Origin of the sequence: Bacteroides cellulosilyticus DSM 14838 (genome assembly GCF_000158035.1) — a bacterium.
GTDB lineage: Bacteria > Bacteroidota > Bacteroidia > Bacteroidales > Bacteroidaceae > Bacteroides > Bacteroides cellulosilyticus.
The window spans coordinates 461653-519323 of record NZ_EQ973490.1 but is presented as its reverse complement, the minus strand read 5'-3'; the positions used below and the strand labels follow the sequence as shown (position 1 = coordinate 519323).

General features: G+C 43.1%; 40 protein-coding genes and 1 tRNA gene (1 of these 41 running past the window's edge). 16 read left to right on the top strand and 25 right to left on the bottom strand.

Going from position 1 to position 57671, the window contains the following annotated elements:
• The 3 genes from BACCELL_RS06740 to BACCELL_RS06730 form a co-directional block, all read right to left on the bottom strand.
• Window positions 1-749, bottom strand: the beginning of a protein-coding gene (locus BACCELL_RS06740) for a RagB/SusD family nutrient uptake outer membrane protein (RefSeq protein WP_007210894.1). Its footprint begins 802 nt before the window's first position; the window shows 749 of its 1551 coding nt (coding positions 1-749); its start codon is at window positions 747-749; its stop codon lies off the left edge, out of view.
• Window positions 750-770: 21 nt separating this feature from the next.
• Window positions 771-3947, bottom strand: coding sequence for a SusC/RagA family TonB-linked outer membrane protein (locus BACCELL_RS06735; protein ID WP_044153450.1), 3177 nt, complete (start codon window positions 3945-3947; stop codon window positions 771-773).
• Between the two features lie 213 nt (window positions 3948-4160).
• Complete coding sequence (locus tag BACCELL_RS06730) at window positions 4161-5783, bottom strand: tetratricopeptide repeat protein (RefSeq protein ID WP_007210892.1); 1623 nt, start codon at window positions 5781-5783, stop codon at window positions 4161-4163.
• A 96-nt stretch (window positions 5784-5879) separates the two neighbouring features.
• On the opposite strand from BACCELL_RS06730, the gene BACCELL_RS06725 reads away from it, so the two are divergent.
• Window positions 5880-6485: a ribonuclease HII gene (locus tag BACCELL_RS06725; RefSeq protein ID WP_007210891.1), complete on the top strand. Its 606-nt coding sequence runs from the start codon at window positions 5880-5882 to the stop codon at window positions 6483-6485.
• On the opposite strand, the gene BACCELL_RS06720 is transcribed toward BACCELL_RS06725, so the two are convergent.
• From BACCELL_RS06720 to BACCELL_RS06710, 3 genes are all read right to left on the bottom strand, one after another.
• Complete coding sequence (locus tag BACCELL_RS06720; RefSeq protein ID WP_242577622.1) at window positions 6486-8042, bottom strand: PQQ-like beta-propeller repeat protein; 1557 nt, start codon at window positions 8040-8042, stop codon at window positions 6486-6488.
• A 305-nt stretch (window positions 8043-8347) separates the two neighbouring features.
• On the bottom strand, window positions 8348-9907 hold the full coding sequence (locus BACCELL_RS06715) for an ATP-binding protein (protein ID WP_044153664.1): 1560 nt from the start codon (window positions 9905-9907) through the stop codon (window positions 8348-8350).
• 520 nt (window positions 9908-10427) lie between these two features.
• Complete coding sequence (locus BACCELL_RS06710) at window positions 10428-10820, bottom strand: helix-turn-helix domain-containing protein (protein WP_007210887.1); 393 nt, start codon at window positions 10818-10820, stop codon at window positions 10428-10430.
• 270 nt (window positions 10821-11090) lie between these two features.
• Here BACCELL_RS06710 and BACCELL_RS06705 point away from each other — a divergent pair, with 270 nt between their 5' ends.
• From BACCELL_RS06705 to BACCELL_RS06690, 4 genes are read left to right on the top strand one after another with little or no spacing between them, the layout of a single operon-like run.
• Window positions 11091-11738, top strand: coding sequence for a hypothetical protein (locus BACCELL_RS06705; RefSeq protein ID WP_007210885.1), 648 nt, complete (start codon window positions 11091-11093; stop codon window positions 11736-11738).
• A 4-nt stretch (window positions 11739-11742) separates the two neighbouring features.
• Window positions 11743-12606 carry a hypothetical protein gene (locus BACCELL_RS06700; RefSeq protein WP_007210884.1) on the top strand — a complete coding sequence of 288 codons (864 nt, stop codon included), beginning with the start codon at window positions 11743-11745 and terminating at the stop codon, window positions 12604-12606.
• A 21-nt stretch (window positions 12607-12627) separates the two neighbouring features.
• A complete protein-coding gene (locus tag BACCELL_RS06695) occupies window positions 12628-15168 on the top strand; it encodes a BACON domain-containing protein (RefSeq protein ID WP_007210883.1) in 2541 nt (846 codons plus the stop codon).
• 60 nt (window positions 15169-15228) lie between these two features.
• On the top strand, window positions 15229-16053 hold the full coding sequence (locus BACCELL_RS06690) for a hypothetical protein (RefSeq protein ID WP_081450796.1): 825 nt from the start codon (window positions 15229-15231) through the stop codon (window positions 16051-16053).
• A 7-nt stretch (window positions 16054-16060) separates the two neighbouring features.
• Here the strand turns inward: BACCELL_RS06690 and BACCELL_RS06685 are convergent, their stop codons facing one another.
• On the bottom strand, window positions 16061-16987 hold the full coding sequence (locus BACCELL_RS06685) for a magnesium transporter CorA family protein (RefSeq protein ID WP_007210881.1): 927 nt from the start codon (window positions 16985-16987) through the stop codon (window positions 16061-16063).
• 272 nt (window positions 16988-17259) lie between these two features.
• Between BACCELL_RS06685 and gpmI the strand changes: the two genes are divergently transcribed.
• The 4 genes from gpmI (at window position 17260) to BACCELL_RS06665 (ending at window position 22768) form a co-directional block, all read left to right on the top strand.
• Window positions 17260-18774, top strand: coding sequence for a 2,3-bisphosphoglycerate-independent phosphoglycerate mutase (gpmI, locus tag BACCELL_RS06680; RefSeq protein ID WP_007210880.1), 1515 nt, complete (start codon window positions 17260-17262; stop codon window positions 18772-18774).
• A 136-nt stretch (window positions 18775-18910) separates the two neighbouring features.
• Window positions 18911-20005: a HAMP domain-containing sensor histidine kinase gene (locus BACCELL_RS06675; protein WP_026366623.1), complete on the top strand. Its 1095-nt coding sequence runs from the start codon at window positions 18911-18913 to the stop codon at window positions 20003-20005.
• Complete coding sequence (locus tag BACCELL_RS06670) at window positions 20002-21954, top strand: tetratricopeptide repeat-containing sensor histidine kinase (RefSeq protein ID WP_007210878.1); 1953 nt, start codon at window positions 20002-20004, stop codon at window positions 21952-21954. Before BACCELL_RS06675 ends, BACCELL_RS06670 begins: the two co-directional genes overlap by 4 nt.
• Before the next feature lie 232 nt (window positions 21955-22186).
• Window positions 22187-22768: a DUF3109 family protein gene (locus tag BACCELL_RS06665; RefSeq protein WP_007210876.1), complete on the top strand. Its 582-nt coding sequence runs from the start codon at window positions 22187-22189 to the stop codon at window positions 22766-22768.
• 183 nt (window positions 22769-22951) lie between these two features.
• On the opposite strand, the gene gyrB is transcribed toward BACCELL_RS06665, so the two are convergent.
• The 3 genes from gyrB to BACCELL_RS06650 all read right to left on the bottom strand — a co-directional run bounded on the left by gyrB (window position 22952) and on the right by BACCELL_RS06650 (window position 25492).
• A complete protein-coding gene (gyrB, locus tag BACCELL_RS06660) occupies window positions 22952-24913 on the bottom strand; it encodes a DNA topoisomerase (ATP-hydrolyzing) subunit B (RefSeq protein ID WP_007210875.1) in 1962 nt (653 codons plus the stop codon).
• 212 nt (window positions 24914-25125) lie between these two features.
• Complete coding sequence (gene rpsT, locus BACCELL_RS06655; protein ID WP_007210874.1) at window positions 25126-25380, bottom strand: 30S ribosomal protein S20; 255 nt, start codon at window positions 25378-25380, stop codon at window positions 25126-25128.
• Between the two features lie 40 nt (window positions 25381-25420).
• Window positions 25421-25492: transfer RNA gene (locus BACCELL_RS06650), tRNA-Glu, on the bottom strand.
• 286 nt (window positions 25493-25778) lie between these two features.
• Between BACCELL_RS06650 and recO the strand changes: the two genes are divergently transcribed.
• Window positions 25779-26513: a DNA repair protein RecO gene (gene recO, locus BACCELL_RS06645; RefSeq protein ID WP_007210873.1), complete on the top strand. Its 735-nt coding sequence runs from the start codon at window positions 25779-25781 to the stop codon at window positions 26511-26513.
• A 217-nt stretch (window positions 26514-26730) separates the two neighbouring features.
• Here the strand turns inward: recO and BACCELL_RS06640 are convergent, their stop codons facing one another.
• The 15 genes from BACCELL_RS06640 to mraZ all read right to left on the bottom strand — a co-directional run bounded on the left by BACCELL_RS06640 (window position 26731) and on the right by mraZ (window position 44687).
• Complete coding sequence (locus BACCELL_RS06640) at window positions 26731-27978, bottom strand: acyloxyacyl hydrolase (RefSeq protein WP_007210872.1); 1248 nt, start codon at window positions 27976-27978, stop codon at window positions 26731-26733.
• 201 nt (window positions 27979-28179) lie between these two features.
• A complete protein-coding gene (locus tag BACCELL_RS06635; RefSeq protein WP_007210871.1) occupies window positions 28180-28629 on the bottom strand; it encodes a GatB/YqeY domain-containing protein in 450 nt (149 codons plus the stop codon).
• Window positions 28630-28718: 89 nt separating this feature from the next.
• A complete protein-coding gene (gene ftsZ, locus BACCELL_RS06630) occupies window positions 28719-30038 on the bottom strand; it encodes a cell division protein FtsZ (protein ID WP_007210870.1) in 1320 nt (439 codons plus the stop codon).
• Window positions 30039-30085: 47 nt separating this feature from the next.
• On the bottom strand, window positions 30086-31513 hold the full coding sequence (ftsA, locus tag BACCELL_RS06625; protein ID WP_007210869.1) for a cell division protein FtsA: 1428 nt from the start codon (window positions 31511-31513) through the stop codon (window positions 30086-30088).
• 24 nt (window positions 31514-31537) lie between these two features.
• Complete coding sequence (locus BACCELL_RS06620) at window positions 31538-32278, bottom strand: cell division protein FtsQ/DivIB (protein WP_007210868.1); 741 nt, start codon at window positions 32276-32278, stop codon at window positions 31538-31540.
• 42 nt (window positions 32279-32320) lie between these two features.
• Window positions 32321-33694 carry a UDP-N-acetylmuramate--L-alanine ligase gene (gene murC, locus BACCELL_RS06615; protein ID WP_044153445.1) on the bottom strand — a complete coding sequence of 458 codons (1374 nt, stop codon included), beginning with the start codon at window positions 33692-33694 and terminating at the stop codon, window positions 32321-32323.
• Window positions 33695-33776: 82 nt separating this feature from the next.
• Window positions 33777-34946: an undecaprenyldiphospho-muramoylpentapeptide beta-N-acetylglucosaminyltransferase gene (gene murG, locus BACCELL_RS06610; RefSeq protein WP_007210866.1), complete on the bottom strand. Its 1170-nt coding sequence runs from the start codon at window positions 34944-34946 to the stop codon at window positions 33777-33779.
• 47 nt (window positions 34947-34993) lie between these two features.
• Entirely contained in the window at window positions 34994-36271 is a 1278-nt protein-coding gene (locus tag BACCELL_RS06605) for an FtsW/RodA/SpoVE family cell cycle protein (protein WP_007210865.1), read from the bottom strand.
• Between the two features lie 122 nt (window positions 36272-36393).
• Complete coding sequence (murD, locus tag BACCELL_RS06600) at window positions 36394-37728, bottom strand: UDP-N-acetylmuramoyl-L-alanine--D-glutamate ligase (protein WP_007210864.1); 1335 nt, start codon at window positions 37726-37728, stop codon at window positions 36394-36396.
• Window positions 37729-37860: 132 nt separating this feature from the next.
• On the bottom strand, window positions 37861-39129 hold the full coding sequence (gene mraY / locus BACCELL_RS06595) for a phospho-N-acetylmuramoyl-pentapeptide-transferase (RefSeq protein ID WP_007210863.1): 1269 nt from the start codon (window positions 39127-39129) through the stop codon (window positions 37861-37863).
• Between the two features lie 76 nt (window positions 39130-39205).
• Window positions 39206-40657 carry a UDP-N-acetylmuramoyl-L-alanyl-D-glutamate--2,6-diaminopimelate ligase gene (locus BACCELL_RS06590; protein ID WP_007210862.1) on the bottom strand — a complete coding sequence of 484 codons (1452 nt, stop codon included), beginning with the start codon at window positions 40655-40657 and terminating at the stop codon, window positions 39206-39208.
• Between the two features lie 50 nt (window positions 40658-40707).
• The gene (locus BACCELL_RS06585; RefSeq protein WP_007210861.1) at window positions 40708-42810 is read right to left on the bottom strand and encodes a penicillin-binding protein; all 2103 of its coding nucleotides are present in this window, start codon (window positions 42808-42810) and stop codon (window positions 40708-40710) included.
• Window positions 42811-42863: 53 nt separating this feature from the next.
• The gene (locus BACCELL_RS06580) at window positions 42864-43232 is read right to left on the bottom strand and encodes an FtsL-like putative cell division protein (RefSeq protein ID WP_007210860.1); all 369 of its coding nucleotides are present in this window, start codon (window positions 43230-43232) and stop codon (window positions 42864-42866) included.
• A gap of 37 nt (window positions 43233-43269) precedes the next feature.
• Entirely contained in the window at window positions 43270-44193 is a 924-nt protein-coding gene (rsmH, locus tag BACCELL_RS06575) for a 16S rRNA (cytosine(1402)-N(4))-methyltransferase RsmH (protein WP_192914514.1), read from the bottom strand.
• Between the two features lie 17 nt (window positions 44194-44210).
• Window positions 44211-44687 carry a division/cell wall cluster transcriptional repressor MraZ gene (gene mraZ, locus BACCELL_RS06570; protein ID WP_007216900.1) on the bottom strand — a complete coding sequence of 159 codons (477 nt, stop codon included), beginning with the start codon at window positions 44685-44687 and terminating at the stop codon, window positions 44211-44213.
• Window positions 44688-45228: 541 nt separating this feature from the next.
• Here mraZ and BACCELL_RS06565 point away from each other — a divergent pair.
• From BACCELL_RS06565 to BACCELL_RS06535, 6 genes are all read left to right on the top strand, one after another.
• A complete protein-coding gene (locus tag BACCELL_RS06565) occupies window positions 45229-45654 on the top strand; it encodes a T9SS type A sorting domain-containing protein (protein WP_007216901.1) in 426 nt (141 codons plus the stop codon).
• A 31-nt stretch (window positions 45655-45685) separates the two neighbouring features.
• Entirely contained in the window at window positions 45686-52054 is a 6369-nt protein-coding gene (locus BACCELL_RS06560; RefSeq protein ID WP_007210855.1) for an RHS repeat-associated core domain-containing protein, read from the top strand.
• 6 nt (window positions 52055-52060) lie between these two features.
• Window positions 52061-52600 carry a hypothetical protein gene (locus BACCELL_RS06555; RefSeq protein WP_007210854.1) on the top strand — a complete coding sequence of 180 codons (540 nt, stop codon included), beginning with the start codon at window positions 52061-52063 and terminating at the stop codon, window positions 52598-52600.
• 370 nt (window positions 52601-52970) lie between these two features.
• Window positions 52971-53816, top strand: coding sequence for a hypothetical protein (locus BACCELL_RS06545; RefSeq protein ID WP_226810438.1), 846 nt, complete (start codon window positions 52971-52973; stop codon window positions 53814-53816).
• A gap of 216 nt (window positions 53817-54032) precedes the next feature.
• Window positions 54033-56708, top strand: coding sequence for a glycoside hydrolase family 2 protein (locus tag BACCELL_RS06540; protein WP_044153443.1), 2676 nt, complete (start codon window positions 54033-54035; stop codon window positions 56706-56708).
• 35 nt (window positions 56709-56743) lie between these two features.
• Window positions 56744-57671 (top strand): sulfatase-like hydrolase/transferase (locus tag BACCELL_RS06535; RefSeq protein ID WP_007210850.1); only part of this gene is annotated, 928 nt, incomplete at its 3' end.

The window sequence follows — 57671 nt, the reverse complement described above, 5'->3', positions numbered from 1 at the left end:
TTTAGTGCTGTAAGTGCCTCATTCAGATATTCTGTCTTCTTGTCAGATTCTTCGTAAGCGCGTGTCAGATAGGCAAAACCTAAATAGGCATTGGCTGCCCCACTGGTGGCTCGACCGATGTTGTCGTTGTCATAAGAAGAAGGGAGAGCAGTGGCTCGCTTTAAATCTTCTATAATAAAATCCCAGGCATCGGGACGCGGTGAAAGTCCTTTGCTTAATTCTGCCTGACTGGTGATATACTTGTCACGGATGATAATTTCTTTCCAATTCAAAAGCAATTTAAGGTGATAGTAAGCGCGAAGAAAATAACCTTCGTTTATAATTTGCGTGCGGACAGTAGGGTCGATAGTTCCTTCTTCCATCTCTGTCACTTTCTCTATTACCTGATTGGCAAAGCTGGCTCCTTTGTAGTTGTTCCACCAATAATTGCTGAACTGTGAGTTACCGTTTGTATAAGTGAAATTGTAGAGTTCGAGCCAGTTGGGATAGTTACGTGCATCGTTACCCATATTGATAATGTCTTCACGGTAAGCTTCCACCGGCCATTTAACTTCGGCAAATTCCCAGGTGTCAATGTAGTATTCTAATTGCGAATATGCAGCCGATATTCCGGCTTGTGCATCACTTTCGTTACGCCAGAAACTTCCCGAAGTCAACTGGTCGGGAGATTCCAAGGTTAGATAATCATCACAAGAGTTCACAAAGAGCGATGCAAAACAAAGGCTGGCTATATATATTACTTTTTTCATGTTTATACAATGTTAAATGAGTTAGAAAGTAAGTTGGGCACCCAAAGTGAATGAACGGGTAAACGGATAAATCAGTTTATCAATACCGGTGTTCAATACACTTACACGTGAGAATTCGGGGTCGATGCCGTCGTATCCGGTGATTGTGAAGAGGTTTTCACCACTTACATAAAAACGCAATCTCTCGATGAATACTTTTTGCATTATTTTTTTCGGTAGGGTATAACCTAATTGTAATTGACGGAGGCGGACAAAGTCACCTTTCTCAATGAAGCGGTCAGACTCCTTCAAGTTACCGTTCGGGTCGTTGAAGATGGCGCGAGGTATGTTTGTATTGGTATTTTGAGGTGTCCAGGCATTCAAGGATGATGTGAGGAAGTTGGAACCGGAGTTCATTCCTTCATAGAAGTACTTGTTACCATTATAAATCTTGTGTCCCCATGCACTACCCAATACAACAGAAAGGTCGAAGCCTTTATAGCCGGCAGAGAAATTCAGGTTAACTTCCAGTGTAGGTATACCCGATCCACAATAGACCTTATCGTCGTCGTCAATAGAGCCGTCGCCATTTACATCTACAAAGCGGATATCACCGGCATCGGCGAAAGGCTGATACTCGTCTCCATCTGCATTTACATATTGGCGGGCTTCTTCATTGCTTTGGAACAAACCGTTGGTCTTATAAAGATAGAATGCACCGATAGGTTTGCCAACGCGCGTCTGGGTTGGGAAGTGTTCGGTTCCATATTTCAAACCTTCACCGTAAAGAACCTGTCCTTTGTCTGCCAGTTCTACAACTTTATTTTTGGTTGTACTGAAATTCATACCGATGTTATAATCGAAACCACCTTTTGAGTCAGCCCAGTTTATCTCAACTTCAACACCGGAGTTGCGGATTTTACCCACATTCAGGATTGGGTTGTTCAAGCCGGCAGAAGGTGGAAGTGCTTTCGTAATCAAGAGTTCTTCGGTTTGATTGTAATAGTAGTTCATAGCACCGGTCAGTTTGTTGTTGAAGAAACCGAAGTCAAGACCAATATTCTTAGTATCTGTAGTTTCCCATTTCAACGAACGATTCTCCAGCCCGCGGGCAATACTTCCTGCCCATGCATTATCACCGTTACCTTTTACATATCCCTGGTATTTGGTGTTATAAGTAGAAATTAGAGCGAGGAAGTCATAATATCCCAAGGCATTTTCGTTACCCAGACGTCCCCAGCTGGCACGCAATTTCAAATTGTTCAGCGCAATACCTTTTGGGAAAAATTCTTCTTCACTGATTCTCCAGCCCACAGCTATTGATGGGAAGACCCCCCAACGGTTGTCAGCACCAAACTTGGAAGAACCGTCGGAACGTACAGTTGCCTGAATCAGATAACGATCGTTATAGTTATAATTTACGCGACCGAAGAAGGATACGCGTCTGTAATCCCATTTAGTTCCGTCACCGTCGTAAGTACCACCTGCACCTGCGCCGATTGTAGAGAAGCCCGGATCGAGGAAACCTCCTGGTTGTTCACCGATTACCAATTGCCCGTCCTCTACCTTATAAGTTGTTGATTTACCTTCTACGCCTACAGAATTCCATGTATATTTGCGAGCCATGGTTGAAGTACCGGCTACGGCATTGACAGAATGTTTGCCGAATGCTTTGTTGAAACTCAGTACATTCTCCCATACATGTTCTTCCCAGTAAGCGGTGGTTTCGCTATGATACGGATAGTCTCGCTTGGCTTTTACGTCGGAAATGTAAGCCGGTGTATGGTAAGTTTGGCGTTGATGCTCTCCACGGTAAGCATAACTTGTTTTGAAACTCAACCATTTAGTGAAGTTGGCAGTTAAAGCTACGTTGGCGGTGGTATGATACTTCTTATCTGTAGATTTCTCGTAGTGCTGGTCGGCCATAACATTACGATTGTTGGGCAGGTTATCGAAGTTTGTCAGACCGAAGCCATATTCTTCATTTTCATTGTAGATAGGTACCAGCGGAGAAATCATATACATTTCTTTCAGCTGATATTCGGGCTGTTTGCTATCTGTGAATTTGAAAGCCATGTTGGCGTCAATATCAAAGATATATTTGCTCATGTGCAGTTTTAGGCGTGCATTATCCTGACGGTAATCATTGCCAAGGAAAATACCTTTGTCATCAGCGTGATTGTATGAAACGGAATATTGGGCATTTTCGCTACCACCTCTTACACTGAACATATAGTTCTGTGAAAGACCGGTACGCATCATTGCATCCTGCCAGTCAGTGTCGATGCCGGTATTCTTGGTCATGTAAGGTTCCAGTTCCAATATCTGTTTTTCCCATGCACCGTTACCTTTCGGGTCGTATTGCGACTTATGATTTATTACATGAGCGTTCCAGTTCTCATACATTTGTGTATGTACTTTCTTATATTGTTCTGCATTCAGCAAGTCGAGTTTTTTCGCTACATTTGTCATACTTACGTATGCACTGAAATCTATTTTTGTTTCGCCTTTCTTACCATTTTTAGTAGTTACGATAATTACACCATTGGCAGCAACCGAACCGTATATGGCAGCGGCAGCACCATCCTTCAGTACTTCCATAGCTTGAATATCCTGCGGGTTAACAGCATTTATATCACCCGGGAAACCATCGATGATATAAAGAGGTTCGTTATCTCCGAAAGTCTTTACGCCACGAATTTTTACTTGTACGCCGGCACCGGCGTTACCACCTGCTTTCATAATGTTTACACCGGCGATTTTACCTTGCAGCGCTTCGGCGGGGTTAGTGGTGGTACGTTTGGATAGTTCTTCGACGTCAACAGATGAAATGGCACCTGTCATATCACTTTTCTTCATGGTACCATAACCGATGACTACTACTTCTTCCAACATTTCAGTATCTTCTCTCAATACTACCTTAATGTTTTTTGCACCGTTAAGAGGAATTTCCTGAGTAGTGTATCCTACGTAAGAAATAACGATAATTGCCTTAGGGGAAACGTTTAGTGAGAAGTTACCGTCTATATTGGTAATCACTCCGTTAGTAGTACCTTTTTCAAGTACACTTGCACCGATAACAGTTTCACCTGTTGTATCGGTTACTGTACCTGTCAGTTGAATGTTCTGTGCTAAAGAACTTAGTGGAATTAGGAAAGCAAAGAGTAAGGCTAACTTGACTACTCTCTTCATGGAACAATTCTTAATAATTCTACCCATGTGTGTGGTTTTTTAAGGTTAATAAAATGTGTTTCACACCACAAATAAGAATGTTATTTATCAAAGTTCACAATCTGGGGGTTCTATAATTAATCTACAAAAGGGCTTTTTAGAGGAAATATTTGTACTACAATGGAATTCTTAATTGTTTGATATATAGTGATATAATTCTGGGATTATATCTACAAAATGCTATTGTGTGTAAGGATGAGGTTAAACACTTTGCAAATATGTAGTTAAGTCTTCTTCTGTGGATAAGTTGAGTGATTTGCGCAACCGGTAACGGTTCATGTTGATGGTTTTGGGAGTGCTTCCAGTAATCATTGAGATTTCTTTTGTAGAGAGATTCACCCGTAATAAAGTTGCGAGATATTTTTCGCCTTGTGTGAGGTTGGGGTGTTGCTTTACGAGTTTTTCGATAAACTCTTTATTTTTCTCCTCAACACTCAGCAGCAATGTATTATTGGTCTTATCTCCGCTTTGGTATTGGCTGATAAAAGCATTCACCTTCTTTAAGTGGGGAACCAGTGCTTGATTATCCATTCTATACCCTTCCTTAATCATCTCACGTATTTTGCCCAGCAACTCGTTACGGCTTCTCAGAAATACGGCAAAGCTGGTTACTTCTTGTTGACTGTTGTCTAAGGCACTCTGTACATTTTGCAGTTCCAATTCCTGTTGGTGCAGTTTCAATTCGGATATTTCCCGTTGTGACAGTTCCAGTTGATATCGGGCTTCTATTAGTTGAAGTCCTTTTCTGCGTTTATACCATTTATATAAGAATATACTGAAGGCTAAACCAAGAATAAGTATACTGCCCAAAAGCCATAGGTTGCGCTTTAGTAGTTCTATCTTATAAGTTTGCTCCTGCATTTCGGTAGCATATTTCTGATCCTGATATCTTTTATAAGAGATTTCCTGTTCAATGTTGCGCAACTTGTTGCTACTTTGCAGCTCTTTGCTCAAGGCATACATTTGACTGAGCCGTTTATAGGCCTGGTCATAATCACCTATGGCGGCATATACCCAGGACGAATATTCATAATAATCACAAATCAATTCCTTGGCGCCGATATTATGGGCATATTCATAGGCTTTCTGCAAAGCTTCCAAAGCTTTGGAGTATTGCTCGCCGAAGTAATATTGCTTGCCCATATTGTTGTAGTTCTCTCCCAATGACCATTGTGCATCCAGATTCTTGTTGATGGCTATGGCTTCCTGAATAAAGGACAGTTTCTTTTCCGTATCTCCTTGATATAGACATAGATTGTTCAGATTGGTAGCAATCTCTTTTAAGTTCCTTTGGGCACGATTGATAGTCAAGGCCCGTTGAAGAAATCTTTCTGCTACCAGAAATTCATCAAGCAGATAATGCATGACTCCACGCTCATTATAACATCCGGCCACTGAAGCTGAATCTCCTAAAGACTTGAAAATAGAGGTTGCCTTATCGTTTAGTTCTATCCCTTTGTTATAATCGCCCAACTTACTATATACACGTCCCATGAGTGAATAAAGCTGAGCTGTTTGCCGTTTGTTTGCGGGATTGATATATCTCTGTGTATCGTATAAATTCTTGATACTCAAATCGAAGTTGCCCAGCAGTTGTTCTGCTTGGCAATAGAGTATCATAGCTTGTGCACGGGTTTCATTGGGTTCGTCTTCGGGAAATAAGGCAGCTGCCTGAGCTGCATAGTATGATGCCTGCTTGGGATTGCTGAACAGGGCTTTTTGAGCTTGTTCTAATAAGGTCTGGGCTTGTTTGCTGTCTTGAGCCTGTAAGGGGATCGTGGTTAATAGGGAAACTGCAAATATTAGATACAGTACTTGCTTCATAGTATATTTGTTGTTTCTGCAAATGTAATTATTTTCCTTTAAAAGTCAGGTTTGCTTTCAAAAAGATTTATCTTTGTGCCTCTAAATTAATGCTGTATGCTATTGCCTTATTTGAATAAAGATCTGATTGAAGCCGGTTGCGATGAGGCCGGACGTGGTTGCCTGGCAGGAGCTGTATATGCTGCTGCCGTGATTCTTCCCAAAGATTTCAAGAACGAACTACTGAATGATTCCAAACAGTTGACGGAACATCAGCGCTATGCTTTGCGTGAAGTGATTGAGAAAGAAGCACTGGCATGGGCGGTTGGCATTGTATCTCCCGAAGAGATTGATAAGATTAACATACTGAACGCTTCTTTCCTCGCCATGCATCGTGCCGTAGATCAATTAAAGATGCGTCCGCAGCATCTGCTTATAGATGGCAACCGCTTCAAGAAATATCAGGATCTTCCGCATACCACGGTGATTAAAGGCGACGGTAAATACCTTTCCATTGCGGCGGCTTCTGTGCTTGCCAAAACCTATCGTGATGATTATATGAACCGCCTTCACGAAGAATTTCCATATTATGATTGGGACCATAACAAAGGATACCCCACGAAGAAACATCGTGCGGCCATCTCCGAACGTGGAACTACGCCTTATCACCGCATGACATTCAATCTATTGGGTGACGGGCAGTTAGCACTTGATTTCAAGTGATTATTCTATCGCTTCATCCAGATCGATAAACAGGAATTGGTTTTCATTGTTAAGTAGCAGCAGCTTATTACCAATCACCCGCCCTTTTTTGAACTCCGTATCAAGATGGGCTACAGGCATTCCCATTTCGTGAATGAACCAATAGTCTCCACGATTGCCGATACATAAATAATCTTTTAGTTGGATACTGGGGCTGTAAATCCGCTCCCGTTCATAGGTATTCCTGATGTTCAAATCCTTGTCTACTTCATAGATAACTCCTTGATCATTATATACCAGGCAATGTTCTCCATCGAAAGCGAGCGACTTGAAAGCGGTTGTATCTTTGTTGGCTGCATAGAATGTACCGGGCAGCATCGCTTCCAGCTTTCCGTATTGCTTGGTATCCCAAGGTACAATATTTACGATGGAATCCGTCAGCTCCTGATAAGCCATTCCGTCATCAAACAGCATGTAGAGTGCGTCATCAGTTCGCAGGGCATCTTCAATCATATCTTTCTTTACGCTTAGTTGGTTGAAGAAGATTTCTTCTCCGTTTAGCAAGTTATAACAGGCTATAAATGGGCGTCCATATTTCTTGCGGCTTGCTCCTTCGCGTAATCCGTAGCCGTAATTCAGCATGAATAACTTATCATCTTGCACGAAAAGTTTAGAGCAGGAAGCTTTCACATCAGGAAACTCTGTTTGCCACACTACGTTGAAAGCCGTGTCCATACAGGAGATGTGTTGACGGTCTGCCCAGTAATAAAGTGAATCCTGAGACAGTATATTGGAAGTCAACCCCGTGATTGTATTATTGGCAATGGGAACATAGCTGTAATAATAGGCACCACCGGTTGCTACGCCACCGGCTACTCCGACTGCTACAGCGGCTAATCCTTGCAACAATGCCGCTTTTGTATCATGAGCTCCCGGTTTGCCCGGATAGGTCAGTAACTCTCCGGTCATGAAATCCAGCTTATGCAATGCATCCGCTACAATCAGGCGTTTATTTTGTTCCAGATCAAGAACTTCGTTCCAACCGTATTGATGAGGTATTTTGTTTTCCCACAGATCGTTACCGAATTTCAAGTTGACAGCGCGGAGTTTGTTGGAGGTAGGGGAGTTATAACCTAAGACCAATCCCAATGAATCGTCCACATATACCGGAAATAAACTGGCTTCCCATCTCTTCGCTCCTGTTTCTCTACTGAGCAATGATATCTTGCTGCCGATTTCAGTTATCAAGACCCCTTCCGAAAGACAAGTTATCCGTGATTTGCTGAAGTCAATCGGCTGTTTCCATAGGAGCTGACTGCTCTTTGTGTCATAGAAACCTATTTCTCCTTTATTCTTCAGATACTTACCGCTTTTAGTGGTTTCCCTGAAACTGACGCAGAGATAATCGCCTTTATCACTCATGGAGAAAGTTTCCACCCGCTGCGGAAAAGTGTAGCACTGTGCTTTTAAGTCCGTTCCGTCCGCTTTTTTTCCTACAACGATGGTTTCGGATTGAGCATAAGAGATTGATGCCATGAGGAGCAGGCATACAAGCATTAGATTTCTGTGTATTTTCATGTTCATTGACCTATTTGGCGCAAACATACGTATTATTTGCGAATTTTTCAGGTCGAAGGGATAGAATATGTGTAATTGTCTTGAGAATCTCTCAAGTAACACTGCCCACGTTCTTTTTTTGAGTGTGATTTAAGTTGTCGTTTTTTCGGTGTTCTTAAACAGTTTCAGTGCCTTCAGCTTCCGCAACCTCCTTGTTTACCGGCCTTTCAGCTGAAAGAGTGTTCTGAAGGGACATTTTCAGCTTTCAGCCATCGTAAGTGTCTCCCCTACATTATTCATGGTAGGAGTTAAAGGAGTTATTCAGGCTACGATATAATCCAGTCTTCCAGCGTATGTCGTTTGCTGTCGAAGTTTATTGCCACTTTCACTATCGGTAGTCCGCATAAGGCAAAGCGTTCCGGATAGTTTTTCAGGTCAATTTGCTGCATGGCGATGTCCGCTGTTTTATTCAGTTTCAGTTCTATGACGTAGAGTATGGATGGAGTGCGCATCACCATGTCCACACGACCGTCGGGAGTACGTACTTCCACATCTACATACATTCCCAGCAGACTGAAAATGGTGTAGAGCAATGACTGGTAATGACCTTCGTAGTCGGTATTGTCGCATTGCGGAATGGTGGAGAGGAATGTCTGCAACAAGCGCAAGGCGTCGTCTATTCTTTCTTCGGTAATTGCTTTAAAAAGAAGTGCCACTGTAGTGAAGCCTTCGGCGGTATATTGGTTTAAATAGCCGGACAATAAGCTCTTCATCAATCCTATGCGGACTTCTTTGTTAGGGATATCGAGCGTATAAAGACCGGTGAATGAATCCTGATTTTTTATCGTTACATAACCACTTTGATAGAGCAATGGATTGATGTCGGTCATCCGCTCGGTAGGGGCGTCGAACGATTCGGCCAATACTTTCCGTCCTCCAATCTGCTGGGGCTTTACATGGAACTTGTTTAGCATTTCTATCAGGTAGGTAGGGGTGCCGCTGCCAAACCAGTAGGAGCCGATTTTACCTTTGGCCATGGCGGTGAGCAGGCTGAAAGGATTATAAATATCCGGAGAAGGCCAGGTGAAATGATAACCGTCATAATTATCCTTCAGCAGTGCGATGACCTCGTCGCGGCTCGTCTTCATTCTTTCCGCCATCCTATTCAAATCACCCGACATCTGCGTCAGCAGTTCTTCTTCCGTAATGCCGCAAATGGCCGCATAGGGCTCGTCCATGCTGATATTTTCGATATTGTTCAGTTCGCTGAAGATGCTTAGCTGAGAGAATTTTGTGATGCCGGTCAGGAACACGTAGCGCAAATAGGGGTCGCATGCTTTTAGGGGGCTGTAAAAGTTTCGCATAACGTTTCGCAGCACAGGCATATTCTTTTCTTCGTGAACCACGTCGAGAAGCGGTGCATCATACTCATCAATGAGAACAATCACCTGTTGCCCGGTCTGGGTGTAAGCCCGTTCTATCAAGCCTTGCAAGCGTTGGTTGATTTCTATGTCACCTTCTCCGCGGCCATATATCTTTTCATATCCCAGAAGTTTTCTTTCCAATTCGCTGACAAGCTGGTTCCTGTCCGCATGCTTTGCCGTACTCATATCGAAGTGTAGCACCGGGTATGCCGTCCATTCTTTCTCCAGTTTTTCAATCGCAAGGTTCTCAAACAACTCTTTCTTCCCTTCAAAATAACTGTGCAGGGTGGAGACGAGCAATGACTTGCCGAAACGTCTCGGACGAGTCAGGAACATGTATTTTGATGCGGAATGCGTCATGTGGTAGACGTATGCCGTTTTGTCGATATACAAATATCTCTTTGTCCTTATTTCGGAAAAGGTCTGTATACCTATCGGATAAAGTCTCTGTATCTGTTCCATATAGTCTTTGAAGTTTGCTTTGATCACAAAGTTACTACATTCTGTTATAAATCACTCTATTTCGCGCTAAAAATATAGAAACTGAACTGCTTTTAGTGACTTATGCGAATCAAGAGTTAGAAGGAGTTACCGCTTCGCATATATATGATTAAGATAGCTTCGAGGAGTATCTACGGGCAGATCTCCCTTTCTTTGCGATCTTCGCGTGCTTGTTTACTGATGACCGACTGGAGTTGTTCAAGTGAACAACTGGAGTTGTTCGATTGACCGACTAAAGTTGTTCACTCGAACGACTTTCAGTCGGTCACCTGTAATATTACTTATTTGCTGCCTCATGCAGAAGTGCTGAGGGGTGAAAGGTGAGGAGTGTCCTCAATGATAAGCCTGAAAGCATTTCCCTGTCTTTCAGCCGGTAGTTTCAGCCTGAATGCCGATAAACAGGGGGATAATGAAGGATGAAAGAAAGTGAGATTAAATAAAAGAATAGAGCAAAGTGGGAATAAAGAAGCAATCGGATTGCTTACTGGATTTTATTTTCTAACATTTCTATTCTTTTGCACAGCATATCTATCATTTTACTGTTGGCCTTTATCAACTCACGAAGATCTTCCGATGCTTCTATTTTGATAGTACTACAGTCTCTGGCAATTCCGATGCTGGTTCCAATGGTACTTGAATTGTTGAAATATGAGTTCCCGTCTATTTTTCTGAATAAATCAATAGCCGACATATTCATTACTTCTGCAATTTTATTTAACCGTGTCAAAGTCAAGTCAGTTTCCCCATATTCAATTTTGCAGTATGCACTGGTCGACAAGTTGAGCTTTTCGCCCATTTGTTCCTGTGTCAGATTCTTTTCCATACGGAGCAATTGCAGCCGTTGTCCTACTATTTTCTTCAAGTCAGTCTCCATGGTCGTAAAAATTAGGGGAATACTCTTATTTTATCGGGCAAATGTAGCAAATATAGTGGATATAACCAATGTTAATACATGCTTATCTTTGCAAAGAAACAAAAACACTCATATCAGTATCAGTTAAGCCAATAGAATGCAGTTGATTCGTCTCTTTCCGTTTAATTACATAACGTGAAAAGATTTTTTTTGTTTATGAGAGATTGATAAATTAAGTAACAAACATGAAACAGTGACAATGTTGCTGCCCTTTAAAATTAAAAAAAAATTATGAAACTTACAATGAAACCTTGGGTGGTAGTTTGGACAATTGTATTGTTGTGTGTAATGCCTCAGAGTGGAAGAGCACAAAATAAGCAATTAGAGAAAGAACTAAAAAAAGAGTACAAAACTAAGTTGAAAGAGTACAAAAAAGACGGTTGGAAACTGGATGCGACTTCGAGATCCTTTGAGGTTATTTTGCTACAACATTATGACAAATTGCAGAATGGCAATTATACGCAATTGGTGGGTACATCATCAGGGTGTATGCGTACCAATGTTTGTCGTCAGGCGGCCTATAACAATGCGATTGTGACGTATGCGAATTTAGCAAGTTCCTATGTCAAAGGGCGTACTACTTCCGATGTTGCTACGGCGGATTCGGAGACCGGTGAACTGGATCGTTTTTATGGTGCTTATGAAAGGGCGCTTGGTACTTTAATAAACAAAGGAACCTTAACGGAAAGTTATAGTGTATATAAGGATATGAATGGGGCTAAAGAATACCAGATCATTTTCTTGGTGAATGAAGATAAAGCTTTAGATATCAGAAAAAAAGCTTTGAATGCTGCTTTGGAGGAATCTAAACTCAGACAGGAGTATGCAACACAAATTTCAGATTTCATCAATGACAAGATAACACAAATAACAGAGTAATAACATGAAAACTATATTCGTATTCCTGTTGCTCTGTTTGTATGGCATAAGTATGCAAGCGGCCCGTCCCGATAAGTCGGATAAAATTGCACCGCGTTGGAAGAATGGAGTTTTTCCTAAAAATCATGATAACAGCTATTACTTCAAGGTTGCCCATGGAGAGGGCAGAACTCTGTCTGATGCTTGCGAAAGCGCAGTGTTGACTCTGGTTGGAGATTTGGCAAGTATGCATGGAGTGTCTGTGAAGGGGACAGCTATTGAGAAAATAAAGGCGGAAAGCCGGGATCATGTTTATACGGAAAATATCGAGCATAACTATACGTATAACCTTGATTTTGATAATTTTAAAACAGCCTTTACGCAGATTGATATTTATTGGGAAAAAGACAAAAGTGGCATATACAATTGCTGGGTATTGTTTGAAGTGGCTAATAATGCGGATAAGGTACGTTTTCAAGAAGTCACTTTCACAAAGAAGTATGGGATTCGTGGGCTGGCGTATTCTTTAATTCCCGGTGTGGGACAGTTGTATAAAGGCAGTACGGCAAAAGGACTTTCCATTCTGGGAGGTGAAGCGGCTTTGGCGGCAGCTATCGTGCTTTGCGAGAATACCCGTGCTTCTTATGTAAAAAAGATGAGGGAACAACCTGCGCATGCGAAGACCTACAACTCCAAGGCGGATAATTGGGAGACAGGCCGCAACGTATGTATTGGTGCGGCGGTTGCCCTTTATATCTATAATTTGGTGGATGCTGCCATTGCTAACGGTGCGAAGCGGGGATGCGTACAATCGGGACAGAAGTATTTGTCGATGACTCCGGTGATGGGTACCGAATGCAATGGGTTAGCATTGACTTTTCATTTTTAAACCAATAAATCTAAGTGAATTATGAAAGTTTTTAAGAATAAATGCCTGTATTTATTAGTGTTACTTTTTGTGATATCCTGTGCAAAAGATGAGGAAGACTTGACAGGCTCTATATATGGTAAAGTGACGGATACGCAGAGTGGTGAAGTTCTGCATGGAACAACTGTGACGTTGACTCCCGGAGGTATTTCACGGACGACCGGTGATGATGGAACTTATGAATTCCTGAATTTGGAACCGGGACAGTATCAGGTTGAAGCAAGAAAGGCAGATTATGTCACTAATACCAAAAGTGTCAGTGTCGTTACCGGCAAAAATGCGATGGGAGATATTACGTTGACCCCTGTGAAGAAAGATGCAAAAATAGAGTTAGGGGTATCCACACTGAATTTTGGCAAGACCAATACGTCTCTTTCTTTTGATATATTCAATAAAGGTACTGCAAAATTCAACTGGAATATATCCGGTTTGGATAAAGTGGATTGGCTGGAAGTAAATCCTGCAAGCGGAGCGTTGGAAGCCGGTAAAAGTTGTGCCGTACAAGTCTCTTTGTTGCGTGAGAAACTGACAGAGAATAAAGAACTGACAATTATTATAAATGCCGATAAGGAGTCCGTGTCATTGAAGATTACGGCAGAAGTGGAAAGGAAAACATCGAAAATCGAAATCATTCCTTCAAAACTGGATTTTGGTACGGATGAGTCAGTCTTGACATTCGATGTGAAGAATATCGGTAACAGTGGAGGTGTAAGTTGGAATATTACGGGACTGGATGTAGATTGGATCACTTCCATTACTCCCATGAAGGGAGAGACGGAACAGGGAAAGTCCAGTGCCGTAAAGGTTGCATTAAACCGGAGTAAAATAAAGGATCATGTGAAGACTTCTATTTTGATTAATGCGGATGGAGAGTCGTTACCGCTTGAAATATCGGCGGATGAGAAGTTGGAACGTCGTATAGAAGCTGATCCGGCGACACTGGCTTTGGGAGAGCAGGAAAAGTCTACGCTGACTTTACGTTCCTATTATGGCAGTACATCTTACATGCTGATAATAAAGGAAAACGATACCGATTGGCTGAAACTGTCGAAAACGAATGGTACGATTCCGCAATATGATGCCGCTAACCCTGCAATGAAGGAAACGGTGGAATTGTCTGTTTCAAGAGAAGGACTACAGGCCGGGGATTATAATTGCACTTTGATTGTACGTTCGGACTTGCAGGATTTGGAAATACCTGTTACGATGAAAGTGAAAGAGTCGGATAAGAAACTGGATGTCAGTCCAAGGGCAATAGATTTCGGACAGGATCTGAATTCTTCGACATTTGCAATTAAGAATATAGGTAATACAGGGACGCTGGATTGGAATATTTCCGGAATTAATGCAGATTGGATAACAGTATCTCCGGCAGAAGGAGCTTTGGGTATGGGCAAGTCTGCTACCGTGACAGTGACTTTGGATCGTTCCAAAGTGAAAGGGCAAATGGGAACTACGATCAAAGTAAATGTTGCCGGCCTGTCTGAGGAAATAACTATCAGTGCTGAAGAGAAACCTCAGCGCAGTTTTGATGTGAATCCGCAATCGCTGACGGTTGGAGTCAATGATAAGGCTTCATTCTCTGTCAGCTCTTATTATGGGACGACTTTTTATCAGTTATCCACAAAAGAAAATGTAGCTTGGATTTCTTTCAGTAAGAACTCGGGTACAGTGGCTGCTTCTGCGACAGACAACGTGGAAGTCAGAATAGACCGCAAAGGGTTGGCTGCAGGAAATTATAGTTGCAACATAGTGGTGCAGACTGACCTTGGTAATAAAGAAATTCCATTGACAATGATTGTGGAGAAAAAAGATGCGTCCAAGGTAGTAAGTAATGGGCTGTATGTATATTATACTTTTGAAGGAAATACCAAGAGTGTGACAGAAACGACTTTAACGGCTTCGGCTCTGAATGCTCCCACTTATATTTCAAATAGTAAGAACGGCAGTCAGGCTATCAGTTTCAGTCGTGCGAATGAAAGTTATATCAGCATTCCCGAAGGGTTGATTGACAAATATAAGTTCTCTATATCTTTTTGGGCCAAGGGGCTCTCGGACGGGCATATTTTCCATTCGGTCAAGAGTACTAATGAAAATAATTTCTGCCTTTCAATGGTGGATGGTAAATTGAAGTTCACTGTGACTAAGTACTTTAATGGATATCCGTCTTATGATAAATCTACTCCTTTTGAACATTCTGCGTTGGATAATGATTGGCACATGATTACTTTGACTTCGGATTATCCTAAAACTTCCGATGCTACCATTACAAGTAAACTCTATATTGATGGTGAGTATGTAGGCGTGGCTACGGAATATTGTAATCCTTTTAGTCAGGGAAATTCCAGTCAGGCTGATTACGGGTATGGTGTTAAATTCCAACTTGGCGGTACGATGAAACGAAACTCGACTACAACACTGAATGCTCTTTCCATGAGTATTGATAATCTTCGGGTTTATGATACACGAGTGTTGAGTGCAAGCGAAGTAAAGGAAATATACGAAGCGGAAAAACAAAACTGACGTTGCATTAGGCTAAGTGTCTTTCTTTGTATATCTTTGTACACAAAGAAAGACACTGCTATGAATTGCTACAAACATTTGAATGACTATGCTGTTGCCACCTGCGGATCTTGTGGAGTGGGATTATGTCAGAACTGTCTGAATGGTTCTATTTACTCTTATGACGGCAAACCTTTGTGCCACGACTGTAATTTGAAAGCCGCGGAAGATGAAATGTCTACTTTGGGTAGGCGGAAAGTATGGGCGCTGATAAAGTGCATTTTCGTATTGGTTTTCATGATATTGGGTTTTTCTATCTGGCAATCTACCGGTGATGCCATGAATGCGTGGATATATGCAGGTATTGGCGGCATTCCCTCGGCGTTTAAATCTACAAAATCCTCTGGAGGAATGCGGGTAGTCAGTAATGATATCATTGACAGTCTTTTTTATCCGTTTATAATGTTGCTGATCCGACTGGCGATTATCATAGCTCTTGCGCCCCTTGCGGCTGTCTTTTTGGTAATCATGAATCTAGTTACTTTCTTCAAAACTTCGAGTGCCTTGAAGGATACGAAGAATACGTATGCTTTCCTGCTGAACGCTTCGAATCAGCCGGTACAGATGTCTTCCGCATCCCAATCTCCTGTACTTCAATCTTCGGCGGCTACGAATTTGAAGAATGTTGACGATGCTGACGACTCCTGGATGGACAGCTTCATGAAACCTTCCAGTACTAAACCTTCTGTTATGACAACGCGCCTTACCTGGAAAACCCGACCTACTGCTGCCGGAGCCGACAAGGTGAATAAAGTAGAAAAGGCGGAAGAGGAAATAAAAGAAGAAGATGATGATAGTCACGAGGTCGTAACTACATCATCTTTGATACAAAAACAAATGCGGTAATGGTAGTTTAGAACCACTTAATCTTCCTGAACCAGATAAATGTTCCTGCCGATAATATTACGGAGATCAGGATAATGAATATGAAAGCATACGGGAAACCTTCCAGGTGAATATCCACATTCATGCCGTAGAAACTGGCTATCAGTGTCGGTATCATGAGCGTGATGGAAAGGCTCGTCATGCGTTTCATGATAGCATTGACGTTGTTGGAAATAATGGAGGCAAAAGCATCCATCGTTCCTGTCAGGATGTCGCTGTAAATGTTTACGGTATTGTATGCCTGTTTTAGTTCAATGATTACATCCTCCAACAGCTCCATATCCAGATAGTCGGTATCCTGGAAGATATTCTTCAATCGCCCGATCATCACTTCATTTCCGCGGATGGAAGTGTTGAAGTAGACAAGGGTTTTTTGTAACTTCATCAGACGGAGCAAGTCTTCATTGCGGATACTTTTCTCCAACTCTTTTTCCGCATTGGCTACATCATTGTTTATCTGTTTCAGATACTTCAAAAACCAGACGGCGGAAGAATAAATCATCCGCAGGATCAAGTCCAGCTTATTGTTCACTACGATACCTTTGCGACGTGTATGTTGGATAAAATCCGAGATGAGTTCAGTCTTGTGATAACATACCGATACGATAATTTCATTATTGGTAATGATGCCTATTGGCACGGTGATAAAGGGAATGCCATGCTGACTGCTCTGCATCGGGATACGCAGGATGGTGAGCAACCAGTTGCCTTCCGTTTCCGTACGCGGGCGTTCATCCGCATCGGCGATATCTTCCAAAAAAGATTCCGGAACTTTCAACTCTTGGGTGAGGAAATCAAAATCATTGTCATCGGGGCATTCAACGTTTACCCAGCTATTGGGCATCCATTGCGACTTTTCTATAAAGCCGGCTTCAGAATAAAGGTACGTTCTCATCGTAATGGCCTCCTTTCTTTAGGAACGAACTGAGGCATTGCGGACAACGTCTCTGTTCGCTTTAATTATAAATACTATTGCACGTTCGTGGGTTTGAATCGTCCATATTTCTTGTTTTTTGTTTTTTAAAGCGCGACAAAAGTACATAAATCATTTGAAACAGTACGCTTTAACCGTGCTTTTTTGTACCTTTGCAGCCGGAAAAATCGTTCTCTCTATAAAGAACGTTTTTGCTAAGGTTAAAGATTGTACATTTAAAATCAATTAATATTATGAGTAAGAAAGCCCTTTTAATGATTCTTGATGGCTGGGGTATCGGCGATCAGGGGAAAGATGACGTGATTTTCAATACACCTACTCCGTACTGGGACAGTCTGCTGGCAACATATCCTCACTCACAGCTTCAGGCAAGCGGTGAAAATGTAGGTTTGCCCGATGGTCAGATGGGTAACTCGGAAGTAGGACACCTTAATATTGGCGCCGGACGTATCGTATACCAGGATCTGGTAAAGATTAACCGTGCATGTGCCGACAATAGCATTCTAAAGAACCCGGGAATCGTTTCCGCCTTCACTTATGCCAAAGAAAAAGATAAGAACGTTCACTTCATGGGATTGACTTCCAACGGTGGCGTACACAGCTCATTCGACCACTTATTCAAACTTTGCGATATTGCCAAAGAATATGGTGTGGATAATACTTTTGTTCACTGCTTCATGGATGGACGCGATACCGACCCGAAGAGTGGTAAAGGCTTTATTGAACAACTGACTGCACATTGCGAAAAGTCAGCAGGTAAGATTGCTTCTATCGTAGGTCGTTTCTATGCAATGGATCGCGACAAACGTTGGGAACGTGTGAAAGTGGCTTATGACTTGCTGGTAAACGGCGAAGGTAAAGTAGCTACCGATATGGTTCAGGCTATGCAGGAGTCTTATGACGAAGGTGTGACGGACGAATTTATCAAGCCGATTGTAAATGGTAACTTCGACGGAACCATTAAGGAAGGTGATGTAGTTATCTTCTTCAACTATCGTAACGACCGTGCGAAAGAACTGACCGTAGTACTGACTCAACAAGATATGCCGGAACAGGGTATGCACATCATTCCGGGCTTGCAATACTACTGCATGACTCCGTATGATGCATCTTTCAAAGGCGTACATGTTCTTTTCGATAAGGAAAATGTTCAGAATACATTGGGAGAATATCTGGCAGCTCAAGGCAAGACTCAATTGCACATTGCTGAAACGGAAAAGTATGCTCACGTAACTTTCTTCTTCAACGGTGGTCGTGAAACTCCGTATGACGCTGAAGAGCGCATCTTGGTTCCGTCTCCGAAAGTAGCTACTTACGACTTGAAACCGGAGATGAGTGCTTACGAAGTAAAGGATAAATTGGTGGAAGCTATCAACACTCAAAAGTTCGATTTCATTGTTGTGAACTACGCTAACGGTGATATGGTAGGGCATACCGGTATTTATAGCGCTATCGAGAAAGCTGTAAAAGCTATCGACGAATGTGTGAAAGATACGGTAGAAGCTGCCAAAGCCAACGATTATGAAGTAATCATCATCGCTGACCACGGTAATGCAGACCATGCACTGAACGAAGACGGCACTCCGAACACTGCTCACTCTCTGAATCCGGTTCCTTTTGTTTATGTAACCGAGAACAAGAATGCCAAAGTTGAGAATGGTGTTTTGGCAGATGTTGCTCCTTCTATCCTTCACATTCTGGGTATGGCGCAGCCGGCCGATATGACAGGAAAAGACTTGATTAAGTAAGCAACTGCCTGCAATATTCAATAAAGGAGATGTTTCAAGAGATTTTATGCTCTTGGAACATCTCTTTTTTTGTGCTTCAATGGCAGTCCTTCTCTCTAAAAGGTTATCTTTGCAGACAATACACGCAATTGATGGAATGAAACTACTTATATTACTATTGATATTTGTCTTGTCCGGGATGCCGTCATCTCTTTGTGCAGAAGAGGTAATAGTAGATAGCTTGTATTGGCAAAATGCCGAACAGAAAATGGAAGAAGAAGAGTACAAAGATGCGGCCCGAATTTATAGTGAAATGATAGTGCTTGGTGATTCTCTGTTTCGTGTATACACCGGAGAGCGGGTGGAAGATATGCGCAAAGATTATACCATCGATGAACTGGAATTGCAAAATAGTGCACAGCAAAAGCGTTTGTTACAACTCTCTTTTATCATTATCCTATCCCTTGCCGTTTTTTTATTGGGTGGTTTTTTCTATCTGAAAAAGGTAGGGAAGCGGTTGCTTCATTCTAAAAATGAACTTCAGAAAGCTAAGTCCATGGCCGAAGAATCCATTCGTAACAAGAGCTTGTTCCTTTCCAATATGAGTCATGAAATCAAGACTCCCCTGAATGCATTGGCGGGTTTCTCGGAAGTGTTGACTACGCCGGGAATTGATGAGGCTACTCGTGTACAGTGCAACGATGTGATTCAATTGAACTCCGAATTGTTGCTTAAACTGATTAATGATGTCGTGGATATTTCATGCCTGGATGTAGCGAATATGAAGTTCAGCATCACTACGCATGAAGTAGTGGCTCTCTGCCGCAATGTGGTGAAGATGCTGGATAACATCAAGCAGACATCAGCGGATATTCGTTTTGAAACGGAATTGACTTCATTGGAGATAGAGACGGACCAAGGGCGTTTGCAGCAAATGCTGGTGAATCTGCTGGTAAATGCCACTAAGTTTACGAAAGAGGGAAGCATCACGCTTGCATTGCGATTGGATGAACAGGGTTTTGCAGAGTTCTCGGTGACGGATACCGGTTGCGGTATTCCTCTTGAAAGGCAAAGCACGATCTTCGGTCGGTTTGAGAAGCTGAATGAGGGAGTGCAGGGCGCAGGCTTGGGGTTGTCCATCTGCAAGTTGATTATCAAGCGGCTGGGTGGAGAAATCTGGGTGGATTCCGGCTATACTGCCGGTGCGCGGTTTGTGTTTATTCATCCTCTAAAGCAGGAGGTGGTGCGATGAAAAAGCTGATTCTTTTGTTGCTTTGTGCAGTCAGCTCGTTTTCGCTTGCTACTACCCAGGCCTCGGATGGCAGTAATTTGCGTGACAGTATCTTCCGGATTTATCGGTCGATGCCTGCTGATACTGCCCGGACTCAGTTTCTGAAGGATCTCTTTGTACGTAATATTGATAAAGACTGGTCGGCTGAATTGCTTGATTCGGCATTAGCCTCTGCAATAAGCATGAAAGATGTGGAAAGTGAATTGGCGCTTCGTTACGAATATTTCCGCTATTACACTTTCAGGCTGGATGGTGAGAATATGGATAAAGCATTAGCCTTGCTGAAGGAAGTCTGTTATCGCTCTAAGATCTATGACAATTACTTTTCCGCATTACATTACATGCTTCAACTTAAGGGGAGCAGAGGTGATACGGAATCAGCGATTTTGGAATCACAAAAGATGTGTGAAGAAGCTATTCGTCTGAAAGACAGTCGGGGCATATTTCTGTCTTATGTGACAGAGGGTAAAGCGTATGTTTTTGCCCGGAACTACGAAAAAGCGATTGAATGTTATAAAAAAGCAGCGGAGTTAACTTCACTTTCCACGGAGGATGGGCTAATGGTTCACCAATATTTGACAAGTGCTTATTATTTGTTTAATAAACATCCTGAAATGATAGCGGAATTGGAGGCTCAACGGAGAATCATTGATGGTATCATAAAGGAGCAGCCTGCGATGCTTGATTCTTATAGGAGTAAAATCCTGGAAATAGAATTAATGTATTGTAAAATCTATCTGGCTGTTGAGGATGCTCCTAATCTGAAGAAGCATCTGGACGAAGCTGCAAAGTTCTACACTGATGATTCTTTTTCCTCTACTGTAATTGCTTATAATTTTTCGTGGGCGGGCTATTATTATATAACGAAGGATTGGGATAAATGTTTTCCGCAATTTGAATTAACATTGTCTGCCTTTAAAGGCACTCAGCCGATGTATGAGATGGATATACGCAGAATTATGGGAGATGCTTATGCTGATGCGGGACGGTATAAAGAAGCTGCTGAAACATATAGAGTCGCTGTGCTGAAATGCGATTCTATCAATAAGGCTACGTTGCGTATGAATGAGGAGACCGTTCAGGCCAATTATAGGATACAGAAAGCCCTGCTTGAAAAGGAAATTGGTGCAAAGCGTTTCTGGCAGATAGCAGTAGGTGGTGCATCTCTGTTTGTCATTTTGCTTGTAGGGGGAGTGTTACGAGTGTCCCGGATTTATCGGGAACTGGCGAAGTCGGAGCGTGAAATGCGTGAATCGTATGCTGTGGTTCAGGCGGCTGATAAGATGAAAGAAGTCTTTCTTCACAACATCACGAATGAAATTAGTGTTCCTCTTCATTCTGTTGTGACTCTTTCTGATTCTCTTTGCCAAAGAAATGATCTGACCATGGAGGAGCAGCAGGAATATTCGGCGGTTATCCGGCGAAATGCTGAGAAGCTGATCGATTTGATATTTAACATTCTCGATCTTTCGCGCCTGGAGTCGAGCATGATGAAATTTAATGTGCAGGAGTATGACATGGTACAGTTGTGCACAGATGCCAGAATGCAGGCAGAGTTGCAGGAAGGAATTTCTGTTCAGGTTGATTTCCTTACTGATTTGCATACGCAGCTTGTTCAGGTGGATACCGTCCGCTTCATGAAGCTGCTTTCTTCCGTTCTGATGTCACCAAAAGGGAGGCGTGAGCCGTATGCGGTGCAGTATATGTTGGATTATAAAAGTATAGATGAATTGAGGATAGTGGTTACAAACAGTCCGCTACTTATGGATGCAGAAAACGAAAGAGAACGTGAAATTCAGCATGCCATAAACCGTCTGTATCTGGAAGCCTTCCAAGGCAGCTATCAGTTGTGTGAGGAAGATGGTAAACGGTTGATTATAATAACATATCCCATAAAGTCCTTTTCGTAAATGTAGTTTTTCCTACTTTTGTTGAAATACTTCTTCTTTTGACGGTATGCTTCTTCTCTTTTAATGGGCTGGCATATTGCTATGCTCGCGTAGGAAATGACGGTTCTTATGTGAGCGGTTTCGTGGATAAGAGCGGAGCTTATATCCTGACATTTGATAAATAGGTAATCTGTGCTTATTAATTGCGGAACAAAGTGTTATCTTTGCATCCGCAATTAATTTTTTATAGGAAATGATACAAATAGGTGACGTAGTGGTCAGTTTTGATGTGCTGCGTGAAAAGTTTATATGCAATCTGGATGCCTGCAAGGGTGCTTGTTGTGTTGAGGGAGATGCCGGAGCTCCGGTGGAACTGGATGAAATAGAAAAGCTGGAAGAAGTACTGCCTGTGATTTGGGAAGAACTTGCTCCTGAGGCACGTGCCGTTATAGAGAAACAAGGTGTAGTGTATACTGATTGTGAGGGTGATCTGGTGACCTCCATTGTCAACAACAAGGATTGTGTTTTCACTTGTTATGATGAGAAAGGTTGTTGTTATTGCGCTATTGAAAAGGCATATCGGGACGGAAAGACAGATTTCTACAAACCTGTTTCCTGTCATTTGTATCCGATCAGGGTAGGAAATTACGGAGTTTATAAGGCAGTGAATTATAACCGTTGGGATGTGTGTAAAGCCGCCGTATTGCTGGGGCGGAAAGAGAATCTGCCGGTATACAGGTTTCTGAAAGAACCGTTGATACGTAAGTTCGGTGAGGATTGGTATGCTGAGCTGGAATTGGTGGCAGAAGAGATGAAGAAACAGAATCTGTTGTAAAGATAGTACGGAACCATCTCACGGAGTGTCTTTTTCTATTTCGTGAGCTGAAAAGAAAAACGCCGGATAACAGGATTTTCCTGTCCATCCGGCGTTTCTTCGTTGTAAGATGTGAGGTTGGTTAATAAAAACGTGTTATTCAGTGACTAATCACTAATCGTAAATCATTAATCACTGTTTTTCTTACGCATCAATATTTGCATACGTTGCATTCTTCTCAATGAAATCGCGGCGTGGTCCAACGTCTTCACCCATCAGCATGGAAAAGATATAATCCACTTCGGCGGCATTTTCAATGCTTATCTGTTTCAACATACGGTTTTCAGGGTTCATGGTTGTACTCCACAACTGTTCCGGGTTCATTTCACCCAAACCTTTGTAGCGTTGTGTATGTACGGCATTTTCCGAACCGCCACCATAAGTGTCGATAAATTTCTGGCGTTGTTGGTCTGTCCAGCAATATTCCTCCACTTTACCTTTTTTGCAGAGATAGAGGGGCGGAGTAGCGATATACAGGTATCCGTTGCGGATTACCTGCGGGAAGTAGCGGAAGAAGAGCGTCATGATCAGCGTGTCGATGTGAGAACCATCGACGTCAGCATCGGTCATGATAATCACTTTCTTATATCTCAACTTATCAATATTTGCTTCCTTGCTGTCTTCGCCATCCACACCGAAGCGGATGCCGAGAGCTTGGATGATGTTGTTGACTTCATCACTCTCGAACGCTTTATGCCACATGGCCTTTTCCACATTCAGGATTTTACCGCGAAGCGGCAGAATAGCCTGGAATCTACGGTCGCGGCCTTGCTTGGCAGAACCACCTGCCGAGTCACCCTCGACTAGGAACAATTCGCATTCCTCAGGATCCTTGCTTGAACAGTCGGCCAACTTACCCGGCATACCGCCACCGGACATCGGTGACTTACGTTGCACGGATTCACGCGCCTTACGTGCGGCAACACGTGCCTGTGCGGCCAGAATCACTTTGTCTACCACCATCTTGGCTTCCTTCGGATGCTCTTCCAGATAATAGTTCAGTGCTTCACCTACGGCCTGGTCTACGGCTCCCATAACTTCGCTGTTTCCGAGCTTCGTCTTGGTCTGGCCTTCAAACTGCGGTTCTGCCACTTTGATAGAGATTACAGCCGTCAGACCTTCACGGAAGTCATCGCCTGCGATTTCTACTTTAGCTTTTTCCAGCATCTTGTTGTCTTCGGCATATTTCTTCAGCGTACGGGTCAGTGCGCGGCGGAAACCTGCAAGGTGCGTACCACCTTCGATGGTATTGATATTGTTTACGTAAGAGTGGATATTTTCGTTATAAGACGTATTGTACATGATAGCCACTTCCACCGGTGTGCCTTGTTTCTCTGTGTTGATGTAGATTACATCATTTACCAGATGTTCGCGGGAAGAGTCGATGTAGCGGACGAATTCCTTCAAACCTTCTTCCGAGTAGAAAACTTCCATCTTGGCGTTGTTTTCTTCATCTTTTACACGAAGGTCGGTCAGAGTGATCTTGATGCCTGCATTCAGATAGGCCAACTCGCGCATACGGGTAGCAAGGATCTCGTAGTTGTAAACGGTTTCCGTGAAGATCGTGTTATCCGGCCAGAATTGCTGACGTGTACCTGTAATATCGCTTGTTCCGATTTCCTTTACCGGATACAGCGGATGTCCGCATTCATATTCCTGCTGATAGATTTTTCCGTTACGGAAAACCTGCGTAGTCATGTGTGTGGACAGGGCGTTCACACAAGATACACCTACACCGTGCAAACCTCCGGATACTTTGTAAGATCCCTTGTCGAACTTACCGCCGGCATGCAATACGGTCATGACAACTTCCAAGGCTGACTTCTTCTCTTTTTCGTGAAAATCAACCGGAATACCACGTCCGTTATCCTGTACAGTGATGGAATTATCTTCGTTGATGGTTACTTCAATGTGGTCGCAATAGCCGGCGAGCGCTTCGTCGATAGAGTTATCCACAACTTCATAAACCAGGTGGTGAAGTCCTTTCGTACTAATGTCACCAATATACATCGCGGGACGCTTTCTAACAGCTTCCAAACCTTCCAGAACCTGGATGTTCTCGGCTGAATAGCTCCCGTTATTGGAGTTAATCTGTTCTTCAGTCATAATCTAATTTCCTTATTCAAATAACAGAGCAAATATAGTGAAAATTCGTGAGATACGAAACTAAACTGAGTGATAAATTTCATTCGTTTACAGCTTTTTAGCTTCTTGCGGAAGGTGTCTGGAACGGGGTAGGGCGATAGGTGCAGATGCAGAAAAAGTCGGACTAAAAAGTCCGACTTTCCTTGTATATCTTTTGTGTAATATTAATTAGCTTATCCTAGCTTATTAATGTAGAGAGCCAACTTTGACTTCAAGTTGTTAGCTTTGTTCTTATGGATTACATTGGTCTTAGCCAATTTGTCCAATATCTTAGTTACGCCCGGGTACATTGCAGCAGCTTCTGCTTTGTCGGTTGTAGAACGAAGCTTTCTAACAGCGTTTCTCATGGTTTTGCCATAATATCTGTTGTGAAGTCTTCTAGTCTCTTCTTGTCTGATTCTTTTCAGTGATGATTTGTGATTTGCCATCTCGACTAATCTTTTTTAATTCGTTTATTTTTTTTAATTGTAGCCCGTGGGGGAATCGAACCCCCCTTTCAAGAATGAAAATCTTGCGTCCTAACCGATAGACGAACGGGCCATCCTTTAGTGAGCATTTCTGCTCTTGCAGAGAGATTATCTCTCGTTTGCGGTTGCAAATGTAGGGACTATTTTTGAATTGGCAAAATAATCTCAAGAAAAAAATAAAGGGATTTGTAGCGTTTATTCTCTGATTCTGTGCTTATAGTCTGAATATCAGGATAGTAATATCTTTCATTTTTTTACTTTCCTACCTGCATTTTTTTATTTATCCTTGTTTTATTCCCGTTATTTCCGGCTTTTTTCGTAGTTTTGTTACCGGATTGAAACCAAAACTTGAAGCGCGGATGTTACAGAAAACGCTGGGGATTGTGCTGCATACCCTGAAATATAACGATACCTCTCTTATTGCGGACATCTATACGGAGACGGCCGGACGTGCTTCGTTCATTGTAAAGATACCCCGTTCGCGGAAGGCTGCGGTGAAATCGGTGCTGTTTCAGCCACTCGCCTTGGTGGAGCTGGAGGCGGATTTCCGTTCGAACGCCAGTATGTATAAGATAACGGAGGCGAAGTCTTACTATCCGTTTTCTTCCATTCCCTACGATCCGTACAAATCTTCCATAGCGCTTTTCCTGGCGGAGTTTCTGTATCGTGCGGTGCGCGAAGAGGCTGAGAACCGTCCGTTGTTTGCTTATCTGCAACATTCTATTATCTGGCTGGACGAGTGTCGCGATAGTTTTGCCAATTTCCATCTGGTGTTCCTGATGCGCTTATCCCGCTTCCTGGGATTGTACCCTAATCTGGAGGATTATGAGAATGGTGATTACTTTGATCTGCTGAATGCCTGTTTCACTCCTTTGCGCCCGCAGCTTCATTCATTTTATATACTTCCTGCGGAGGCTTCACGGCTGACGATGCTGATGCGCATGAATTATGAAACAATGCACCTCTTTGCCATGAACCGTGCTGAACGTACCCGCTGCCTTACAATAATGAATGAATATTATCGCCTTCACTTGCCTGACTTTCCCGTATTAAAGTCTCTTGAGGTGCTGAAGGAGCTCTTTGATATGGATTAATAAGTCCTTTGACGTAGAACAATAAACTCTTTCCTGTATATCTCACTGACCTTTGGTGCAAAAGATGCCATCTTTCGCTGTAAAAGATGCCATCTTTTGTAGCATAACATGCCACCTTTTGATGTAAAAGATGCCATCTTTTGCATGAGATTAAATAGGGATGTGATAGAGATGTATGAGGGATATGAGGAAGAACTCCCGGACCGGATGCGTTGCATCAGCGGTGGAAAGTCGGATACTTGTTATTGAAACGGAAGCCGATACCCAGCATCAGATAGTTCGGATCACTGAAATTCTTCAGATTGTAGCCTACATGCAGGTAGGAGCTGCGGGTAAGTTCCGCTTTCAGCGTCAACACTTGGTAGATACCTTTGTGGTCGCCGCCACCATGCAGAACGTTGGCACCGATACCGACACCGACTGTGAAGTAGGGCATCACGTACTCCGCACGTCCTGAAATACCCAGGGCTAACTGCTTGTGAAGAGACGGCTTGTAGCACTCGTTTCCATTTCCGGGGATTGTATAAACATTGGAACTGGCATCGTATACACCGTCCAGCGAAACACCGGTACGGAATTTATATCCGATGTTGTACATGGGGGCGAAGTTGAAACCAAGCACCGTATAAGCATCCGGTGAAGCGATCTGTCCGCTACCTACCCACACGCCTTTCCGTCTCCATGAGCCGAACAGGGTTAGGTCATAACTGACGTGGCGCGGAAATTTCGGTACAGGTGCATAGTACGTAGGTTTGGTAAGCGCATCTTCCGGCCTGTTGAAGTTATAGACAACGCCTACTTTCAATCCCATGGTGTTCAGACCCGCATTGGGAAATTTGGTATTACCATTAGAGAAGTGGGTACCGGTTACTCCGGCAATCAGGTCGATCTGCCGTGAAACCATCCAGTTCAGTTGCACGCCGGCATTGATATAGGCATTGGCTTTCGAACCGATTACACTGTTGTGCGGGTTGTAGCGTTCGTCATAAGGTTTCCAACCGAAGGACACACCGAAGTTCCATTCGTAATTGAGTGACAACCGTTGGGTGATATGCGCAATGCGTGCGCCTTGATAGACGTAAACGGCAATCGGGTTTCCCAGTTCTTCTTTGCTTCCGAGGTCGTAGTAGCCTACGCCTATACCTTGGTAGGCGCTGCCGTAAATCCGGTCGGCACATGTATTGGGCTTGAACTGGAATGAATATTTCAGGTGGGCGGAATAGCCCCATTCGAAAGGTTTCCATTGAGAATTGTCCCCCGCCAGGAATGAGCTGGTAGGGAATATATACCCCGGGCGGTATTCTACGCCCAGTCTGTGAATAAAACGTTTGGCGAAGTATCCCGTATCCGGTTTATATCCCGGTACGCTGTCTTGTGTCCGGCTTTTGGCGTAAGCTATGTCAGACAAGAAAAGCATTGTCCCCGCAAGGACCATTAATTTCCACATCTTTATATTGCTTTTCATATGCTGTGCCAGAATTCTAGTTTTATTATTATGCGGGGATATTCCCTTGAAAATGCGTGGCAAATATAATGATAGTATTTGAAATAAAAATTATGATACTCAATAAAATGCGAAAAGAAGCCGTGTTTTCGGGCGATAGAAGTTAAATTACTTTCTTCTATCTTCCGGAAACACGGCTTATAACAGAAATGAGGCGGGAGTTTATCCCAGCAATTCTTTCACTTTGGCGGAGATGGCACGACCTTCGGCAAGTCCGGCAAGCTTCTTGGAAGCAACACCCATTACTTTCCCCATATCTTTACCACTGGTAGCACCTGTTTCGGCAATGATTTCCTTCAGGGCAGCTTCCAGTTCTTCGGCGGACATCTGCTTCGGCAAGTAAACTTCAATCACCTTCACTTGTGCCAGTTCAGCATCTGCCAGGTCCTGACGACCTTGCTGGATGTATATTTCAGCGGCATCTTTGCCTTGTTTCATCAACTTCTGCATGATCTTTAATGCAGCGTCGTCGGTCAGAGTATCGTTGGCACCCGGAGCTGTCTTTGCTTCCAGGAATACTTTCTTGATGTTTCTTAATGTTTCGAGTGCCACTTTGTCTTTGGCCTTCATTGCGGTTTTAATGTCTTCGCTGACTCTTTCAAATAAATCCATAAGTTTACTCTATTTTTGTTTATTACGCTATAGTGTGTACTAATCTTTCATCTGCAGATTACGCGGATGAAAGATGTCTTAAGGCAGATTTAGAAGGTAATCACTCCTCCCATATCTTCGCCGCCCTGTGCCTCTTCCGTAGCAAGCTGCCCTTCGGTAGCCGCTTTGGTTTTAATGGTGCTCAGGGTGCTCTTATCGCGCAGGTATGTCGGTGAACTTTCTACCATGCTGATAATATCGGCATTATCCAGATCCTCGGGGTTGAAGATATAGATATGTCGGCGTTTACGAATGTTCTTGCTGCCGATGCCGCTGGCACTTTCGCCATAAGCCTTGCGGATACGCTCTTTGTTCTTTTCTTTTTCTTCTTCGAGCTGAAGCTGGCGTTCTTCCTCTTCCTGGCTGCGCTTTTCGAGCACACTGTCCATACCGGGGACATCTTCCATGCCGAAACCGGTGGCGAGTACGGTAATCTTTACTTTACCTTCCAGTGTGTTGTCCATAGCCACACCCCAGATTACCTCTACGCCTTCGCGGAACTTGCTCATGAATTCGTGGATCTCGTTCATTTCCTCCATCATCAGTTCCGAACTTTCGCAGAAGGATACGTTCAGCATCACCTTCTTGGCATTGAAGATATCGTTATTGTTCAGCAACGGAGAGTGCAGGGCATCGTCGATGGCTTTCGTCACACGGCTTTCACCTTCGCCGAAGCCGGTACTCATGATGGCAACGCCACCGTCTTTGAGGATGGTCTTTACATCTGCAAAGTCCAGGTTCACCGTTCCACGCATGGTGATGATTTCTGCAATACTCTTGGCGGCGATGGACAACGTATCATCTGCCTTGCCGAAAGCATTCATAAACGTAAGGTCGGAATATATTTCGCGCAGACGCTCATTGTTGATAACCAGTAGGGCATCTACATGCTGGGCGATACGTTCCACGCCATCCAGCGCCTGGATAATTTTCTTTTCACCTTCGAAGATAAAAGGTATGGTGACGATACCGACGGTGAGGATGTCCATCTCCTTGGCTATGCGGGCAATGACGGGAGCAGCTCCCGTACCTGTTCCGCCACCCATTCCGGCGGTGATAAATACCATTTTGGTACCGTCGTTCAGCAGCGATTTGATTTCTTCGCTACTCTCTTCGGCGGCTTCTCGGGCACGTTCGGGACGGTTTCCGGCACCCAGTCCCTCGGTAATAGAACGCCCCAGTTGCAGTTTTACGGGGACGGGAGACTCTTTCAACGCTTGGTTGTCCGTGTTACACAGAACGAACGTTACGTCGTGTATGCCTTCCCGGTACATGTGGTTCACGGCATTACCACCACCACCACCTACACCAATCACTTTAATGATCTTCGGTGAATCTGTCGGGAAATCGAATTGTACTATATCGTCCATGATAATGGGATTTATGATTTATAATTTATGATTTATACGTTATGAGATCATTTCAGATCGTCATCCGAGAAAATCTCATTGGAAATCTTGTTGAAAGTCTTTTCAAACCAGCTGGGACCTTCTTTCTTCTTTTTCTTTTTCTCTTCTTTTTCTTTACGTTCTTTCTCCTTGCGTTCCCGTTCTCGACGTTCTTTCTCTTCCTTCTCGCGCTGTGCTTTGGCGGCACGGGCGGCGGCTTCCTGTTCTTTCAGGGCTTCGTCGTCGCCAAACATATCGACGGGTTTCGGTGGAGTAACGGTGGAAGCGGCAGGTGCAGGCTTCACCTCTTGCAGGCAGCAGTTTTCGTTGCCGGCAGCAAGCAGGCCGAGCAGTGTATTCTGCATGCCGTCTTTCTTCAGTACATCGCTGAAGCCATGGATGGTGTTGTGTACAAACCGGGTGGTCTTTACCTTATCGACCTTGCTGCGTTTGCGGAATGCGTCTTCCATGTTTTTCAGGTTGGCGCCCCCACCGGTGAAGATGATGCCGGACAGCAATCTGTCTTCGTATCCGGAAAGTTGCAGTTGGTTCCATACATTGGCAAGGATTTCTTCGGCACGGGCGTCGATGATGTCGTTCAACACGTTCAACTCGATGCTACGACCGTCCTCCAGTGTGCAGACTGCCGGTGTTTCAGTCTCTTCTTCCTCGTAAAGCATATCTCCGTATTTCAGCTTCAGTTGCTCGGCTTCGGCCTCTTCCATTTGCAGGGCGGTAATGTCACGGGTGATATTGTTTCCACCCAGCGGCAGTACGCTAAGGAAGCGGAGAATGTTATTTTTATATACTGATACGGTAGTCGTATCTGCCCCGAAGTCTACCAAGGCACATCCCGAGCGCATTTCGCTTTCCGTCAGCACGGCATTGGCCAAGGCTATCGGGGCGATGAGCAAGTCGGCAATTTCTACTTTGGCCTGTTCGAAGCTGTGCTCCAGATTCTTCTTGAGGGAAGCACGTGCCACGATATTCAGGAAGTTTCCTGTGATACGTTTGCCTGCCACACCCACCGGATCGGCCTGAAGATTGTTGTCTATCTTATATTCCTGCGGGGCTACATCCAGCACGCTCATGTCCATCAGGGGAACTTCGAGGTTTTCATCGCTGATTGCATCTACCAACTCTTGCGAAATAATCCCTTCCTCTTCCAGCACACGGCTTACCGCATTCTTTACCGTGCGCAATGACTGTCCGCCGATGCCTACATATACTTTGGCAATGGAGTTGTTCAACTGGCTTTCCAGCTTGTTGATGATGGAAGTCAGAGCCTGTGCGGTCTTATCAATGTTGTAGATGACTCCTTTGTGGATAAAAGAAGAGGCATCCTCACGCGCGTAGGCCAGCACTTGTATGCTTCCGTCGCTGTTCTTCTTGCCGGCGATACCGGAAATCTTGGAAGAACTCAACTCGATAGCGGCGATAAATTCTGTTGTTGCCATAGATATATTTCTATTGTTTATATTTTAATTCTCTCGTTTCGTACAGATAATCTGATTACTAAATTCAACGTTAATACGGGAATATTTGTTCCATCCTACCTGATTTAAACCTCTTTCGTAGAAAGCTTTCACCCGTTCGAGCTTGCGCTCAAAGCCGTCCAGCTTACCGAGATAGATGATGTGGTCGCCCACACGGGGCACTAATTCCACATTTTTGTCCGACAGCACGTGTATCTGTTCGATCTGTGCGTCCCAGAACTTATTATTCTGCAAAAATACACCAAACTTATATAAATCCCTCATGGCAAACGACTTTTCTACTCTTCCGGTCACTATGGCAAGGTGAGCAACGCATTTTGCGTCGGGTGGCATCACGGTGCCTTTGTTGTCCAGATAGTAGTTTTCACCGTTTGCACTCATCACTCGCAGGATGGGGATGCGCTGGCTGACTTCCACACAGAGTATTCCACTGGGAGTCTTATAGCACTCCACTTCGTCGATCAGCGGATGTTTGGCGAGTTCCCGTTCCAATGTTTTGCTACGAATGCGATCCATAGGTTTGCCAACGGGATAAATACCTTTCTTTTCCAGCATACCCGAAACTTCTTTCTTGGTGATGAAGCCGGCATAAACTGTATCTTTGATAACCAATTCCATGTCACGACACACCTGTCCGGCAGGCTTCCGGTTGAAAGCCGTGATAGCTACCACCAGATAGGCGATGACGAGCAGCAGGACGATAGACAATAGAATTCTTTTCAGCATGTATGATTTATCAATTATGAGTTATGATTTCTCAACTGTCAGTTACTCTGCCAATTGTTTTGCAATGGCAGGGACGTAGTTATCTATGTCTCCTGCACCTAAAGTAATCAGAACCTCGATCTTTTTCTGCGATAGCAGGTTCAGAATGTCTTCTTTCCTGCACATACATTTTTCAATGCCCGGACGCAGGTTGTCATATATCAGCTGGCTGGTGACACCGGGAATCGGTTGTTCACGTGCCGGATAGATATCTACGAGGATCACTTCATCGAGCAGGGACAAGCTGTCGGCAAATTCCTTGTAGAAGTCACGGGTACGTGTGTAAAGGTGCGGCTGAAAGATAGCTGTTATTTTCTTGTCCTGATATAGATCGCGGATAGACTTTACGCTTTGTGCGATTTCGGCAGGATGATGGGCGTAGTCGCTCAGAAATACCACTTTGTCATTCTTGATTTTGAAGTCGAAACGGCGGTCTACTCCGCGGAAACTTGCCATGCCGCGTTTGATTTCCTCATCCGTAGCACCGTTGAGGTGGGCGAGTGCCATGGCTGCCACACCATTCTCTATATTGATGCTGACGGGAACACCTAATTGGATATCATTGATACGTGTATCAGGTGCCACGAAGTCGATAAATATCTCACCGTTCCCGATGCGGATATTTTCAGCATGGAAATCACCTTCGGTGCGAGCATAGGTATAAACTTTTACGCCGGATTGTACATCAGGCTTCAAAGCAATGTCTTTGTGAATGATCAATGCGCCGCCCGGTTGAATCAGGGTTGTATAATGACGGAAGCTTTCCAGATAGGCTTCTTCCGTACCGTAGATGTCCAGATGATCGGGGTCAGTAGCTGTAATGACACTCATGTACGGTGATAACCAATGGAAAGAACGGTCGAACTCATCTGCTTCGATCACTGTGTACGGACTGGACTGAGACAGTAGCAGGTTAGTTCCATAATTCTTGGAGATGCCTCCGAGGAATGCGGTGCAGCCTACATGTGACTGATAAAGCAAATGTGCGGCCATTGTGCTGGTAGTGGTTTTACCATGCGTTCCGGCTACACACAGACCTTTGCTGCTGTGGGTGATTGTTCCCAGAACCTGGGCGCGTTTTTGTATTTCGAAACCGTTATTGCGGAAGTACACTAACTCGGCATGATCTTGCGGAACGGCCGGGGTGTATACGACTAAAGTTGTTTCCTTGTCCTTGCAATCTTCGGGGATCAGGCTTACATTTTCTTCATAATGTATCTGTGCACCTTCTACGATAAGGTGTTCGGTCAGTTCGCTCGGAGTGCGGTCGTAACCAGCTACAAGTTTGCCCTTTGATAAGAAATAACGTATCAGGGCACTCATACCGATGCCGCCGGCACCGACGAAATATACGGATTTGATGTTTTCTATATTCATTTTCTTATATTTTAATACTATCTCAATTCTCCTCCTCCCGGGAGGAGGGGAATTGGGATACTGCTGTTTATTCATTGAGATACTATAGTTTGTCTATCAGTTTCAATACTTCTTTTGCAATTATAGTTGCTGAGTCCGGCAGCGCCAACTTGGCAATGTTCTCGCTCAACGTTTTTAGTTTTTGTGCATCGGCAACCGTTTCGAGTGCTACCGGAATAAGATGCTTCATAGCATCTGCATCCTTCACGTAAATGGCGGCTTCCTTATCTACGAGGGCCAGTGCATTTTTAGTCTGGTGATCTTCTGCCACATTGGGTGAAGGTACCAGAATAACCGGTTTATTCAGCAGGCAGAACTCAGAGATAGATCCTGCTCCTGCACGCGAAATGACCAGATCGGCAGCCGCATACGCACTTGCCATATCTTTAATGAAGTCCGTCACATAGAGGTTCGGGATAGCTGAGATGCGTGGATTACGTACCGCTTCTCCGGTGGTGGTAGTGATGGCATCTTTCACTTGCTGAATGTATATCTTCCCGGTCTGCCAGATGAACTGGATGTCACCGTATGCTTTGATTGTATCCAGTGCGGCAATCAGCGTCTGGTTTATAGTACGCGCTCCAAGACTGCCACCCAGTATCAATATTGTTTTCTTCTCCGGATTGAAACCGAAAGAGGTCACGGCAGCTTCGCGACTCTGCTTATTTGCTAACAGATTCTGTCGAACCGGATTTCCTGTCATAATAATCTTATCCGCAGGAAAGAACTTTTCCATTCCATCATACGCAACACAAATCTTGCAGGCTTTTTGTGCCAGCAGCTTGTTTGTTACGCCTGCATAAGAGTTCTGTTCCTGTATCAAAGTAGGCACTCCCATCATACCTGCTACTTTTAACGTAGGGCCACTGGCATAACCACCTACACCTACCGCTACCTGAGGATGAAACTCTTTCAGTATGCGGCGTGCCTTCAACTGGCTGCGGAGTAACTTTATAATCACTGCAAAGTTTTTCCATAAACGTTTACGGTCGAAGCCTGCCACGGGTAAACCGATGATTTTGTATCCTGCATCGGGCACACGTTGCATTTCCATCCGTCCTTCTGCACCTACAAAGAGGATTTCTGCATCGGGGCGTAGTTCCTTGATGGCATTGGCAATGGATACTGCGGGGAATATATGTCCCCCTGTACCTCCACCGCTTATGATAATGCGGGGAGCCTCTCCGTTATGACTTTTATTCATATCTTTCATACTTAATTTTATTGCAGGAGTTAAAGGAGTTGTCACTCCGTTGTCTCCTACTCGAATTCTGCATCACTGTTCAGCACCTTTGCTGTTGGTTCGGCCGCTGTTTGTATCTCGCTATTTCCTTCTTCAACAGCAGCTTCCACTTGCATCGGTATCTGTGCGTCATGTTCTTTAATCTCTTCCAATTTGGCAGTATAGCGACTCACACTCAATATCATGCCGATATAGGCGCAGTTGATAAGTGTGGAGGTACCACCTTTACTGATAAGCGGCAGCGGTTGCCCGGTGACCGGTGCCAATCCTACTGCTACCATCATGTTAAATACGGCTTGCGATACAAGCAACAGCGCAATTCCTATGATGAGGAAAGCCGGAAACGTTCGGTCGCACTTCTTCGCTATACGCCCGACTCGTATCAGTAGGCAGACGTAGAGGAATACGACGAAAGCCCCGCCTATCAATCCCAATTCTTCCACAATAATGGCAAAGATAAAGTCAGAGAATGCCTGGCTCAGGAAGTCGCGCTGTACTGAGTTACCCGGTCCTCTACCTACAATGTTGCTTGTGGCTACAGCGATACGGGCGTGGGCTATCTGGGCATCTTTGTCAATATCGAATTTGGCGGCAGGCACTTCTGTGTCATCCGTGAATTTCTCTATACGGGCACGCCATGTGTCAAAACGGTGCAGGAACGGTAAATCGCTATTCTTGGTCAGTACCAGGAATGCTACACCTATGATTGCTACTCCTGCCAAAGCACCGGCCAATATCAACAGTTTCTTTATTGCCACCCGTCCGATGAACATCATCAGAAAAACCACTCCGAAAAGCAAAGCCGCCGTCGAAAGGTTCTCTGGTGCAATCAGCAGGCAGACAACACCTGTGATGATCATGATACGCTTGAAGGCTTTCGGACTGGCCCCGTCTTCATCCTGTCCCTTGGAGAGGATAAAGGCAGTGACGATGATCACGGCCATTTTTGCCACTTCCGAAGGCTGGAACTGGATACCCATGAAGGTCATCCAGCGTGCAGCGCCGTTGATGCGTTCCATCATCATAACAAGACCCAGTAATACTACGGACAAAGGCAGCAGGAACACAGGGAACACCTGAAACCACTTATAAGGAATATTGTGCATAAACACCACTACTACAGCGCCCACCATCAGGATGATGCTGTGCTGTGTAATAGGCCCCCAGTGGTCACCGCTCTTGTACGTCAGTGTAGACGCGGCGCTGAACACTTCTACGATAGAAATGAGGCAAAGGAAAAGGAATATGATCCAGATTACCTTGTCACCTTTGAATATGCTTCTGAGTAAGTCCAATGCTTCGCAAATTAATAGTTAATAATTAAGGAATGAAAGCGCTCATATACGCTTGCTTTTCTCACGATGTGCGACCGTCTTTTTATCCCGGGTACGGGATAAAAATCTGATCCCGGGCACGGTCATAATGCTCTTACGTATTCCTTGAACTGGTCTCCGCGATCTTCATAACTGTTGAAGAGGTCGAAGCTTGCACAACAAGGACTCAGCAATACCGTTTCGCCTTTTTTCGCTAAACGGAAAGCGGCATCTACGGCATCTTTCATACCGGTTTGCACATCGGCAACGGGCAATCCCATGCGATCGAAGAAATCGTGCAACTTTTCGTTATGTAATCCCAGGTAAACCAGGGCAGAGCATTTTTCGCGCACCAGGTCTTCAATTTCTGTATAGTCGTTGCCTTTATCTTTTCCGCCCAGTATCAGGACCGTTTTCGTTTTCATGCTCTGCAAAGCATACCAGCAGGAATTTACGTTGGTAGCTTTAGAGTCGTTGATAAACTCTACACCGCGCACAGTGGCTACTTTTTCAAGGCGGTGTTCTACGCCTTTGAAGTCGGACAAAGCACGGCGAATATATTCTTTCTCTATTCCGGCAAGATTGGCAGAGATGCCTGCGGCGAGAGAATTGTATAAGTTGTGTGTACCTTGTAAAGCCAATTTCTCCTGCTCCATGTTGAAGGCGATGGGTTCGTTGATTTCCACTTCACCGTCTTCTACGTAGGCTATGGCTCCATCTTCTTTCATTGCGGAGAATGGATAAAGGTGGGCGCATAACCCGTGTTTGTCCAGTTCGCGTTTGATGATGGGGTCGTCATTCCAGAAGATGAAGGCATCTTCCGGTGTCTGGTTCTGCGTGATACGGAACTTTGCGTCCACATAGTTCTGCATGCAGTGGTTGTAGCGGTCCAGGTGGTCGGGCGTAATATTCATCAGCACGGCAATATTGGCGCGGAACTTATACATGTTATCCAACTGGAAAGAACTAAGCTCAATCACGTAGTAATCATGTTGATCCGTGGCCACCTGCAAAGCAAGACTCTTGCCAATGTTGCCTGCCAATCCTACATTCAGACCTGCACTCTTGAAAATGTGATAAATGAGTGAGGTGGTAGTGGTCTTACCGTTTGAACCGGTAATACATATCATTTTAGCATTGGTATAGCGCCCTGCAAACTCTATCTCAGAGATGACAGGCGTACCTTGCTTTTTCAGTTTCAATATAATCGGAGCATCATTGGGGATGCCGGGGCTTTTCACCACTTCTTCGGCATTTAAAATCAGCTCTTCTGTATGCTGTCCTTCTTCCCAGGAGATGTCGTACCTGTCCAGCATTTCTTTATATTTGCTTTTAATGGCGGACATGTCGGATACGAATGTGTCGAATCCCTTCACTTTGGCGAGTACGGCAGCACCTGCACCACTCTCTCCGGCTCCTAATACTACAATTCTACTCATGTTTTCTTTAGTTACGGGCTACCAGCTACGAGCTACAAGCAGTGGCTGGAGTTGGTAGTTGCTACAAGTTTGTTTCTTATTGGTTACCGGTAGCGAGCACTTGTAGCTTGTAGCTCGTCACTGGCAACTCTGTTATCTTATCTTTAATGTAATAATCGTTATCGCGGCCAGTACAATCGTCACAATCCAGAAACGGACCGTGATTTTTGACTCATGGAACAACTTGGTCGGCGTTGTAAACTTCACTGTACAGCCCGGTTCTATCAGGCTCATGGAGGTACGGAAGTGGTCGTGGATAGGTGTTCGTTTGAATAGCCTTTGTTTTACTCCTTTCCGTTTTCCGGCTTTGTAATAGAACCGTTGTAAAATGACGGATAGGTTTTCCAGCAGGAATACACCGCAAAGAATGGGTATCAGCAACTCTTTGTGTATGATGATGGCAAATACGGCGATGATACCGCCAATGGTTAAACTGCCCGTATCACCCATGAATACCTGTGCCGGATAGGCATTGTACCACAGAAAACCAATCAAGGCACCAATGAAGGCGCAGATGAAGATTACCAGTTCTTCCGATCCGGGAATATACATGATATTCAGATAACCGGCATATTCGATGTGGCTGGATACATAAGCTAAAATTCCCAGTGCCAAACCTATAATAGCCGAGTTCCCTGCCGCCATACCGTCCATTCCATCATTCAGATTGGCGCCATTGCTGACGGCTGTCACTACGAATATAGTGATAATCACAAACAGTACCCAACCTGCCGTTTGCGCATGTTTACCCATGAAACTTACGAAATCAGCATAATCCAGGTTATTGCTTTTAAAGAAGGGGATGGTAGTCTGCGTCGACTTAATGTCTTGTCCCGCATGAATAACTTCCACTTCCTGCCCGGGTTTCTGCACTTCAATGTTTTCGCGGATGACGGCTTGCGGACTCAGGTATAAAGTAAGTCCTACGATTAATCCCAAACCTACCTGTCCGATAATCTTGAACTTTCCGTGCAGGCCTTCTTTGTCTTTCTTGAAAATCTTGATATAATCATCGGCAAATCCTAATGACCCCAGCCATACCGTGGTAATCAGCATCAATATCATATAGATATTACTCAACTTACCCAGTAGCAGACACGGAATGAGAATTGCTACAATGATAATGACGCCCCCCATGCTCGGTACACCTACCTTGTTCACCCCGAACGGATCGATGCTGGCATCACGTTGTGTTTCCGTAATCTGTTTCCGTTTCAGCAGGTTGATAAAACGATCTCCCCAGATGCTTGAAATGAGCAATGCAAGGATGATTGCCATCAAAGCCCGGAATGATGTATATCCAAACATACCCGCACCGGGAATGTCATACTTGTCTAACCATTGAAATAAATAATACAACATGTTCTTAGTGATTAGTGATTGGTGATAAGTGATTAGTGTCTTGCATGGTGATAATGCAGTTGCTAATCACTTATCACTAACCGTTAAAAACTTTATTTAGCTCTTCTTTATCATCGAAATGATGTTTCACTCCCTTAATCTCCTGATAGTTTTCATGGCCTTTTCCGGCAACGAGAATTACATCACCCGGCTGTGCCAGTAGGCAAGCGGTCTTGATGGCCTCGCGACGGTCGGCTATGCTGATGGTTTTCTGCATGTCCTCCTTGTCTAATCCGGCAAGCATATCGTTGATGATATCCTGGGGCTCTTCAAAACGCGGGTTGTCCGAGGTGATGATGACGCGATCGCTGGCTTTGGCTGCTTCCTTGGCCATGATGGGGCGTTTGCCTTTATCGCGATTACCGCCTGCACCTACTACGGTGATCACCTTGCCTTTACCTTCAAGTACTCCGTGAATAGCGTTCAATACGTTGATGAGGGCATCCGGAGTGTGTGCATAATCTACAATGGCGGTGATGCCTTTGGGAGAACGTACCGCATCAAAGCGCCCGGCTACCGGCTGCAAAGCGCTGAGGGCAACCAATACATCTTCCTCTTTTTTGCCGAGCAGTACAGCTGCACCAAATACCGCCAACAGGTTTGAAGCATTAAAACGGCCGATGAAATGCACGGCTAGTTCGTGGTTATTGAAGTCGAGTAACATACCTTCGAAATGAGACTCCAATATCTTGCCTTTGAAATCGCTGAGGCTGCGCAATGAGTAGGTATATACCTTTGAACGCGTGTTTTGCGTCATTACAAGTCCGTTCTTATCATCTAGGTTGGTCAGACTGAAGGCGTTCTTCGGCATGTCGTCGAAGAATTTCTTCTTAGCTTTGAGATAATTCTCCACTGTCTTGTGATAGTCCAGATGGTCGCGCGTCAGGTTGGTGAAAATACCACCTGCAAAACGGAGCCCGCTGATACGTTTCTGGTCGATAGAGTGCGAACTTACTTCCATGAAGACATACTTGCACCCGGAGTCTGCCATCTGTCCTAATAACAGGTTCAGAGTGATGGGGTCGGGGGTCGTATGCTCAGTGGGTATGGGTTGATCGTCTATGTAGTTGCAAACAGTAGAAATCAGTCCTACCTTATAACCGAAATAACGGAATGTATTATATAATAAGGTGGCGATGGTCGTTTTCCCATTCGTTCCGGTTACGCCTACTAGTTCCATCTTGGAAGTAGGATCGTCGTAGAATGTAGTGGCTACTTTGCCTACAGCGTCTTCGCTGTCTTTCACCTGAATGTAGGTGATGCCCTCCTGTTTAGCTTCGGGTACATCTTCGCAGAGCACGGCGACAGCACCTTTCTCTATGGCTACGGGAATATAGACATGTCCGTCAGTTTGGGTACCGCGCATAGCCATAAACAGATGTCCGGCTTGTACCAAGCGGGAGTCGATGTTTACCCCCGTTATCTCCGTCTCCGTATTTCCGATAATCTGTATCGGTTGTATTGCTTTCAGTAATTCACTTAATACCATACCTTATATATAATATATATTCTAAATTAATAAATCTTTCGTCCACACCTCTAATGAAGTGCTAACGTCACCGTCTGTCCTTTTACCACACGGTTGCCTCCTGGTATCGATTGATTTCTCACTTTTCCAATACCGTTTAGTCTAACTTTCAAACCTTTACTCTCCAATAAGTACACAGCATCCTTTGCTCCCATTCCAATAACACTGGGGACGAGATCCGGGTTGGCCCCGTCTTTACCTTGCAGAACAACTGCATTGGGAGCAGCTTGTGTATGTCCCCAAACCTCTTGTCCTTTCTTGGACGTGAATTGTTTCTGTACCGGTACTTTCAAACTATTCAGTACTTGGAAGGCTTCATTCATTTCTCCGGCTTTTACTGGTGGAATGACATTGCTTGTACTATCTATTGCACTGCGGATATCAAATCTCAGATTCTTTGCATATACTCTTTCTGCAATTTTTCCGAATACACTACCTGCCATCAGACCGCCTGATGCCGGAAGTCCCGGTTTCTGTATGGAAACGATACAGCTATACTTGGGAACATCAGCCGGGAAATAGCCACAAAAGCTTACCAGATAATTTACTCGTCCGTTTTTATAGCCTGCTGTACCTTGTGATACCTGTGCTGTACCCGTCTTGCCGGCTACGGAAAATTGTTTGCTTCCGGCCGGTTTGGCTAATCCTTGTGATACCACTTTTTCCAGAATATCACGTATCTGAGTCAATGTCCGGTCAGAGCATATCTTCGGGTTAATCACTTCCGTAGGATATTCTTCTATAACTTCACCGTCTTTTACCGCAGCCTTTACGAATTTGGGTCGTATCATTACACCATTGTTGGCAATGGCATTATAGAAAGTCAGGATATTGAGTGGCGGAACCTGTGTTTCGTATCCGATACTCATCCAGGGCAGGGTGGTTTTTGCGAAGTATCTTTCCTTCGGCCCTTTGATGTTGGGCTTCCCTTCACCGGAAATTTGTAGATGTAGCGGTTGGTCGATGCTCATGCGCTTTAAACCATCCACATATTTCTGCGGATTATCTTTGTAATGTTTATCAATGAGATAGGAGACACCTACATTGGATGAGACTTCCAGAATGCGTGTTACATTGATTTTTCCATATCCTCCGCGATGCCAGTTATGATCTCTCATTTTGCTGCCATACATCATCATAATACCATTCCCGGTGTCTACTTCTGTTTCCGGTGTGATCTTTCCATCTTCAAGGGCCACCATGATGGAAGCTGTCTTGAAAGTAGAGCCCGGTTCCATCATGTCACTGATGGCATTGTTGCGCATTTCGTAATAGTTGCCATCGTTAGCTTTCATCATGTTGACGATGGCTTTCACTTCACCGGTCTGTACTTCCATGAGTACTGCAACACCTACAGTGGCATTAATTTCTTTCAACTTGTCTACCAATGCTTTCTCGCAGATATCCTGCATGCCTACATCGAGGGTTGAGATAATATCACAACCATCTACGGGGGCTATATCTACAATATTCAGGTACTTGTTCATCACCTTCTGGCGATGAGTGATGCCATCGCGACCTTTTAATAAGGTGTCGAATGACAACTCGATACCATTTTTTGCACCTTGTGCAGTATCGGCATAAAGATCGCCTAATGTGCGGGCTGCCAATGATCCGAATGGTTTCTTGCGTTGATTATAAACCTGCTCGTGGAAACCGCCTTTGTACTTGTTCAGATTGAATACAGGCAGACGTTTAGCTTCTTTATACTGGATATACGAGATACGTTTCGGATAAATCAGATAATTACGGCTGCCCTTCTTACGCCCTTTTTGCAAGTGTGACTTAAATTCGGCGGCACTTTTATCGGGGAATATCTTATGCAGTCCTTCGCAAATTTCGTTCATGTGGTTCACCAGCATGGTATCTTTGGTTACACCACCTGCCTTAAAGTCCATATAGATGCGATATTCCGGCAAGGAACTTGCCATCAGTTTGCCATCGGATGAAAGAATATTACCACGATTAGGCTTTACCGTCACGTTCTCTTTTATGAAACGGTCGGCTACATCCTGCCAGTATTGTCGCTCTGCAAACATGATAATTGCGGCTTTTACGACAATAGCTATTCCCAGCAGCCCCATTACGAGGACTACAAAGAAGTAGCGGGTCATGATATTTTTCTTATTTACTGCCAAGTCTGTTTTCTGTTTAACGATTCTACTGATTACTTAATCAAATACGGTGGATTGGTTGAGGTCTGTAAGTCACTCTCCTTGGTTGCAATGTATTCCTCAATGCGTGACTGGCGACTTTTTTCCATCAACTCCGAGCTACGGGTGAGGGCATCATATTTAATGTCAATCAGTTCTTTTTTCAGTTTATCAATCTCTATCATTTGTTGCTGACAAGCATAACGGTTGTGTATGTAAAACAGTATCAGCACCATTATCAGCACAAGCAATTTGGTCTGACGACGGAAGAAATCCGTTGCCAGAATATCACCACCAATGATGTTTTTCAGAGACGTGCGATTTTTAGCTTTCTTCGCTTTCTCTGTTTTCTCATTAATCTGTTTCTCTTCTACTTCACTCATTGCCTATCGCTAATTACTAATCACTTAACACTAACCACTATTCCTCCCCTTTTTTCTCTGCTATTCTCAGTTTTGCACTTCTCGATCTCGGGTTTCGTTCTATCTCCGCTTCGTCCGGTACAATCACCTTATTGTTTACCAGTCGGAAAGGCGTCTGTACATTTCCAAAGAAATCCTTTTCCATCTTGCCTTCCACGTTCCCGGTTTTCATCATATTCTTCACCATTCTGTCTTCCAGCGAGTGATACGTGATTACTACTAGGCGTCCGCCCGGTTTCAGCGCTTCGGTTGCTGCATATAACATCTCTTTCAGCGCTTCCATTTCCTGATTTACTTCGATACGCAATGCCTGGAAAACTTTTGCCAACTCTTTTTTCTCGCGTTCCCGACCGAAAAGTGGCTTGATGATTTCCAGAAACTCACCGATAGTTGTAATCTTTTGTCCGGCGCGTGCCTTTACGAGTACGGATGCCAATTTGCGGCTGTTTTTCAGTTCTCCGTACAGATAAAAGATATCTGCCAGGCGCTCTTCATCATAAGTATTGATAATGTCCGCCGCAGTGTCTCCTGCACGTTTGTTCATACGCATATCCAGTGCACCATCAAAACGGAATGAGAATCCCCGCTCGCTATCATCGAAGTGATGTGAGGACACACCCAGATCGGCAAGTATCGCATCTACTTCTTCTATATCATGGTAGCGCAGGAAGTTATGCAGGTAGCGGAAATTGCTGCGTACAAAAATAAAATGCGGATTATCCACGATATTCTGTTCGGCATCTTCGTCTTGGTCAAATCCCAGTAACCGTCCGCCGTCTCCCAATCGTGACAGTATTTCGCGTGAATGTCCTCCTCCACCGAAAGTGACGTCTACATACGTCCCATCCGGGCGGATATTCATTCCGTCCACACTCGGCTTCAACAACACCGGTACATGATATGTCAATTCTTCATTCATCACTAATAAATAATCACTTGTTACTCATCTTCTTCTTCCTCCCAATCATCCTCATCTCCCAAAATGTCCTGCAAAGCTTCGCTGAACTCTTCCGGACTTACGAATGGCTGTTCGGTTTTCTCTTTTGCCCAGATCTCTATTGTATTATCTACACCAATAAAACGTACATCGCTCTGTATGCCGGCCATTTGCAGGTAACGTTTGGGCAGAAGGATGCGTCCGTTCCCATCAGGAATCATGATTTCCGCATCGCTCACAAATTGCCGGAAAATGTCTTGGTGTTTTGCGTTCCATTTGTTCAATCGCCTCCTTAATTGGTTTTGCGTCTTGAACCAAACGCTTTCTGGATAGAGTACCAGGCAATCTTGGAATACGTCTTTGCGCAGCACGAGCCTTTCTTCGGAAGCGGATTGCAGTTGCCTCCGAAAACCGGCGGGGATAAATACACGTCCCTTAGCGTCGGTCTTCGCTTCTATATTGCCCAAAAAACGTATCATTGTTACCTTATTATAATAAGCGACGGTAAAAGTACACATTTCCCCACAATTCCCCACAAGATTTAACTAAAAACTTTCTGAGAAGTTTTCAACACCCTGTTCATTGTTTATTTCGTTGATAATGAACATAGTGCCGAAAGGCTTTATTCGTGGGAAATTGAGGTGTAAAAACCTTGTTAGTTTTGTATTCGGACTGTACTTGCACCGTATCCGAGCCGTACTTGCTCCGTACCAACTCCGTAGTTTCTCCGTATAGGGGTACTTCTGACCGAAGAAGGTACGGAGCAAGTACGGTTCGGATACGGTGCAGGGTATGGCGAATTCTAAAGATGGAAGACCTTGTATTTCGTGTTTGATTTTGTGAAGTCAAGAGAGAAAAAACAGCATGAGAAAAGTCAAGTTATTGGCTGTAATCTTTTTGCTTAGAGTAAAAACTGTAGAAAAAGGAGTATAAATTGTATTACTCCTAAATGCATGGTGCCAATAGCTTTTTTTCTAAAAAAGAGTATCTATCTTTATTGCGTAATTAAATATGAAAAACATGAAATTGAAATTAATTTTGCTCTTAATTAACCTAGGGCTAGCTACTTCTATTTTTTCACAATCTCTTTTGTATTTGTATGATGCTGCAGGCAACAGAATCACTCGAATGCAAGTAGCTACGCGTTCTTTTGTACTTCAAAAAAACGAGGTAAATGTTGTATCGTCAGAGGGACTGTTGGAACGGAAAGCAATTAAACTCTTTCCTAACCCAGTGCAAACGAAGTTGACTGTTCTGTTAAGTGAACTCTTTGAGCCGGGTTACGGCGAAGTTTTCCTGTACGATTTGCAAGGTCGACTATTGTTAAGCCAGGATGTGACTTCTATACGAACTATCCTTCAGCTTGATAGCTTTGTGTCGGGTACATATTTGCTGAAGTTGGTCTTCGGTTCAAGGCAATCTATATGGAAAATTATTAAAGAATAGGGTTATACTGTTTGTAAACTAATTATTTATTATGAAAACACATCACTTATGGCTTATTCTTTTAGCCGTGACATTTACTTTTATAGTGACATTCCCATCTATGGGACAACAATCTTTTGATTTTATTTCATCCGTAAAAAAACATCGGACAGTACCTACTGACACAATTTCTACTGGTGATTCCATTTATATAAAAAAGCTAGAGTGCAGGAGCAAAGAGACTATTGTTAACCAAAATCCTATGTCTCAACAAGATTTAGTAAGAGGTTTTGCGAGTGGTTCTCATACGCATATCCCTACCTCAATATCTGTAAATACAAGTAAAGATGTTGGTGTTATACCAATAAATTCACAAGTTACGCCATCGGGAGGACTTGTTTACAATGTTCCTATTTCGTGTGTTCCGGTACGTAGTGGCATTGCACCTTCTGTTTCCATTGCTTATAATAGTCAAGGTGGAAATGACATAGTTGGTTATGGTTGGTCTATTGGCGGTCTATCATCTATAACTCGAGTACCACGTTCTATGTACTATGACGGTAAAACAGCACCGGTTGAAGTGAATGGTGATGATGCATTAATGCTTGATGGAGTTCGTCTGTTGCCAACAACTGTTGTGAATGTTTTTGAGACAGAACAAGGGAATATCCGAGTGAAAGCGCAGAAAACGGCATCCGGCACATTTAGTTACTTTACGGTATTATATCCGAATGGCACGGTAGCTGTATTTGGTTCACAAACTAATACGAGTGACTGCCTCGTTTACCCAATATCTAAAAGTACAGACGTTTTGGGAAATATGGTATCCTTTTCTTATGCTTATCAAAATAACAGGTATCGCATTCTAAATATAGAATATGGAGCTCATACTTCTTCTGATACGCCATTGGCTAATATTGCATTTACTTATAAAGACCGTGTGGACGTGTTGAGTGGTTTTGAAGGAGAAACAGAAGTAAAGTTATTCCATTTACTTGATAATATTAAGTGCTATCACGGAATAGAATTGCTTCATACCTATTCATTTGTTTATAAAACTAGTAATGTGTCTTTGTTGACAAGAATAGATTGCGATAATTTAAACCCTTTGTTGTTTTACTATGGATATGATAATAATATGAATGGATGGGAAAAACAAAAAGCTATATTAACGAGATATTTTAATCAGGATACCGATTTAGTAGTAAATAAGGTAAAGTTTGAGTCAGGGACAGAAGATGATGGACTTTTTTCGTATCCGGATTTTAATCCTTGTGCTATATCTTCGAAAGGGTATTATTCTGCTTTTGCTGAAAACCAAGAGTTGCTTGTATATCGAAATTTGGAAGGGAGTACTTTGGTACCTGCAACTTTGTATGCAGAGCGAGGCTTTCAGACTTTATTGTCGGCAGATGTAGATGGAGTATCTGGAGATGAACTATTGAAGATAAATGCTACGGTGCAGAGTGGTAAGGATCGTTTAACTGTAAAGGTTTATAAGCCTGGTTTGGGTTTGTCTTTGACACAGACTTCTACTTTTACATTTGACAGTGAGGCTCCCAATAGTTCTAGCATTTGGCCAAAAGTATATCTTCCGGGCGATTACAATGGAGATGGAAAAGCTGAGTTATTGGCTATATCTATGGATAGACCTTTGGATAAGGATATGAACTCTAAGTGCTATTTGTTTGATTTGAGCACAAATAAGGTGTTGTTTAATGCTCATGTTTTCAATTTCAATGTGAAACAAGGAATTTTGGTGGCTGTAGATATTGACGGAGATGGAAAGACGGATATTTGTCATATTAATTTTGGGATAACAAGGGTGTATTCGTTTTCTCAAGTGAACGGAGTATATAGCTTAAACTTGAAATGTAGTTTTGACTTATCCTATAATTATGTATTTCAAAGCAATAGAGACATGGCCATTGGAGATATAAATGGTGATGGCAAACCGGAATTCTTAGTAACTCCTGTCAAGTCATATACCAAAAAAGGTACGTATGAGATGCCTGTTACTTCACACGAATTTTGCCCGGAGTGTAATGCAGAATATCCGGAAGATTATGAATGTGTGCATTGTGGAGAATATATTGGGTATTCCAACAGGTGCTTGGTTTGTGGTGAGTGGCTGGATGGTAGTAGTTGTTCTGTACATGGGGATGTCTGTCAAGTGGAATATTGGCGTAAATTTCATAATGGTACGTGGTGGGAGGTTTATTACCCGTTATCCAATATACGTAGATCATTTAATTTAACGGAATATGTGGAACATGAAGCTGCCTGTATGCTACAGGATATAGATCAAGATGGGTATGTAGACTTGGTACTTAGGCAGAATACCAGTACATGGGGGTATTTCAATCGTAATGGTGGGTTTAAAGAAGAGGATAGGTTTGGAACGTCACTTGGTGGTGGTATTACTTTACTTCCTTCTTCTATTTCTCAACCGAATTTTTATAGTTCCCTTATAGCTGTTATTGATGAAAATGTTTACAAGGTGAGCTTTACAAGGAATGAGCGTAAACAATATTTGCTAACAGGAGTAATTAATAGTTTCGGGGTGATAGATAAAAACTCCTATCAACTTCTCAATGTAAAGAACGGAGATTATATTGATTTTTATAGTTCCAATGCAATTGTTTCATTCCCTTATGAACGCTTTCAAGGGCCTTTGTGGGGGCTCGCTGCTAAAGAAACTGCTTTAAATGGCAGCATTTTAACCTCGGAAGAGTATCGCTATCAAGGAGGGGTTGTACATCGACAGGGCCGTGGCTTTTGTGGCTTTACTAAAATAATAGCAGAGGATGTATTACGTAACAAAACCATAACAACGATATACGATCCTTTGAACTTTAATAATTTGGTTAGGGTCATTACTCCCGAAGCAGAAGGAAATTATACTTATTATTCAGCTGTTGCTTCTAATAAGAAAGCCACGGTACGACTGAATAACTCAGTAGAAAAGGATCTTTTGAAAAGTACCACAGTGACTAAAGATTATCTTTATGATACTTACAGTAATCCTACGCGTGAAACAGTTACTTATACGGATTATACATCTAACAATGTGATCAAAACAGTTACGAATCAAACTTATAGTAATACAAACACAACCGCGAAGTGGCTGATAGGTCTTCCCTGTTTGAAAACAATAACAGAATCGCGTGACGGGAGTTCGTGGGTAACTTCAGAAGAATTGGTTTATAAAACAGGAACAAATCTTCCAGAAAAGAAAATAATTAAAATTAATGGTAATAAAGTTGGAGAAACGCGATGCACTTATGATGTTTACGGCAATGCTTTAACAGAAGTAAGTGCCCCTCGTACAGCGGTGGAGTATTTAGGAGACACTTGTACTTATTTGAATAATTGCTATGTAAACACTCGTACTGATGCTTTAGGACGTATGACGGTATATTCTAATTATAATAAATATGGTCTACCAGAAAAAGTGGTAAATAATTTGGGTAAGATTGCTTTGTATAATTATGATGATTTGGGGAGAGTTAATACAACCACTTATGATGATGGTACAATAGAGAATATAAATTATAGATGGGATTTGAGTACAGGGGTATATTATATTGAGAAATCAGTAACGGGGATGCCGGAACAGCGTACATATTATGATGCTCTAGGGCGTGATATTCGTATTGGTAATAAACGCTTTGATGGAACTTGGCTGTATATAGATAAACAATATGATAACTGGGGACGCTTATGGAAGGTCTCTCTGCCTTATAAAGGAAATACAGCTTCGTTATGGAATGTATATAGTTATGATGATTTTGATCGAATAGTTTCGTTTTCAGAGCCATCTGGCAAAACAACATCTTACAGTTATATTGGAAAAAGTGAAACAATAGTAAAAGAGAGTATAACGACTACCCGAACATACGATAAGAGTGGGTTATTGGTTTCTGTTACAGATCCAGGAGGAGAGATTACTTATTCTTATCGTCCAGACAGACAGTTGAAAAAGGTTATTGCATCAGGAGGGATTGTAACAGAGTTTGACTATGACCCTGATTATGGGCACCGAACTAAAATTGTGGACCCTAGTGCTGGGACAATGATTTTTACGGAGAATTACTCAGGCAATATACGTACGGTAACACAAACTGATGCAAATAGTAAAACTCTAACTATTGTATATGATAAATATGGTCGTCCTAAAAGTAAAGTTCAACCAGAGTTTACTACTACTTATAAATATGATCCAGTAACAAAACAGATTGATAATGCAACTTCTACCAATGGTACTTCTAAAGTCTATACTTATGATGAATATGCCCGATTGAAGTCACAAACAGATAAGGTTTCGAATGATATCTGGTTGAAGCGTGTTTTCGCTTATGCAAATGGCAATGTGGCTTCTGTTACTTACAGCTCTTCTAAAGAGGCGGTGATTGGAACAGAGAATATGGTGTATACTAATGGACAATTAACAGAAGTAAAGTTTGGGACAACTTCTGTGTGGAAGTTGACAGCTGAAAATGCATTGGGGCAACCTACGACCGCTGTGACTGGACCATTAACGCGTACGTATGGATATAATAGTTATGGTATGTTGACAGAACGAAAAGCTGGAGAGATTCAACATTTTGCTTATACATTCGATATTCAGAAAGGCAACCTGACAAGTCGTGTGGATAAGAAGCGCAATCTGACGGAATCTTTTAGTTACGATAATCTGAATCGTTTAGCTAATTATGCAGGTAAGACGGTAGGATATGATTCGAAAGGAAATATTACATCAATGAGTGGCATTGGCACCATGTTTTATAGTCATGATACGAAGCCGTATGCAGTGACTAATGTGGAATTAAATGGAAACCAAATACCTATGCGGAACCAAGATGTTACTTATACTTCTTTTCAGCGTCCGGCTACTATTGTAGAAAATGATTATATAGCTACTTTTACGTATGATTCTTCTGGTGAACGTGTTAAAATGCTTTTAACTCATAATGGGGCTGTACAAAATACGACTTATTATCTAGGTAATTGTTATGAGACAAATAATACGGAAACTCGCCTCTATTTGGCTGGTGATTATTATTCTTCGCCAATTGTTTATATGAAGAAGAATGGTTCATGGGGAATTTATTATATTTGTCGTGATTACTTGGGTAGTATTACGCATATTACAAATTCTGCGGGTGTTGTCCAACAGGAATTGAGTTATGATGCTTGGGGGCGTTTACGTAATCCTATTAACCATGTACTTTATGCTCCTGGTTTAGAACCGGCATTGCTTTTAGGCAGGGGGTATACGGGGCATGAACATCTGTCTGTTTTTGGCTTGGTTAATATGAATGCGCGTTTATATGATTCCGCATTGGGACGATTCTTGAGTCCGGATCCATATGTGCAGATGATGGATTTTACGCAAAACTTTAATCGGTATAGTTATGCGCTAAATAATCCGTTGATGTATGTAGATAAAAGTGGAAAATCCGTTTGGTTAGCTGCTGTTATTGTGGGGGCGTGGATTGGGATGGGAACTGCTATGGTGATGAGTGATAATTCTGGTTGGGCTTTGGCTGGTGATATGTTGAAAGGGCTATTTATAGGTGGAGCATCTGGTGCTGCCGGGTATTTTGCAGGCGGAGCAATGGCCGGGTTATTAGGAACGACTAGTTTTATCGGTGGGGCGGTTACTGGGTTTAGTGGAGGTTTTGCTGGCGGTTTTGTCGGAGGAGCTGGAAATGCTTGGTTGAATGGAGCAAATTTTAAGCAGGGGCTGAATGCAGGTTTAGCTGCTGGAGGGATAAGTGGTACTATCGGTGGTGTTATTGGAGGAGCTTTAGGGGGTATTTCAGCGATGAAGAAGCAAGGTAATTTTTTTACAGGTAAAGGAGCAATATCCATTGAAGAGAGTATTTCTGACGTAAGTGAATTGGGAGGAGACTACTTTAGTGATGATGAATTAATGAAGGAATACATAGAGTCTCAAATAGGTTGGAGTGAGGGTGATTATGGGATCATGAATATCAGTGTAGAAGCAGATCCTCAAATGATGACCTTAGGATCTGAATATTATAGAGGTGATGGTGGAATCCTTTGTAGAGCTCCTCGTGGTGGAGGGGGAGTTACGGAATTAGGAGGATTGACAAAAACAGTGAATGCAGGAATCTTTCGTTCTCCTCGAGTGTCTATTTATATGTCTCCTCATCAATCATTATCTGGTTTTGCTCTTACTCTTAACCATGAATTAATTCATGCATATCATCGTACTTTAGGATTCGTTTCTTTTTTGGGTTCTGGGTTTCGTGCAGCAACAGAGCAGACTGCCTACGCATACCAATTAAGTCATGCTTTAAATATGAACCAATTAATGAATGCTGTGCAAGGTTTGAATACTTATCGTTCTCCCTATATGCTGCCGTTACCAAATTATTTAATTAAATTTTAATAGATTATGATTAAGAATATTTTTTTACTTTTGTTAGTTTGTATTTCTATGTCTGCTCAAGATTTACATATATATTGTTATAGTAATTATGATTCAGTTATCTTAAAATTGGATTCAGAAAATAGATATACTTTGTCTTCTTTGAATCCGATATGGGAGAATTGTCCGGACGATCTGCCTTATGAAGACTTTGAAGCTCCTGATGTTATTTGGTCAGAAGGAAATTCTGTTCAGAAAGGGGATACTTTAATCTGTACGGATATCCGTTTAAACAAAGAGTGTTGGTTTCTGAAAGAAAAGAATGGTGATGTTATGCGAGTAATAAAAGTACAAGGGTTTCAATATAAAAATGATGTAATGAATAAGCAAAAGATATTGAGACAAGAAAAAGCTGTTACAGCTGAGATTTATGACTTGTTAAGTCAGTATCCTGTTTTTTATATAACACGGCATTTTGTGTTGAACTCTAAGAAGGAGCGTTACATAACTGAGCTTTTTTCTTGGAATGATGATATAAAGAAAAGGATTTATTATAAAAAGAAATGAGAATTATGACGATTTGTATCTGCTGCAAGAACTGTATGTGGAGCAGGTGTATGCTGATTGGGAAGAACAAGCTGCTTATTTACATGATTTTATGCATGCGACTAATCCGTGGCAGTTTTTTAATGCAATAAATGGTTTGAATAGCTACCGGTCGCCTTATATTTACCACTGTCTAAGAAGTTGTTTGGACGGAACGTAAACAAGGCGTTTATTACGTAAAGACGGTATAAAAGTATCAATAAGGTTGCAAATGATGAGTTAATGGAAAAGAAGGAGAAGCTTGAGGGAGGGAAAAGTGAACTCATGATTGAGTATGACACTTATATGATAAACGAACAGGAGTTTATATGTTAAAAAAGGAGTGATGCGTATGAGAATTATAATTATAGTCAATCTTATCTTACTGATATTTTTAAGCTGCTCATCGACTATCACGAGGAGGGAACTGACAGATATCAGTTGGATACGTAATGATAGTCTTTTGCTAGAGTATCAAAACTATGAAGATGGGAATACATTTGATGTATCAGATACTTTGATGAATTCGTCACTCGTTTTTGTTCCTTTTAAAAATGATAGTATTTCTTTTGTTCAGAACTCTGTATCGGGACTTTGTGACCGAGAGGGTTACTCTATGGCTTATCCTAAGGTGAGAGAACGTTTTTATGAATGGTTGGCTAATCAAAGTGTCATAAATAGAACTAGGCATGACAGTATAGTATCATTGCACAAAAATATGCAGTGGGAGGGAAAAGAAGCAGCGGTAAAACTCTTCAGGAAAGTATCTGAGATTTTATATCTTGGTTGTCTTGAAGAGGATACCCCATATAAAAGTTTTCTGCTTCTTATCAAATATAATAGTGAAGAAGACGGAATGGATTCATCTTTTTTTCTGATGAATGATATTGTTCGTGTGGTTTGTAAAGATAATAAGGTGCGTTCTCTGATACGGATAGCTTCTTTGATGAGAGAACAGACTGAATTTGTAGCCGTTTGGACAGAAAAGAAGGAGGACCTTTTTTCTATAAAACGCTTAAGAGGTGATGTTTGGGAGCCCTTCCCTCCTGAAATCTTGAATGAAATGGCTCATACTGGTGAACGATTTGAAGAGGAGTGGGAATATGAAATGTATAAAATAGATAGAAATGGATGGCTCAGAAATGATTTTTCTGATATGGAATTAGATAAGTGTAGGGCTTTGTTCGGAATTAAATGAAATATTCTTATACTAATAGTTGATAATGATTCACTGAAAGTTTCTCATAGCATTCTGTGTTTAGGGAACCATGTTGTATAAATGGATAGTTAGACAAAATTGGATTAAAAATAGCGATTATTGTAACAGTAGTTTTCTGTTTTGCCCTATTTTTGCATCGGATGTTGTAAATGGCTATTGCATCAAGTTATGTATGCCTAAAATAATACTATGCTTATGAGGAAGATCATTCATTTAATTCTAATTGTTTTATTGTTAGTTCCCTGCAGCGCATTGCAGGCGTCTCACCAACCAGAGTTTTCCACTGCCGGTTTCTTCGAATTACCCAATTCCGGACGTGAAGTGTTTTCTATGAATCCGGCCTGGCGTTTTTATAAAGGAAGCGTTGCCGGTGCTGAGGCTATAAGTTTTGATGATACGGAATGGGCTGTAGTCTCCTTGCCTAATGGGATTGAATATCTGCCTACAGAAGCCAGCGGTTGTATCAATTACCAAGGTGAAGTTTGGTATCGTAAGCACTTCACTCCCGCAGTTGCATTGAAAGGAAAGAAGTTATTCCTGCATTTTGAAGCCATCATGGGGAAGAGCAAGGTGTTTGTGAACGGCCGGTTGATGAAAGAATATTTTGGTGGTTACTTGCCGGTGGTCGTAGATGTAACCAACGCCTTGAAATGGGGAGAGGATAATGTGATTGCCGTATGGGCGGACAATAGTGATGATCCGTCTTATCCTCCCGGAAAGGCACAGGATGTTCTTGATTTTACCTACTTCGGTGGTATCTACCGTGATTGCTGGCTGGTAGCTCATAATCCTGTCTTTATCACTGACCCTAACTTTGAGGACGAAGTCGCAGGTGGCGGTCTGTTTGTGGCTTATGATAAAGTATCGGATGCTTCGGCTGAAGTATTGTTGAAAGCTCATCTACGTAATGATAGCCGTAAAACTTTTACAGGAGTTGTGGAATATGAATTGCAGCAACCGGATGGTACTCAGGTGGCGTTCCAGAATGATAAAATACAGGTACATCCGGGTAAGGCTGTTACTTCAAAAGATAAAATCACAGTAAAGAATCCATTGTTGTGGAGTCCGGAGACTCCTACTTTATATAATCTGATTGTACGTATCCGCGACCACGAAGGAAAAGTGGTGGATGGTTACCGTCGCCGTATTGGTATCCGCAGTGTGGAATTTAAAGGTAAGGATGGTTTCTGGCTGAACGGCAGACCTTATGAAGAACCGTTGATCGGTGCCAATCGCCACCAGGACTTTGCTGTAGTAGGTAATGCAGTACCCAACAGCATTCACTGGCGTGACGCAAAGAAACTGCGGGATGCGGGAATGAAGGTGATCCGCAATGCCCATTGTCCGCAAGACCCGGCTTTCATGGATGCATGCGATGAACTCGGTTTGTTTGTAATAGTCAATACTCCGGGCTGGCAGTTCTGGAATGATGCCCCTGAATTTGTACAACGTGTATATAGTGATATACGTAATCTGGTACGCCGTGACCGTAATCATGCTTGTGTCTGGTTGTGGGAACCTATCCTGAATGAAACTTGGTATCCGGATGATTTTGCCAAGAAGACCCGTGAACTGGTCGATCAGGAATATCCTTACCCTTATTGTTATTCGGGTTGCGACAGCGGAGCGCGTGGCAAAGAATATTTCCCGGTACTTTTCACCCATCCGTCTTTTGATGGGAAGGCCTGGGGTGATCCGAATGCTGATCCTAAAATTACCTATTTTACCCGTGAGTGGGGCGACAATGTGGATGATTGGAATTCGCATAACTCACCCAGTCGTGTAGCACGCAACTGGGGAGAGCAACCCATGCTCATCCAGGCCCGGCATTATGCCAATCCTACCTATACTTATACTTGCTATGATGCTCTTTATCGCACTCCCCGGCAACACGTGGGTGGATGTCTCTGGCACTCGTTCGATCATCAACGTGGTTACCATCCCGATCCATTTTATGGTGGATTGATGGATGTATTCCGTCAGCCCAAGTATTCGTATTATATGTTCAAGGCACAGCGTTCGCCCGAGAAACAGGAACGCCTTTTCGAGACTGGCCCGATGGTTTATATAGCCCATGAAATGACTCCATTCTCAAGTAAGGATGTCACTGTTTATTCGAATTGCGAGGAAGTACGGCTTACTTTCATGAGAGACGGGAAAATGTCTACTTACAGCAAGTCACTGACAGAAGCCGGTATGCCTTCACCTGTTATCACTTTCCCGGATGTCTATGATTTTCAGATGGACAAAGCTATGTCCCGGAAGAAAAAACAAGAAGATGTACTTTTGCTGGCCGAAGGGCTGATAGATGGCAAAGTGGTTGCCACCCATGAGGTGCATCCGGCACGTCGTCCGGAGAAGCTACTGCTTTGGACAGATAATGAAGGGGTTAACTTGAAAGCCGATGGCTCCGACTTTGTAACAGTGGTGGCTGCCGTTGCTGATAAAAATGGAAATATCAAGCGCTTGAATAATTATTATGTGAAGTTCCATGTGGAAGGCGAAGGACGCCTTCTGGGAGATGCTTTCATATTGGCAAATCCTGCACCTGTAAAGTGGGGCACTGCTCCGGTACTGATACAGTCGACCTTGAAACCGGGCAAGATAAAGGTGACAGCCAGTGTGTTGTTTGAAGGTTCGCAGATGCCCACCAGTGCTGTTTTGGAGTTGGAAAGTGTGCTGACAGAGCATTCATTACTATATTCAGAAAAAGAGGCGGTGCTTATTTCAAGCGCTTCTGCTACCGGGTTGGGAGGAACAACAGTAAAATCGGCTGCTGAGTTAGAACAGGAACGGTTGCAGAAAGAACAGAATATGCAGAAACTGAAAGAAGTGGAGCAACAACAGGAGGATTTCGGAGAGAAGAAATGAATGAACCGTCCCAGTGAAATAGAAAAAACAATGATATGAAATCTATAAAAGTAACTTTGGGGACAGGATTGTTGACCGCTATTTCTTTATACAGCAATGCGGCAAATAATTCATCCAAGCCTAATATCATTTTCATTCTCTGCGATGATATGGGCTATGGCGACTTGGGGTGTTACGGGCAGAAATATATCCAGACGCCCAACCTCGACCGTATGGCGCAGGAAGGTATGTTGTTTACCCAAGCTTATGCCGGTAGTCCGGTTAGTGCACCTTCCCGTGCTTCTTTGATGACCGGGCAGCACACTGGGCATACTCATGTGCGTGGTAATAAAGAATATTGGAAAAATGTTCCTGCCGTGACATACGGCATCAATAAAGATTTCTCTGTCGTAGGACAGGAACCGTATGATGAAGACCACATTATTCTGCCCGAAGTCATGAAGAAGAACGGCTATATTACAGGAGTTTTCGGTAAATGGGCGGGCGGCTATGAAGGTTCCTGCTCCACACCGGATAAACGGGGTGTAGATGAATTTTACGGTTATATATGTCAGTTTCAGGCACATTTGTACTATCCCAATTTCCTGAACAGATACAGTAAAGAGGAAGGAGATACCGGAGTCGTACGTATTGTAATGGAAGACAACATCAATTATCCCATGTTTGGTGATGATTACAAAAAGCGTTCGCAATATTCTGCCGATTTGATTCATCAGAAAGCCATGGAGTGGATTGATAAGCAGGATGACAAACAACCTTTTTATGGCTTCTTCACTTATACGCTTCCACATGCGGAATTGGCACAGCCCAATGACTCCATTCTTAAAGGATACAAAAAGCAATTTTTCAGAGATAAAACCTGGGGAGGTTCCGAAGGTTCGCGTTATAATGCCGTGGAACATACCCATGCTGAGTTTGCCGGTATGATCACCCGTCTCGACAGTTATGTAGGCGAAGTCTTGA

Excerpts from the sequence above, each read along its gene's own strand:
- BACCELL_RS06730 (WP_007210892.1), bottom strand. The coding sequence starts at position 5,783 with ATGAAGCAAGTACTGTATCTAATATTTGCAGTTTCCCTATTAACCACG.
- murG (WP_007210866.1), bottom strand. The coding sequence starts at position 34,946 with ATGAAAGATATGAATAAAAGTCATAACGGAGAGGCTCCCCGCATTATC.
- rpsT (WP_007210874.1), bottom strand. The coding sequence starts at position 25,380 with ATGGCAAATCACAAATCATCACTGAAAAGAATCAGACAAGAAGAGACT.
- BACCELL_RS06710 (WP_007210887.1), bottom strand. The coding sequence starts at position 10,820 with ATGGAGACTGACTTGAAGAAAATAGTAGGACAACGGCTGCAATTGCTC.
- BACCELL_RS06720 (WP_242577622.1), bottom strand. The coding sequence starts at position 8,042 with ATGAAAATACACAGAAATCTAATGCTTGTATGCCTGCTCCTCATGGCA.
- BACCELL_RS06735 (WP_044153450.1), bottom strand. The coding sequence starts at position 3,947 with ATGGGTAGAATTATTAAGAATTGTTCCATGAAGAGAGTAGTCAAGTTA.
- BACCELL_RS06675 (WP_026366623.1), top strand. The coding sequence starts at position 18,911 with ATGAAACTACTTATATTACTATTGATATTTGTCTTGTCCGGGATGCCG.
- murC (WP_044153445.1), bottom strand. The coding sequence starts at position 33,694 with ATGAATATAGAAAACATCAAATCCGTATATTTCGTCGGTGCCGGCGGC.
- gyrB (WP_007210875.1), bottom strand. The coding sequence starts at position 24,913 with ATGACTGAAGAACAGATTAACTCCAATAACGGGAGCTATTCAGCCGAG.
- BACCELL_RS06640 (WP_007210872.1), bottom strand. The coding sequence starts at position 27,978 with ATGAAAAGCAATATAAAGATGTGGAAATTAATGGTCCTTGCGGGGACA.
- BACCELL_RS06545 (WP_226810438.1), top strand. The coding sequence starts at position 52,971 with ATGAGAATTATAATTATAGTCAATCTTATCTTACTGATATTTTTAAGC.
- BACCELL_RS06690 (WP_081450796.1), top strand. The coding sequence starts at position 15,229 with ATGAATTGCTACAAACATTTGAATGACTATGCTGTTGCCACCTGCGGA.
- BACCELL_RS06665 (WP_007210876.1), top strand. The coding sequence starts at position 22,187 with ATGATACAAATAGGTGACGTAGTGGTCAGTTTTGATGTGCTGCGTGAA.
- ftsA (WP_007210869.1), bottom strand. The coding sequence starts at position 31,513 with ATGGCAACAACAGAATTTATCGCCGCTATCGAGTTGAGTTCTTCCAAG.
- BACCELL_RS06580 (WP_007210860.1), bottom strand. The coding sequence starts at position 43,232 with ATGAGTGAAGTAGAAGAGAAACAGATTAATGAGAAAACAGAGAAAGCG.
- BACCELL_RS06585 (WP_007210861.1), bottom strand. The coding sequence starts at position 42,810 with ATGACCCGCTACTTCTTTGTAGTCCTCGTAATGGGGCTGCTGGGAATA.
- recO (WP_007210873.1), top strand. The coding sequence starts at position 25,779 with ATGTTACAGAAAACGCTGGGGATTGTGCTGCATACCCTGAAATATAAC.
- BACCELL_RS06725 (WP_007210891.1), top strand. The coding sequence starts at position 5,880 with ATGCTATTGCCTTATTTGAATAAAGATCTGATTGAAGCCGGTTGCGAT.
- murD (WP_007210864.1), bottom strand. The coding sequence starts at position 37,728 with ATGAGTAGAATTGTAGTATTAGGAGCCGGAGAGAGTGGTGCAGGTGCT.
- BACCELL_RS06565 (WP_007216901.1), top strand. The coding sequence starts at position 45,229 with ATGAAATTGAAATTAATTTTGCTCTTAATTAACCTAGGGCTAGCTACT.
- BACCELL_RS06555 (WP_007210854.1), top strand. The coding sequence starts at position 52,061 with ATGATTAAGAATATTTTTTTACTTTTGTTAGTTTGTATTTCTATGTCT.
- BACCELL_RS06705 (WP_007210885.1), top strand. The coding sequence starts at position 11,091 with ATGAAACTTACAATGAAACCTTGGGTGGTAGTTTGGACAATTGTATTG.
- BACCELL_RS06700 (WP_007210884.1), top strand. The coding sequence starts at position 11,743 with ATGAAAACTATATTCGTATTCCTGTTGCTCTGTTTGTATGGCATAAGT.
- BACCELL_RS06590 (WP_007210862.1), bottom strand. The coding sequence starts at position 40,657 with ATGGTATTAAGTGAATTACTGAAAGCAATACAACCGATACAGATTATC.
- mraY (WP_007210863.1), bottom strand. The coding sequence starts at position 39,129 with ATGTTGTATTATTTATTTCAATGGTTAGACAAGTATGACATTCCCGGT.
- BACCELL_RS06670 (WP_007210878.1), top strand. The coding sequence starts at position 20,002 with ATGAAAAAGCTGATTCTTTTGTTGCTTTGTGCAGTCAGCTCGTTTTCG.
- BACCELL_RS06635 (WP_007210871.1), bottom strand. The coding sequence starts at position 28,629 with ATGGATTTATTTGAAAGAGTCAGCGAAGACATTAAAACCGCAATGAAG.
- mraZ (WP_007216900.1), bottom strand. The coding sequence starts at position 44,687 with ATGATACGTTTTTTGGGCAATATAGAAGCGAAGACCGACGCTAAGGGA.
- gpmI (WP_007210880.1), top strand. The coding sequence starts at position 17,260 with ATGAGTAAGAAAGCCCTTTTAATGATTCTTGATGGCTGGGGTATCGGC.
- BACCELL_RS06695 (WP_007210883.1), top strand. The coding sequence starts at position 12,628 with ATGAAAGTTTTTAAGAATAAATGCCTGTATTTATTAGTGTTACTTTTT.
- BACCELL_RS06540 (WP_044153443.1), top strand. The coding sequence starts at position 54,033 with ATGAGGAAGATCATTCATTTAATTCTAATTGTTTTATTGTTAGTTCCC.
- ftsZ (WP_007210870.1), bottom strand. The coding sequence starts at position 30,038 with ATGGACGATATAGTACAATTCGATTTCCCGACAGATTCACCGAAGATC.
- BACCELL_RS06560 (WP_007210855.1), top strand. The coding sequence starts at position 45,686 with ATGAAAACACATCACTTATGGCTTATTCTTTTAGCCGTGACATTTACT.
- BACCELL_RS06620 (WP_007210868.1), bottom strand. The coding sequence starts at position 32,278 with ATGCTGAAAAGAATTCTATTGTCTATCGTCCTGCTGCTCGTCATCGCC.
- BACCELL_RS06685 (WP_007210881.1), bottom strand. The coding sequence starts at position 16,987 with ATGAGAACGTACCTTTATTCTGAAGCCGGCTTTATAGAAAAGTCGCAA.
- BACCELL_RS06715 (WP_044153664.1), bottom strand. The coding sequence starts at position 9,907 with ATGGAACAGATACAGAGACTTTATCCGATAGGTATACAGACCTTTTCC.